This is a genomic window from Amycolatopsis orientalis DSM 43388 (genome assembly GCF_000411975.1).
Classification (GTDB): Bacteria; Actinomycetota; Actinomycetes; order Mycobacteriales; family Pseudonocardiaceae; genus Amycolatopsis; species Amycolatopsis orientalis_D.
This window is the reverse complement of sequence record NZ_ASXG01000139.1, coordinates 1-50494: the sequence shown is the minus strand read 5'-3', so window position 1 is coordinate 50494 and position 50494 is coordinate 1. Positions and strand designations below refer to the sequence as shown.

The window sequence follows — 50494 nt, the reverse complement described above, 5'->3', positions numbered from 1 at the left end:
CCCCCACGCCACCTACCGCAACCACGGCACCCACGCCGAAACCATCGAAGTCACCTACGACCCGCAGCGAACCGACTTCCGCACCCTCCTCGAGTTCTTCTTCCAGGTCCACGACCCCACCACCAAAAACCGCCAAGGCAACGACATCGGCACCAGCTACCGCTCCGCCGTCTTCTACACCACCGACGAACAGAAACGCATCGCCGAAGACACCATCGCCGACGTCGACGCCTCCGGCCTCTGGCCCGGCAAAGTCGTCACCGAAGTCACCCCCGCCGGCGACTTCTGGGAAGCCGAACCCGAACACCAGGACTACCTCCAGCGCTACCCCAACGGCTACACCTGCCACTTCCCCCGCCCCGGCTGGAAACTCCCGAAACGCGGCTGACCGATGTCCGGTCATCCAGCGGCAGCAGTCGAAACCGGGCACGTGGAACCGGTCCCCCGGCGAGTGCGCGGAATGCTCGCCGGGAAGACCATTGTGGACAGCACGCGGGCCAAATACGTCTGGGAATGGCCGTATTACCCGCAGTTCTACTTCCCGCTCGACGACGTCCTCCCCGGCGCGCTGGCGCCGGAGGCCGAGGTGGACGGTCCGGCCCGGCGGCACACGCTGCGTGTCGGCGAGACCGAAAAGCCTGCTGCCGCTTGGGTAAACGACTCTGTCCTGCCCGGACACGTCCGGTTCGATTGGGACGCTCTGGACGCCTGGTTCGAAGAAGACGAGCAGGTTTTCGTCCACCCGCGCAATCCGTACACGCGGGTGGACGCTTTGCGCTCGACGCGGCACGTCCGCGTGCGGCTCAACGGCGTGACTTTGGCGGAATCGCCGTCGCCGGTGCTGTTGTTCGAAACCGGTCTGCCGACCCGGTACTACTTCAACCGCACCGAAGTCGGTTTCACGCACCTCGTCGCCGAACCCGGGATGGGCACCGCCTGCCCGTACAAGGGCGAGACGTCCGGCTATTGGTCCGTCCGGGTCGGCGACGTCCTGCACGAGCATCTCGCGTGGACGTACGCCTGCCCGGCCGCGGCCGTCCAGCCCATCGCCGGACTGATCGCGTTCTACAACGAGATGGTGGACATCGAGGTAGACGGCGAACTTCTCCCCCGCCCGCACACGCATTTCTCGCAGTGACTACACGCGACCGAACGCCTCCACGACCGCGGCCGCCAGCCGGTCCCCGCGCTCGTCTTGCCCGGCAGGCACGGTGATGCAGACGGTGAACCGGTCCGCCCAGGTCATGATGCCCACCGCGACCGGGACCCCGGGAGCCAACGACAACACCGGGTACACCGTGCGGACGAGCGCGCCGTTGAGCACCACCGGCGACCGCGCGCCGGGCAGCACCGAGGCGATGACGCTGAACCAGGTGCCGCGGTAGACGAGCTTCGCCGCCCGGCGATGCAGCGCCGGAGGCAGAATCCCGAGCACGCGCACGACCGCGTTGCCCGCGCGCGGCGCGCCGCGGCCGACCTGCTCGGACAGCATCCGGTCCGTCGCCCGCACCCGCTCCGACAGCGACATCGCGCCAGTCGGCAGGTCCACTGAAGCCGCGCCGGTGTGGTTGCCGAGTTGCCGGAAGGTGCCGGTGTCGCGGACCGACATCGGGATCAGCACGCGCAACCGCTCCGGCGCGGTGCCGCCCAGCTCGCGGTGCAGGGCCTCGGCGACGAGCGCGAGGACGAGGTTGGTCGTCGGCACCCCGGCCCGCCGCGCGGCTTTCCGGACTTCGGGGGCGGAGAGATGCGCCCGCGCGAAGTGGCGTCGGGGAGTGTCGATCCGCTTGTCCCAGTTCACCCGGGGTGCGGCGCCGGCTCGGGCAAGGGTCCAGACGCCGCGCGCCAGTTCCGCGGCTTGGGCGCGCGTTTTGCTGCCTGGGCCGGGTTTGTCGGCTTTGCCCGAATCACCGCACGCTTCCGCTGGCCGATCGAGCCCGTGCCATACCGGGCCCGCCACGCGCGCAAGCACCCCGCGCACCGGTGCTGCCAGCCCGGCCAGCCGCGCCCGAACCGTGCTCCGCTTGGGCCGGGACCCGTTGCGCCCCAATGTGGCATTCGGTGCGTGCGACGCACCCAATGCGGCATTCGGTGCATGCGACGCACCCAATGCGGCATTCGGTACACCAGACGCACCCAATGCGGCATTCGGTGCGTCTGATGCACCCAAAGTGGCATTCGGTGCATGCGACGCACCCAATGTGGCGTTCGGTGCGCGAGACGCACCCAATGCCACATTGGGGCGGCGCAGCCATCCCCTCCGCCGAGGAGCCGCCGCCGGTTCCAGCGGTTCCTTCCCCCTCGCCTGCCCCACCAGCGCGCTGATCACCGCGATCCCGTCGCTGGCCGCGTGGTGCAGCGCGATCAGCAGCGCCCCCTGCTCCCCCTCGATCCCGGTCACCAGCCGTGCCCGCACCGGATGTTCCGGCGACACCGGTTCCGAGAAGAACGCGTCCATCTCGCGGGTCAGAACCGCGTCCAGCGGAGCATCCGGGCCGACCCGCACGGAGGTCAGCACATCCGCCGACGTCCGCCCCGGGTCCTCTTGCCACCGCGCGCGCCACAGGCCGCTGCCGGGGAGCAGCCGGGTCCGCAAACCCGGCGTCGCGGCCAGCAGATGTTCGGCGTCGGCGTGGGTGACCGGCGTGCCGTCCGCCTTGGGGTCGAACAACAGCACCGCCCCGACCTGCTGCGGCACCTCCGGGGTGGCCACGTGCACGAACAGCGCGTCCTCCGGCCGGAGCCGCTGCGTCGGCGGGTTCAACGGCGCGGAAACCAGCGACTCCAGCGCTTCCCCGAGCGGGGTGGCCGTCTCGCAATGCCGGGCGACCGCCTCCGCCATCTCCTTGAGCCGTTCCGGTTCGGCCAGCAGGCTCCGCACCGTCGCCGTCAGCTCACCGTCCTTTGTGGACACCACAGCGAGCCCGGCCGCGGCCATCAACCGGGCGTTTGCCTTGCCGTGCGCGGCGATCGGCTGATGCATCAGCACCGGCCGCCCGCACGCCAGCGCCTCCAGGGAAGTCGCCCCGCCCGCGTTGGTCACCACGACGTCCGCCGCCAGCGTGTACAGCTCCGGCTCGTCCGTCCAGCCGACCACGCGCAGCCGCGGTTCGTCCAGTGCCCGCAGCCGTTCGGCGACCGCGTCGTTGCGGCCGCAGATGGCGATCGGCACCACCGACGGGTCCGCCGCCAGCAATTCCCGCACCGTGAGCTCGATTTCGCCGAAACCCAGCGAGCCGCACGAAACCAGCGGGACGAACGCGTCCGGCGGCAAGTCCAGCTCCTGCCGCGCGGCCGTCTGGTCTCCGGGCCGGAACACTGCGCGCACCGGCGGCGCGGACACCCCCACGTGCGCCGACGGCGACGAGCGCAGCGCGGGCGCGACCGCGACGTCGTGCATCACCATGGTGAGATCGGCCGCGCCGTAAACCCAGAACGGATGCGGCGCGAAGTCCGAAACCCACGCACCGATCGGCACGGACAGTTTTCCCTTGCGGCGCAGCCAGGCCAGTCCCGCGGTGCCCATCGGATACGTCGACAGCACCAGGTCCGGCGCGAATGCGGCGACCGGTTTCGCGAGCCGCCGGCCGCACCACGCCGCGGTGAACCATCGGGACGCGGCGGCGAACCACCGAATCCGCCAGATCGCGCCGTAAAAGAACTCGTACAGCCACGGGACGCTTTCCACATTGGCGACGTAAATCCGCTGGAAAAGCCCCTCGAAACCGGGGCCGAGCCGCTCCAGCGCGTTGACCCACTTCACGGTCGCGTCCGGCCAGCGCTGCCGGATCGCGTCCTCGAGCGCGCGTCCCGTGGCGTTGTGCCCCTGCCCCATGTTCGCGGACACGATCAGCACGCGCTCCAACGCGGTCCCCTTTTCGCTAGCAGGCCGTCCCGGCGAGCCCGTACCCGTCGTCCGGGTCCGAATCGGGCCGTTCGCCGGATTCTTCCGATGCGGTTTCCTCTTCGGCCGGCGGCTTTTCCGACTCCGCCGACAAATGCGACGCACGCGTCGACAGCAGCGCGATCCCGACCACGATCACCAGCCCGGCCAGCGCCTCGCCGAACAGCGCGAGCGGCCTCCCGTCGGCCGATTCGCCCATCCAGGACAGCCCGATCGCCACGCCGACCAGCGGATCCAGCGCGGTGATCACGGCGAGCGCGGGCGTCAGGAACCGGCCCTGCTGGAACGTGTTCTGGCTCAACAGGAATCCCAGCGGCCCCACGACGCACACCAGATACAGCGTCCAGTGCCGGAACGGTTCGTCGATCCCCAGCCGGAACTGGCCCGCGACCACCTTCATCAGCCCGGCGGTGAGGCCGTACAGCACGCCGGTGGCGACCGCCAGCCCGAGCACCCGCCACGAGCCGGAATTCGTTGACGCGGCAACAACCAGCGACACCAGGGTCAGCGCGGCGAGCGCGATGCCGAGCGGCAGCAGGTCGCCGCCGCTGACGAGCGTTTCGCTGTTGCCGCTCGGCCGGGCGATCACGAGGAACGCGGCCAGCCCGGCGACGCAGAGCAGCCCGCCGGCGCTCATCGTGCGGTCCGGGCGGCGGCGCTCCAGCCGCGCGGACGCGAGCCCGGCGAACATGAGCGACGTCACGAGCAGCGGCTGGACCAGCAGCAACGGCCCGAACGCGAGCGCGACGAGCTGCAGGGCGAGCCCCAGGATGGTCGCGGCGATCCCGATGAGCCACAATGGGCGTCCGACGAGCCGCTTGAAGAGCGTCAGGTCGAGCGGTTTGCCGGTTTCCACCTCTTTGGTCGCCCTGGCCTGCGCTGCGCTCGCGAGTCCCATGCACGCCGCGCCGGCGACGGCGGCGGGGACCGCGACCACCAGCGACATCCCCGTAACTGTCACGGACTCCTCACCTCACACCGTCCCCATCCGCCGTGCTTATGCTCAAGCCTTGTCCAGGCCGAGTCGCCCGGTTGGCACCGGAGGCAGCAGAACCCGCATGCGACACCACCACACGATCGACCTCCCCTCGTTCCGCCGTCTCGTCGTGGACGGGGGCCGGCACCTGCTGGAGTCGACGCTGGTCCCGGCCGGCCTGTTCTATCTCCTGCTGACCCTGGTGAGCTTCGACAGCGGGGTCATCGCCGCGCTGTGCTGGTCGGTCGCCGTGGTCGGGACCCGGCTGGCGCTGCGCAAGAAGATCCCCGCCGTGCTGCTGCTGACCACGGCTCTGCTGGTCGCGCGCACTGTGCTGGGCCTGGCCACCGGCAGCGCTTTCCTGTACTTCCTGCAGCCGACTCTACAGAATTTCCTCGTCGCCGGCCTGTTCCTGGTGTCCGCGCCGTTCAACAAACCGCTGCTCGCCCGGCTGGCCGGCGATTTCTGCGCATTCCCCGATTCGCTGTCCGGGCACCCCGGAATGCGCAGGTTCTTCCAGCGCGTGTCGGTGCTGTGGGGACTCGTCTTCGCGGTGAACGGCGGCGTGACGCTGCTGATGCTCGCGCGGGAAACGGTCGGCAACTTCCTGATGGTGAGCACCGCGGGGTCGTATTCGGTGATCGGGCTGGCCATCGCCGGCTCGCTGTGGTGGTTCCGGCGTTCGCTGCGCTCGGCGGGCATCACGCTGCGCATGGGCCACCGTCCGGCCGCGCTGCCCGCCGCCTGATGGCCCGCACCGCCCTCGTCACCGGCGCGTCGTCCGGCATCGGCGCCGCTACCGCGCGCGAGCTCGCCCGGTCCGGCGTCCACGTGCTGCTGCACGGCCGGGACGAGGACCGGCTGGCCGCCCTCGCCCAGGAAACCGGCGGCACCGCGCTCGCCGCCGACCTCGCGGACCCCGAAGCCGCCGCGAGGCTTGCCGAACGCGCGCTGGCTGTCACCGGATCGGTGGATCTGCTCGTCAACAACGCCGGTCTCGGCTGGGCCGGTCCGCTGCCGGAACTGTCCGGCGAACGGCTGCGGCACCTGGTCGCGGTGAACCTGACCGCGCCGCTCGACCTGACCCGCGCGCTGCTGCCCGCGATGCTGGAACGCGACCGCGGGCAGATCGTTTTCGTCTCGTCGATCGCCGGACGCACCGGCGTCGCCGGGGAAGCCGTGTACGCCGCGGCGAAGTCCGGTGTGGACGCTTTCGCCGACAGCCTTCGATTCGAGTTGCACGGCACCGGAGTAACGGTAGGAATCGTGGTTCCCGGTGTGGTGCGCACAGAATTCTTTGCGCGCCGCGGCCGTCCCTACACCCGCAGCACTCCTCGTCCGGTGAGCGCCGAGCGCGTGGCCGCCGCCGTGGTGCGTGCCGCCGCGCGTCCAGGCGATTACTACGTGCCGCGCTGGCTGCGGATCCCTGTCGCGCTGCGCGGCGCGGCACCCGGCCCGTACCGCACGCTCGCGGCGCGTTTCGGCGCCGAAAGCTGACGGCTGCACGCGAACCTCCTCCCCCGGGTTCCCCATGTGCGAACGCCCGGTTCTTCCCCGGGTACCCCCGCTGCGCAGAGCCAAGCACGTCCCCGGTGCTGCCGCATCAGGGGAATTCCCCTATCAGGCGATCTCGTCCGGCTCCCCGGGCGGCCCCCAGGCCAGAGCCAGCACCAGCGTCGCGCGCACGGCCGGGTCGTCCAGCGACGGACCGAACAGGTCGTGCAGGCGGCCGAGCCGGTACGACACCGTCTGCGGGTGGATGTGCAGGTCCTCCGCGACCGCCTTGCGGTCCCCCAGATGCAGCAGCCACGACGTGAGCGTGGTGGACAGCCGTTCGCGCGCGGATTCGTTCAGCTCGGCGAGCGGGGCGAGCGCCTGTCTTCTCAGCACGTCGAGCAGCCGGTCGTCGCGGTGCACGATGATCGCGTCGAGGTGTTCGTCGGCGAACACCGGATCGTCGCTGAGCAGGTGGTCCCGGCGCAGCCGCGCGGTCACCTCGGCGATGCGCAGGCTGGCCGGGAGCCGGTCGAGCGGCACCGTCGCGCCGACCACCGCGCCGCCGCCGCGCAGCGCGCGAGCCAGCCACGCGCGCCTGCCGGGTCCGCCCGGGTCCGGCACGATCGCCACGACCACGCCGGGCCGGCGCAGCCGCAGGCAGCTGTCTTCGAGGCGGAACACCAATTCCCGCCCCAGTTCGTTGTCGTCCTCCACCAGCACGACCGCGGCGTGCTTCGGCAACCGCCAGTCCGCGCGCGCCGCCGCGGCGCGCACCGCGGCCTTGTCCGCGCGGTCGGACAGCAGCAGCGCGGTCAGTTCGTCGCGCAGCCGTTCCCGCGCGCGCACCGCGTCTGACTGCTCCTGCAGGTAACCGCGCAGCGACGATTCGGAAAGCTGGTCCACCAGAGCGAACACCGTGGTGGCGAGCGAGGCGAACAATTCGGCGGGCACGTCGAGAGCGAGCGCGGCTTCCGAAACGTGCCGCCACGCCACGCGCGCGCCGACCCGGTACGCGGACAGCAGGCTCGTCACGCGCCTGCCCTGCTGGTATTGCGCGCGCCCGATTTCCTCGAACACCGTTTGCTCCACGCCGGACCCCAGCTCCGGCAGCCGCTCGTCGGGCTCGGCCGCCATGTCGATCAGCCGCCGGACGAACCCCGCGCTGGCGGCCACGAGGTCGGCGAGTTCTTCGGTCAGGAACTCCGCGTAGTCGGGATGCTCGTCCGCGAGCTGGTCGCGGACCTCGTTGAGGATGGCGGGCAACCGGCGGGTCACCACCGTTTCCAGTTCGTCAAGCCGGGTCACCTGATCTGGTCCCATGTGTCCGGGAGTCCTTCCGTCGCAGGCAGCGGTCTCGGGTCGCCTCGGGACATCCTGTCCCCACTTTGGCCTCTCGTGCCAAGTCGAAGCCACCGAAATTCGCTTTCCGGCGGCAGAAGCCGCCCGACCGGGGTTGCGACACTGGCGGGGATGAGAGCCACATCGGGTGTCCGTCATGCTCCGGATACGTCAGGGCTGCGAGAGAAACGGCGCGCGGAAAACTTCCCGGTGGCCCTGCGGGTGCTGCCGGAACAGCTGCGCGCCGACCTCGTCGCGGTCTATTCCGTCGCGCGCACTGTGGACGATCTGGGCGACGAGGCCGAGGGCGACCGGGTGGCGCAGCTCGAGGCTTTCTCCGCCGAACTGTCCGCGGCGTTCGGCAACGGGGAACCGAAAGATCCCGCTGTCCGTGGACTTCTTCCCGCGATCCGCGCCGGACGGCTGACCGAGGAGCCGTTCCAGCGGCTGGTCCAGGCGAACATCCAAGACCAGCACGTGCGCCGTTACCCGGTCTTCGCCGACTTGCTGGCCTACTGCCGGCTTTCCGCGGACCCGGTCGGGCGGATCGTGCTCGACCTGCTCGGCGTCGGGGATCCGCGCGCGGCGGAACTGTCCGACCGGATCTGCACCGGACTCCAGCTCGTGGAGCACTGGCAGGACGTCGGCGAGGACTACCGCAACGGGCGCGTGTACCTGCCGCAGGAGGATCTCGCCGAGTTCGGCGTGGCCGAGGAGGAACTGGGCGCCGCGCACGCGTCGCCCCGGTTGAAAGCGCTGATGCGGTGGGAAACCGACCGCGCCGCCGCCCTGCTGGGCGGCGGCGCGGATGTGCTCGGGCGCCTGTCCGGCTGGGGGCGGCTCGCGGTGAGCGGCTTCCTCGCCGGCGGGCTCGCGACGGTCGACGCGCTGCGCGCGAGCGGCGGCGACGTGCTGTCCGCGCCGGTCCGGCCGAGCCGGGCCGGACTGCTGAGTTGGCTGGGGTGGCTGCAAGTCGGCACGAGGAGGCGGTCCGGATGACGACAGCGACGACGGTGGACGAGGCCTACGCGCACTGCGCGGAGGTCACCAAGAAACAAGCCCGCAACTTCTACTACGGAATCCGGTTGCTGCCGCCGGGCAAACGTGCGGCGTTGTGCGCGGTGTACGCGCTGGCCCGGATCGTCGACGACATCGGCGACGACCCCGAAGCGTCCGCCGAGACCAAGCTGCAGGGGCTCGCCGCGGTGCGGAAATCGCTCGGCGACCTGTCCGCCGCCACGGATCCGGTGTACGTGGCGGTCGCCGACGCCGCACGCCGGCACCCGATCCCGCTGGGCGCGTTCGAGGAACTGCTCGACGGCGTCGAGATGGACGTGACCGGCCGCGAGTACGTGCGGTTCGAGGAACTGGTCGAGTACTGCCGGTGCGTGGCGGGTTCGGTCGGGCGGCTGTGCCTGGGCGTGTTCGGCAGCCGTCCGGAGCCGAACGCCCCGGTGTACGCCGACGAGCTGGGGATTGCCTTGCAGCAGACCAATATCCTCCGCGACATCCGCGAGGACCTGCTCAACGGCCGGGTGTATCTGCCCAAAGAGGACCTCGACCGGTTCGGCGTCGAACTGTCCGTCGGTCCGGACGGCAAGCTGGCCGATCCCGGCGGCGGGCTCGCCGCGCTGATCCACGACAGCGCCGCGCGCGCCCGCGACTGGTACTCCCGCGGCCTTCGCCTGGTGCCCTCTTTGGACGGTCGCAGCGCCGCGTGCTGCACCGCGATGTCGGGCATCTACCGCACCCTGCTGGACCGGATCGACGAACAGCCCGCGCGCGTGTTCGACCGGCGGCTTTCGTTGTCCGGCAGGGAAAAGGCGGTGGTGGCGTTCCGGGCGCTGACCGGGATCGGCCGATGACCGCCCCGGTCGCGGTGGTCGGCGGCGGGCTCGCCGGCATCGCCGCGGCGCTCGCCTGCGCCGACGCCGGAGCGCCGGTGACGCTGTTCGAGGCGCGGCCGCAGCTGGGCGGGCTCACGCATTCGTTCACCCGCGGCGAGCTGCATGTCGACAATGGACAGCACGTGTTTCTCCGCTGCTGCACCGCTTATCGCGCGCTGCTCGACCGGCTCGGCGTCGCGGACCGGGTGGTGCTGCAGCCGCGGCTGGAAATCCCGATCCGGCTGCCCGGCGCGGCGGAGCCGACCTGGCTGCGGCGCGACGACCTGCCCGCGCCGCTGCACCTGGCCACCTCGCTGCTGCGCTACGACCCGCTGCGCCCGCTCGACCGGGCCCGGTTCGCGCTCGCCGCGCTCGCGTTGCGCCGGGTGGACCCGAAGGCGGACCGCACGGACCGCCAGTCCTTCGGGGAATGGCTGCGGCGGCACGGACAGAGCGCGGCGGCGATCGAAGCGCTGTGGGATCTGGTCGGCGTGGCCACGCTGAACGCGACGGCCGACGACGCGTCGCTCAGTCTCGCCGCGACAGTGTTCCAGGAGGGGCTGCTCACCGATCCGGCCGCGGCCGACATCGGCTGGTCGCTGGTGCCGTTGCGGGAGCTGCACGGCGACCCCGCGCGCGAGCGGCTGCTCGAGGCCGGGGCGGACGTCCGGGTCGGCACGAAGGTGCGCGCGATCAGCGAAGGCTGGCGGGTCGCCACCGACCGCGGCGAGGAGGAGTTCGGCCAGATCGTGCTCGCCACTCCCCCGCCGGTGACCGAACAGCTCGCGCCGGCCGGGGCGATCGGGCTGCCGCCGGGCTGGTCCGGCGGGCTCGGCAGCTCGCCGATCGTGAACGTGCACGTGGTGCTCGACCGGAAAGTCCTCGACGAACCGTTCGTCGCCGGCGTGCGCACGCCGGTGCAATGGGTGTTCGACCGAACGCGACAGTCCGGTTTGGACTCCGGGCAGTACCTCGCGATGTCGCTGTCCGCGGCGGACGCGCAGATCGACCTGCCCACCGCGAAACTGCGCGAGCAGCTGCTGCCCGAACTGCTGGCGCTGCTGCCCGAGGCGCGCGGCGCGCGGGTGCTCGACTTTTTCGTCACCCGCGAGCGGCACGCGACGTTCCGGCCCGGTCCCGGCACCGCCTCGCTCCGCCCGCCCGCGCGCACCGCCTTGCCCGGGCTGTACCTGGCGGGCGCGTGGACCGCGACCGGATGGCCCGCGACGATGGAAGGTGCCGCGCGCAGTGGCGCAGCTGCGGCCGCTGCCCTTCTTCAGCACAACGGTAAGAGGGAGGGAGTCGGAGCATGACCGCCGACGTATTTTCTGCCGCGAAGACGACCGCTGCGCGTTCCGCGGCGCCGCCGGTGCTCGGCCGCGCCCGGGACGTCGTGCAGCCCGCGTTGCGCGCCGCCGTCGAACGGCTGGACGACACCAGCCGCGCGATCAGCGCCTACCACCTCGGCTGGACCGACCCGAACGGCGTGCCAGTGCAGGGAAACGGCGGCAAGGCCGTGCGTTCGGCGCTCGCCGTCGTGTCCGCGCAGGCCGCGGGCGCACCAGCGGAAACCGGCGTGCCCGGCGCGGTCGCGGTGGAACTGGTGCACAACTTCTCGCTCGTCCACGACGATCTGATGGACGGCGACACCGAACGCCGGCACCGGCCCACGGTGTGGGCGCTGTGGGGGTCCGCGAGCGCGATCCTGACCGGGGACGCGATGCTCGCGCTCGCGCAGGAAGTGGTGCTGGACAGCGGTTCCCCGAACGCGGTCGCGGCCGGCCGGCTGCTCACCGAGACCACGCGCCGGCTGATCCACGGACAGTTCCTGGACGTCGCGTTCGAACAGCGCGACAACGTCACGCTCGCCGAATGCGTGACGATGGCCGCCGGGAAAACCGGCGCGCTGCTGTCCGCCAGCGCCGCGATCGGGGCCGTGCTCGCCGGTGCGCCCGCCGAAGTGGTCGACGCGCTGGCCGTGTTCGGCGAGGAGATCGGCCTGGCGTTCCAGCTCGTCGACGACGTGCTCGGGATCTGGGGCGACCCGGCGGTCACCGGGAAGTCCGTGTACTCCGACCTGCGGGCGCGCAAGAAGTCCCTGCCGATCACCTACGCCACCACCCACGGCGGCGCCGCGGGCCGCCGGCTGGCCGAGTGGCTCGCCGGGGACGACGACACCGATCTCGCCCGGATCGCCGCGCTGGTGGACGACGCGGGCGGCCGCGCATGGGCCGCCGCGGAAGCGGCGCGGCACGTCGCGACCGCCGAACAAGCGCTGGCCGCCGTCCCGCCCGGCCCGCGCGCCGACCTCGTCTCGATCGCCCGTTTCATCGCCGGAAGGGAAGCGTGATGACCCAGACCGTCCCCCGGACCTCCGCGCCCGCCGCCCGCACCGCCGCCGACACCGTCGCCGCGGCCGTCGAATTCCTGCGCCGCGAGCAGGACCGCGCCGGATGGTGGAAGGGCGAACTCGCCACCAACGTCACGATGGACGCCGAAGACCTGCTGCTGCGGCATTTCCTCGGCATTCTGACGCCGCAGACCGCCGAGGAGTCCGCGCGCTGGATCCGCTCGCAGCAGCGCGCCGACGGCACCTGGGCGAACTTCCCGGACGGCCCGGCCGACCTGTCCACCACGGTCGAGGCGTGGGTCGCGCTCCGGCTGGCCGGCGATCCGGCGGACGCCCCGTGGCTGGCCTCCGCCGCGGAGTGGATCCGCGAGCACGGCGGAATCGAGGCGACGCGGGTGTTCACCCGGATCTGGCTCGCGATGGTCGGCCAATGGTCGTGGGACGACCTGCCGAGCCTGCCGCCGGAGCTGATCTTCCTGCCGTCGTGGTTCCCGCTCAACGTCTACGACTTCGCCTGCTGGGCGCGGCAGACCATCGTGCCGCTGACCATCGTCGGCACGCTGCGCCCGGTGCGGAAGCTGCCGTTCGACGTCTCCGAGCTGCGCACCGGCAAGCGTCCGCCGAAGACGCGCGCGCCGTGGACGTGGGACGGCGTGTTCGAGAACCTCGACACCGCGCTGCACGCCTACGCGAAACTGCCGCTCAACCCGGTGCGCAAGCTCGCGATGAAGCAGGCGGCGGAGTGGATCCTCGCCCGGCAGGAGGCCGACGGTTCGTGGGGCGGGATCCAGCCGCCCTGGGTGTACTCGATTCTCGCCCTGCACTTGCTCGGCTACCCGCTCGACCATCCCGCGCTCAAGGCCGGGATCGCCGGGCTGGACGGGTTCACCATCCGGGAGAAGACCGAGCAGGGCTGGGTGCGCCGGCTCGAAGCGTGCCAGTCGCCGGTGTGGGACACCGCTTTGGCGATGACCGCGCTGCTCGACGCGGGCGTCTCCCCCGGCGACGAAACCCTGGTCCGCGCCGCGGAATGGGTGCTGGGCGAGGAAATCCGGGTGCCCGGCGACTGGGCGGTGCGGCGGCCTTCGCTGGCGCCGGGCGGATTCGCGTTCGAGTTCGCCAACGACGGTTATCCGGACACCGACGACACCGCCGAGGTGGTGCTCGCGCTGCGGCGGATGGGCAAACCGGACCACCTGCGGATCCGCGAGGCGGTCGACCGGAGCGTCGCGTGGCTGGAGGGAATGCAGTCCGGCGACGGCGGCTGGGGCGCGTTCGACGCGGACAACACCCAGGTGCTGGCCACCCGCCTGCCGTTCTGCGATTTCGGCGCGGTGATCGACCCGCCGTCGGCGGACGTGACCGCGCACGTGGTCGAAATGCTGGCCGCGGAAGGGAAATCCGGCACTCGCGCCTGCCGTCGCGGGGTGCGGTGGCTGCTGGACCACCAGGAGCAGGACGGCTCCTGGTTCGGCCGCTGGGGCGCGAACTACGTGTACGGCACGGGCGCGGTGGTGCCCGCGCTGGTCGCGGCCGGGATCCCCGGGACGGATCCGCGGATCCGGCGCGCGGTGCAGTGGCTGACCGAGCACCAGAACGAAGACGGCGGCTGGGGCGAGGACCTGCGGTCGTACGACGACCGGGCGTGGGCTGGACGCGGTGACTCGACGCCGTCGCAGACCGCGTGGGCGCTGCTGGCGCTGCTGGCCGCCGGGGAGCGGGAGTCCACTGTGGTCTCCCGGGGCGTCGAGTGGCTGTGCGAACGGCAGCGGCCGGACGGCGGCTGGGACGAGGACAAGCACACCGGGACCGGTTTCCCGGGCGACTTCTACCTGTCGTATCACCTGTACCGCGTGGTGTTCCCGCTGTCCGCGCTCGGCCGGTACGTACGGGGCGGGTCATGACCCCGATCGTCTGCACCCCGCTGCGGATCGAACAGGCCGCGCTGCGCGGCCCCGGTCCGCGGACGGTCCACACCGGACTCGGGCCTCGCCGGGCCGCCGCCGCTGCGGCCCGGCTGCCGTCCGGACCGCGGATCGTCGCGGGGCTCGGCGGCGGGCTCACGCCCTCCGTACGGCCGGGCGACGTCGTTGTCGCCACCGAAGTGCGCGGTCCTTCCGGCGTGACGCCGGTCCCGTCCGCGCCGCTGCTGGCGGGAGCGTTGCGGCGGCTCGGGCTCGCTGTCCACCTCGGACCCGTGCTCGGCAGTGCGCACGTGGTGCGAGAGCGGGAACGGGCTTCACTGGCTTCCAGTGGTGCGCTGGCGGTCGACATGGAGTCCGCGTGGCTGGCTGCCGAGGGCGAACCGTTCGCGGTGGTTCGGGCTATTGTGGACACCGTCGGGGAGCCGTTGCTGCGTCCGTCGACGGTCTCGAATGGACTCGCCGGACTGCGAAGCCTGCGCCGGGCCGCCCCCGCACTCACCGCGTGGGCCGAGGCCGTGGGACCGCGAACAGTTGTACTGGCCAGCCCGCGATCGTTCTGCGCCGGAGTGGAGCGGGCGATCGAGATTGTCGAGCGAGCGTTGGAGAAACACGGCGCACCGGTGTACGTGCGACGGCAGATCGTGCACAACACCCACGTCGTGCGCCGGTTGCAAGGCCGCGGCGCGGTGTTCGTGGACGAGGTCGAGGAAGTGCCGGAAGGCGCGACGCTCGTGTTCGCCGCCCACGGTGTCTCCCCCGCGGTCCGGCGCGCCGCCGCGGATCGCGGACTGTCCGTAGTGGACGCTACATGCCCGTTGGTTACCAAGGTGCACAACGAAGTCCGCCGCTACACCGGTCGCGGCGAGACAGTGTTCCTCATTGGACACGCCGAGCACGAGGAAGTCGAAGGAACCGTCGGGGAAGCACCGGACAACGTGGTGGTCGTCGGCGATGTCGCGGCCGCGCGCACGGTCACCGCACCCGACCCGGCACGGACCGCGTACACCATGCAGACCACCCTGGCGCTCGACGAGGCCGAAGAGATCGCGTCCGTGCTGCGCGAACGATTCCCCGGGCTTTCCGCGCCGCGCAAGGACGACATCTGTTACGCCACCACCAACCGGCAGCAAGCGTTGCGCGCGATCGCCCGCGAAGTCGATCTGGTGCTGGTCGTGGGTTCCGCGAATTCGTCCAACTCCCGGCGGCTGGTGGAAGTCTCCGAACGCGAGGGCGCCCCGGCGGTGCTGGTGGACGGCTGCGGCGACCTCGATCTGCGCCGGCTCGCCGGGGCCGGGCGGATCGGGCTCACCGCGGGTGCGTCGGCGCCGCCGCATCTGGTGGCCGAAACAGTCGGGGCCCTGCGCGGATTGGGGCCAGTCAGCGTCGCGGAAAACACGCTGACGGAAGAAGAAATGACGTTCACCCTACCTCGGGAGGTGCTCTGAGCGATGGCCATGCCGTTGCGCCAGTCTCTTCGGCTGGGCGGTTACCTGATGAAGCAGAAGCTGCTGCGCAAGGAGAAATTCCCGCTCCTGGTCGAGCTGGAACCGCTGTTCGCGTGCAATCTCAAATGCGGCGGGTGCGGCAAGATCGCGCAGCCGCACACCCTGCTGAAACAGCGGATGCCGGTGGAGCAGGCGGTCGGGGCGATCGAGGAGAGCGGCGCGCCGATGGTCTCGATCGCGGGCGGCGAACCGCTGATGCACCCGCAGATCGACGAGATCACCCGGCAGCTGCTCGCCCGCAACAAGATCATTTTCCTCTGCACCAACGCGCTGCTGCTGCCCAGGCACATCCACAAGTTCAAGCCGCACCGCAATTTCGCGTGGATGGTGCACATCGACGGTCTCGAAGAACGGCACGACGCGTCGGTGCGCAAGGAAGGCGGTTTCCAGGCGGCGGTCGCCGCGATCAAGCTCGCCAAGGAAAAGGGCTTCCGCGTCATGACGAACACGACGTTCTTCACCGGGGACACTCCGCAAGACGTCATCGACGTGCTCGACTACCTCAACGACCTCGGCGTCGACAACATGCAGATCTCGCCGGGATACGCCTACGAGAAGGCGCCGGACCAGGACCACTGGCTCGGCGTGCAGCAGACCCGCGAACTGTTCGCCAAGGCCTTCGGCGGCGGCAACCGGAAGCGCTGGCGGCTCAACCATTCCCCGGTGTTCCTCGATTTCCTCGAGGGAAAACGCGACCTGGAATGCACGCCGTGGGGCATCCCGTCGTATTCGCTGCTCGGCTGGCAGCGTCCGTGCTACCTGCTCGACGACGGTTACGCGAAGACCTACCAGGAACTCATCGAAACCACCGAATGGGAGAACTTCGGCCGCGGCAAGGACCCGCGCTGCTCGAACTGCATGGCGCACTGCGGCTACGAACCGACCGCGGTGATCGCCACCCTCGGCTCGCTCAAGGAGTCCGTCCGGGCGGCCGTCGGCCACTGACCTTCCGGACGTGAGGGGAACCTGCACGGATTCTGCTTCCTTCTGGGTTCCCCTCGCGTCCCTTCCGCAAAGCCGCCGCGCAAGGGGTTTGCGCCTCGCGCGGCGGACGTGCCATGATTGCCGCATGCGTGCGCAGCGATTTCTCCGCCCCCGGGCAGTTCCCGGGGGCTGCGCGTGCGCGCCGGGTTCCGCCCGCTGACGGCCGCGTCTCCCCTCACTGCCCGGGGGTGAAGTCCAGAACTTCACGACCCGAACTGAGGAACCCCCGTGGACCCCGTTGACCCAGCCTGGCTGCTGCACCGGATCGCCGCGCTGACCGAGGCCGCGCTCGCCGATCTCGCCCGAGCCGGCACCCCGGCCGCCGTCGCCGCCGCGCGCCGTTCGGCGCTCGGCAAGTCCAGCCCGCTCGCCGCCGTCCGCCGCGAACTCGGCCGCTGCGACCCCGCCGCCCGAAAACAGCTCGGCCTCGCGCTTTCCGAAGCACACCAACGTCTTGCCGCCGCGTTCGCCGCGAAAGCGGATGCCGAAACCGCGCTGGACCACCCGCTCGATCCCACCGTTCCCGGCCTCCTGCCGCCGACCGCCGGACTGCATCCGGTCACTCAGCTCAAAGACGACCTCGACGACGCCTTCCGCGCGCTCAATTTCGCGCTCGTCGAGGGCCCGGAAATCAGCTCCGCGGCAGTCGAATTCGACCGGCTGAACTTCCCCGCCGACCACCCGGCGCGCGAAAGCATGGACACCTACTGGCTGACCGACGGCCGGTGTCTGCGGCCGCACCTGACCGGGGCGAGCGTCCGCCACCTGAGCACGCACGAACCGCCGGTCCGGATCGCTTACCCCGGTCGCGTTTACCGCAACGAAAGCACCGACGCCCGGCACGAGCGCGCGTTCTTCCAGTACGAGGTGCTGGTGGTGGACGAGGAAGTTCCGCTCGCGACCGCCCGGTTCCTCGTCGACGTCATTCTCGGCACGGTGTTCGGCGAACCGGTGCGGACCCGGATGCGCGCCGGGTACTTCCCGTTCGTGGAGCCAGGTTTCGAAATCGACATGGCCTGCCGGGTGTGCTCGGCGCGCGGCTGCCGCACCTGCGGACGGACCGGCTGGCTCGAGGTGATGCCCGGCGGCAGCCCGCACCCGCACGTGCTGCGCGCCGCCGGGCTCGACCCGGCGCGCTGGTCCGGCTGCTACCTGAACGTCGGCCTGGACCGGCTGGCGATGATGCGCTACGGCATCGACGACGTCCGGCTGATGCACAGCGCCGACCTGCGCTTCCTCACCCAATTCGCCTGAAAGGCACCGCTGCCGTGAAGATTTCCCGGGACTGGCTCGCCGATTACGTTCCGCTGCCCGGCCATTCGCCAGACCAGCTCGCGCACGATTTGACCTTGAAGACCGTCGAAGTCGAGGGCTACGACCTCGTCGACGGCGACGTCGTCTTCGAGATCGACAACAAATCGCTGACCCATCGCCCCGACCTGTGGGGACACTACGGAATCGCACGCGAACTGTCCGTCCTCTATGGACTTCCGCTCGCCGCGCTCCCTCGCGCCGCCCGGCCGCCGGCCGTCCGCGGCCTCGTCCAGGCCGATCCCGCCTGGCACCGGCGAATCCTGGCCTTGCAGTGCACAGTGGACAGTTCCGTGCCGACCCCGGCGTTGCTTCGCGACCGGCTCCGGCGCGTCGGCCAGCCCAGCCGGAACCTGTGCGCCGACCTGAGCGCGTACGTGATGTTCGCGGTCGGTCAGCCGAGCGAGGTCCGCGTTTCCGGCGACGCACTCGTCCTGGAGATCCCGACCATGGTCCCGAGCCGAGCCCGCCGCCGCGCCCGGACCGAAGCTTCAGTACGCCAGGAGAAAGGCCTGGACACGCAACGTGCCGACCAAGCCGCCGACCTGTTCCTCCACCTCCTCAGCGAAATCGATCCGTCCGCGACCGCACCCGGCGAGGAAGACATCGTCCTCGCCGCCACTCAACGCGCCGAAATCGAAGTAAGCCTCGCGGAGATCGAACGCCGGCTCGGAATCCGGCTCCCCGGGAGCGAGATCCTGCGGATCCTCCGCGCCCTCGGCTGCACCGTCGAAATCACCGGCGAACTGCTGCACGTCGTCGCTCCGTCGTGGCGTTCCACCGGCGATCTCTCGCTGCCGGTGGACATCGTCGAGGAACTCGCTCGGATCCACGGCTTCGACGCACTCCCCGCGCCCCGCCCCGTGGTCGAGCTGGTCCCGCGCCCACGGCTCCCCTTGAGCCGGCAGATCCGGGAGGCGCTGGCCGCGCGCGGCGGGGCAACGGAAGTGCTGACCTACCCGTGGTCCGCTGACCACCTGCTCACCGCGTGCGGGCTCGATGCCCCGGTCAGGCTTGACCATCCGCCAGCACCGGACCGCGCCCGGTTGCGTCCGTCGCTGCTCCCGAATCTGCTCGAAGCCGCGGCCGCCAACCTGCGCTACTACGACGAGTTCAGCATCTTCGAAGTCGGCACCGTCTTCGCCGCCGCCGAACGGACCTCCGCCGGAATCCTGCTGGCCGGGCCCGACGGAGTCGAACTGTTCCGCCGGGCCAAGGGGTTGGTCGAGCTCATCCGCCGGCATTGCCATCTCGCCGCGGTGGACCTGTCCGGCACCCCCGACCTGACCTGGGCAGACCCGTCCGCACGGCTGGCGATCCGCCCGGCGGGCGCGATGGCCCTGGTCCGGCCGTCGGTGCTCCGCGCGGCGGGCATCGACCGGGGCGCGGTCGCGTGCGTCGAACTGGACCTCGACGCACTGCGCACGCACCCTTCCCGGGAGAACCGCTACGTCCCGGTCGGCGACCTGCCGGAGTCGGACTTCGACCTGTCCGTCCTCGCCGCCGACGCGGTGCCGTGGTCCCTGGTCGCCGACACCGCGACGCAGGCCCACGCCTTGGTGCAGCAGGTGGCCTATGTCGGCGAGTATCGGGACGCGAAGCTCCCGGCGGGCCACCGGTCGCTCACCTTGCGAGTCACGCTCCGGCCGCGGACCGCGACGCTGACCGCAAGCGAAATCGCCGCCGCCCGCTCGGAAGTGCTGGCTGCACTCGAGCGGGCGGGGGCGCGGTTGCGGTGAGACTCAGCCGAGGCCGGATTGGGCGATGACGTGCGCGATGCCGATCCGTACCGCGGTGAATCCACCGTGGACGAACGATTCGGCCAAGTCCGCGGCGGGCTGGTCCGGGTAATACCGCTCGGCGATGCCCGCCGCCACCCGCCGGATCTGGTCCGGCTCGGCCGAAAGCCGCGCCGGGCCTTCGACGGTCACGAAGCTGTAGGGTTGCCGCTCGTCGCTGATGCAGACCGCGACCCGTCCGTCCCGCGCGAGGCTTTTGCCTTTGACACTCCCCGGGGACAAGGCGAAGACGAGTTCGTCCCCGTCGAGAACGAAACAGATCGGGGTGACGTGCGGCCGTCCGTCGGCGCGAGTGACAGCCAGGTGGGCAAGCCTCGTGCCCTCGGAGAGGAAGGCGCGCCATTCGCGGTCGGTCATGGTGGTCATCGATTTGTTCCCTTCTCGATTGTCTGTCCACTCCGGACACGGAGGCGTCCGGCGACTGCTTGCTGTGCCAGGAAAAGCAGGAACCCGGCGGCGAACGCAGTGGCACCCAGCCACGTCCGGCCGCCTTGCTGCAGCAACACCGTGCCCGCCATCGGGCCGAGGACCGCGCCGAGACTCCACGCACTCGACGCGACGCCCAGGTAACCGCTGCGCAGGTCGGGCGGCGCGAGGGCGGCGAACGTCGCCCCGAATTGAACCGCCAGCCCGATCTGGCCGAGGCTGAGAACGACGACCGCGATGGCATAGCCGGCAATGCTCGGCGTCAGGGCGGCCAGACCGCCGCCCGAACCCACCAGCGACATCGAGACGGCGAGCACCGTCCCCCGGTCGCGATTCGCCAGCACCGCGACCGCCAGCGGTTGAAGGACAACGATGGCGAACCCATTCAACGCGAGCACGGCGCCGTAGGTGGCGGAACTGAAGTGGTGCGCAGTCATCAACAACGGCAAGGTGGCGAACGCCTGCATGAGCAAGGTAAAGCAGCCGACGTGAATCAGCGTCATGGTGAGCATCAGACGGTCCGCGCGCAACACCGGCAGCAGCGCGCGTCTCCGCTCGCTCGCGGCGGAACGGGTCTCCGGCACCATAGCCACCACGATCAACGCCGCCGCCAGCATCGCGACCGCGTTCAACCAGAACAGCAGGCCGTAGCCGCGACTGGCCAACACCCCGGAAACCGTTGCGGCAACGGCATATCCGAGGTTCGCTGCCCAGTAAAGCAGGCTGTATGCCCGCACCCGCTGCTCCGGCGGAAGGTCCGCCACCGAGGCGGAGCCCGCCGGACGGAAGAGCCCGGCAGCGAGGCCGTACCCCACCGCGGCACCCCAGATGACCGGCGTCGTTTCGGCGGATCCCAAGGCGGCCAAGGCGATCGCCGTCCCGAGAAACCCGAGAAGCATCGTCTTCCGCCGCCCGATCCGGTCCCCGAGCCAGCCGCCGAGCAGCTGCGACGCGAAGTCGCCGATGCCGACCGCCGCCACCACCGCTCCGGCCGCCGCGGGGGTCATTCGCTGCTCCTGCGTCAGGTACAGCACCAGCATCGGCTGCACGAACGCACCGCCCCTCGCGACGAGGTGGCACGCGCCCAGCGCCCAGGCCAGCGAGGGCAGCCTGCGAGCGGAAGTTCTCCCGGCGGTGATCGTTGCGACTGTCATGGCAACGACGCTAGAAGCGGCCAGAGATTAAGAAAAGCGATTGTTTACGATGAAATCCATCGTGATGGGTAATATACTGGCTTGATGGCCGACCTGGACCTGCGGCAACTGACGACGATGCTCGCGATCGCCGAGGAGGGCACGTTCTCCCGCGCGGCGACCCGGCTGGGCTACACGCAGTCGAGCGTGAGCCAGCACATCGCGGCGCTGGAACGCTCCCTCGGCGGCGCGGTCTTCGACCGGCCGGGCGGCCCGCGTCCGGTGCGGATCACTCCCCTGGGCAGCGTGGTGCTCGACCACGGCCGGGAGGTGCTGGCGAAAGCCGAAGCCCTGGCCCAGGCCGTCGACCGGTTCAAGGCCGGGGAAGGCCGCATCGACGTCGGCACCCTGCAAAGCGTGTCGCACGCGATCCTGCCGACCGTGCTGCGCCTGCTCCGGGAGGAGCACCCGCGCTGCGAAATCCGCCTGTCGGAACCCGACGATCCCCGGCTGGGCGAACTGGACCTGCTCTTCCACGACGGCCTGACCAGCGAAGACACCGTCCACGTGCGGTTGCTGGACGACCCTTACCTGGTCGTCGCACTCCCCGCCGCCCTGCCGTCCGGCCCAGTGCCCGCGCAGGAGCTGGACGGCGCCCCGATGGTGGCCTGGCCGTCGACCTGCGACCAGCCCAGACTCGAGCACACCCTCGCCGACGCTGGCGCCCGCCCGCGCATCGTGTTCCGCTCCGCGGGCACCGAGACGATTTTGTCGATGGTGCGCGCCGGCATGGGACTCGCCGTCCTGCCCTGGCTGGCGATCCACCAGGTCGTCTGCCGCGACTGCGGGGCGATCCACGGCCCGGAGGGCTGGCCGGACCTGCAGGTGCACGACCTCGCCCCGACGCCGGTGCGCTCGATCTACCTGCACTGGCCGCCCGGCCGCGACGCCGAGTCCCCGCTCGCGGCGCGAACCATCGAGGTGGCGATCGAGGTGGCTCGGGAATTGGCCGGGCAGGCACCGCCAGTGCGGACCTGATCCGTTGGCTGGCGGGCCGCCGTCGCCCGCCGACCCGCCGCGAGCCAACCGAACCACCCGGACAGTCAGCTCAAGGGCCACCCGCCCTTGCTCGCCACCAACCCGCCACCGCGCACAGGCCAACCGAACCACCCGGCCAATCAACCCGGGCGGCCCCGCCCGCACCCCTCAACCGCCCCAAATGCCGCGCGAACTCGCCGCCAGCCCAAGGCCGCCACGCCGCCATCCGCCGCAAGGCCGCAGACCAACCGAACCACCCGGCCAATCAACCCGAGCGGCACCGTCCGCGAGCTCGCCCGCCGCCGAATCGGGCCATCGCTCCGGCCTCGCCAAGCCGAGGGTGCCATCAGCACCCCCGGCGACCGATTCGCTCAGGCCGCCGTCGCGTCCACCGTGACCTCGACGCTCCCGCCCAGCGCCTTCGAATACGGGCAGGTCTGGTGCGCGGCCGCGGCCAGCGCGTCGGCGGTCTCCTGGTCGACGCCGGCCAGCTCCAGGTGCAACGCGGCGCTGAGCCAGAAGTTCGCCTCTTCGTGATGCAGCGTCACCTCCGCGACGACCGCCAGGTCCGCGAGCTTCACCTTCCGCTGCGCCGCGGCGATCCGCACCGCCCCCATCAAACACGACGACCAGCCGGCCGCGAGCAGCTGCTCCGGGTTCGTCGCGCCGCCGTTGCCGCCCAGTTCCTTCGGGATGGCGAATTTCAGGTCGAGCGCGCCATCGGACGAAACCGCGCGTCCCCCGTTCCGGCCTTCGCCAGTGGTCGTGACAACGGCGGTGTAAGTGGTTTCAGACATGACTTTCCTTTCCCAAGAATTCCCGGAATCCGCTGAGGCCGGTAGGCCGAGAACTTCGCGGAACACCGAGGTGACCAGGCCGCTTGTCGAGCTCGGCGACGAGCAGAACCTTTGCACGCCTACTCATCACCGGTCAAGACGGTTACTTATTTATGTGGCCCGCAACTCATCGACCCGCGCGCTGGTTAACCCCTGCTTGCTGCACGATTCGTCACCTGTCAGACTGGTGCGCATGGAACACGCCTTCCCCTGCGGGAACCCGGCGCTGGACTTCGTCGGCACGCTGCGCGCCCGCCGCAACGACGAACCGGCCGAGATGCTCGGGTCGCCGCGCAGCCTGGACGCCTGGTTCCGCGAGTCGGGCGTCACCGACACCGACCCGGCGAGCACCGCCGCGGACCTGGCCGGGGCGATCGCGGTCCGCGAAGCGATCTACTCGCTGGTCGCCGCCCGGCTGGTCGGCCGCGAGTACGACTCGGAGGCATTGACGCTGGTCAACGAGGCGGCGGCACAACCGGACGCGGTCCCGCAGCTGACCCGCACCGGACGGCAGGTCCGGGCGACCGCGGCGCAGGCGTTGTCGACGGTGGCCCGGGCCGCGGTGACGATCCTCGGCGGACCGGACGCGGACCTGCTGAAGGAATGCGGACGGCCCGAATGCACGCAGGTGTACCTCGACCACTCGCGCGGGTCGCGGCGCGAATGGTGCGCGATGGCCACCTGCGGAAACAAGATGAAGGCGGCCGCTTACCGGGCGCGCCGGCGAGGCAATCCCCCGCTGACCCCCTCCCGGCAGTCCTGAACATCCGGCCGGCCGAGCCGCCGGTTCGGACCCCCCCTCGGCGCAAGCACGTCGAACCGCACCGCGCGCCGAGACTCCGAGACGGCCGCGTTCGCCGAAGCCAGTGCATTCCGGCTCGCCTCCCCGGAACACCAGCCACCGCCAGCTGCGCGAAAAAGCCGCAGCCGCAAATACCGCCCCATCCGAACGTCCAACCAACCAGTTGATCATTCCCGGCGGAATCCGTTCAACCCTCCGTAAGTCGGGGATTTCGAAGACCGGGCAGAATTGCTGCACCAGACCACCTCGCCCGCGCGCTTTCCTTGCGCCCGCGCAGCTTTCGACTATCCACTATGGACAGTCCGGAACGGACGAAATCACACTGGGTGGCCGCAATCCGCGCTTCGCCACCCGTCCGGCGCAATCGGGAAACCGTCTGCGCGAGCACCGCAAGAGACAGCGGTCTTGGCTGACAACGTTGACGGATAACCTCTCCCCCGCCTTTCTTTGCCAGCTGTTGACCTTTCCCGAAGTTCGGGCGTATGGTCTAGACCAAGGAGCCCACCCCTTCGCTCCCCCTGGTGCGAGCCGGCTCCCGGAAAGCCGGTGCGTCGTTTTGTCGTACCCGCACGAGGAAACGAGCATTCCCCGAAGGAGCTGTCCATGAAAGCGAACCGGAAACTCGTCGCCGCCGCCGTCGGCACGGCGATCGCCCCGGTGCTCGTGCTGATCAGCCCGGCAGGCATCGCCAGCGCGCACGGGTACGTCAACGCGCCGGCGAGCCGGCAGGCCCAGTGCGCGCAGGGAGTCGTTTCCTGCGGCCAGATCAAGTGGGAACCGCAGAGCGTCGAAGGACCGAAGGGGCTGCACAGCTGCAGCGGCGGCAACGCCCAGTTCGCGGAACTGGACGACAACAACAAGGGCTGGAAGGCGACGCCGGTCGGCTCCTCGGTGGCCTTCACCTGGAAGTTCACCGCCCGGCACCGCACGTCCAACTACGAATACTGGATCGGCAACGACAAGATCGCCACCGTGGACGGCGGCGGCCAGCAGCCCCCGGAGACGGTCACCCACAACGTGAACCTCAAGGGGCACACCGGAAGGCAGACGGTGCTCGCCGTCTGGAACATCGCGGACACCGCGAATGCCTTCTACGCCTGCATCGACCTGCAGGCGAGCTGACCCGAAGGTCCGCATCAGACACCGAGGCACGGGCCGTGGCGGCGGCCCGTGCCTCGGTGCGCGTCCGAGGGAATTCGCCGGGAATGACAAAACCGGCCAATTTACCCCGTACTCGTTGACCCGCTTTCCCGGCCGTGACTAGCGTGCCGGTCACCGGAAAAGGACACGACTCCAGGAGGCGGTTTTCCTTGATTTCCCGGCGGGCATTCCTCGGCGCATCCGCGGCAGCCGCGACATTTCCACTCTGGAACTCCGCGTTCGCATCCGCGGCCACTCCCGACACCGCGAAGGTGGCCTTCGACGATCAGTCCGGCGCCGGGCAGACCTACGCGTACATCACCGGCACGACACTGGACAACCGGCTTGTCGTGCTGAAAGCCGACGGCACGCCGTACTATCCGCCGTCGCCGGGCAGCGACCACACCCCCCTCGGCGAGGACTGCGCGATTCCGCTCCGCTCGCTTTCCCAGGTCACCGTGCCGAAAATGTACGCGGCCCGGATCTATGTCGCACTCGACAGCAAACTGGACTTTTTCGTCAACCAGGGACCGGCGCTCGTGCACCCGAGTTTCCTCGCCGCCGACGACCCGAATTACCAGCGGAACTGGTCGTTCTGCGAATTCACCTTCAACAACGACGTGCTGTTCGCCAACATCAGCTACGTCGACTTCGTCGCGATTCCGCTCGGCCTGCACCTCACCACGACCGGCTCCGGCGACCAGACCGTGCCCGGCCTGCCCGCCCGCTCGCTCGACCCGATCTGTGACGCGCTCAACGCCCAGGGCGGCAAATGGGGCACGCTCATCGAAACCGGCAGCGACGGAAAACCGTTGCGCGCCCTGTCCGCGCACTACCGCGCCGACCAATTCGGCGGATACCTCGACGGCTACATCGACGAGGTGTGGCAGAAATACGCCAGTGAAACGCTCACCGTCGACACCCAGGTACCCGGCCTCGGCGCGTTCACCGGCAAGGTCGGCGCGGACGGTGTACTCGCCTTCGACAACGGCGAGCGCTTCGACAAACCCGCCACGCCGGACGTCTGGAGTTGCGACAGCGGACCGTTCGCCATCAAGCCGGGCGACAGCGACGCACGCAAAGCGATCATCCCCCGGCTAGCGGCGGCCCTCAACCGCACCACTCTGCGCGACAATCCGAAACAGCCGACCGGGGAAGACCCGGCGAAGTTCTACCAGAACCCGGAAACCAACCACTACGCACGGATCGTGCACAGCAAACTGCCGGACAACCGCGGTTACGCCTTCCCGTACGACGACGTCTCCCCCGGCCCCGATTTCAGCGGCGCGGTCCAAGCAGGCGACCCGGATACGCTCACCATCACGGTGAACGCCTTGCGCTGAGCCAAAGAAGTGCCGCGGTCCTTTTCGGCCCGCGGCACTGTCGTGCGGGCAATCCCGCCTCGGCGATCTTCACTCCCGCGACCCCAACGCCGCCGAAACGACCAGCCGAATCGGTTCCAGCTCAACGTTTTCCACTGCCGCGGTGCCCGGCGTTTCCTCGATCGCCGGCTCGACCTTCAACAACACCCGAAACACCCGCGGCAGTACAGTTCGCCCGACGAGATCCTCGGCGAGCGCCGCCGCCTTCCGACGGTCCATTTCGTACTGTGCGGCCAGATACTCCGCGAGCCGCGTGTACATCACCGCGAACATCGCATCGTAGTAGGCCTTCGCGCTGTCCGGCAACCGCTCGGCAGCCGAAATGCACAGCCGGCACGTCTGCGCCTGCGGCTCCCAGGTCAGCAACTGCTGGAACCGCCCGCAGAACAGCGTGACCGCCTCGACCGGGTCGTCCGCGTAGACGTCCGGGGTCCGCAGCTTGCCGAGGTACAGCTCGCGGACCAGGTCGAGCACCGCGAGGAAGAGCTTGTCCTTGCTCTCGAAGTGCGCGTACAGCGACCGCTTGGAGGTCCCCGCGCTGGCCGCGACGGCGTCCATCGACGCGCGCTCGAACCCGGTTTCGAGGAACACGTTCTTCGCCGCAAGCAGGATGTGCTTGCGCAACTGTCCGCCCCGCAGCTGGGACCCGCCTTCACGCGCCATCTTGCCTCCGCCAAAAGTAAACGGTACGGTGGAGTTTACTTCTTCCTCCACCTCCGAGACAGTCTCCTGGAGCGCCCGCATGATCGTCGTCACCGCCCCCACCGGGAACATCGGCAGCCGCGTCCTCGCCGAGGTCGCCGACGGTTCCCGCCCTGTCCGCGCGATCGTGCGCGATCCCGCGAAACTGCCCGTTGACCTGCGCGAACGCGTCGAAGTCCACGTTGGTTCGCACCGCGATCCCGAAGTCCTCGACCGCGCTTTCGCCGGCGCGGACACCGTGTTCTGGCTCGTCCCGCCCGACCGGCGAGCGGCGAGCGCCGACGAGGCCTACTCCGGCTTCGCCCGTCCCGCCGTCGAAGCGATCCGCACCCACGGCGTGCGCCGAGTGGTGTCGGTCAGCGCGCTCGGCCGCGGCACCGCCTCCGCGGAACGGGCCGGGCACGTCACCGCCACGCTCGCGATGGACGATCTCATCGCCGGCACCGGGGTCGCCTTCCGCGCGCTGGCGAATCCGACCTTCATGGACAATCGGCTGCGCCAAGCCGCGACGATCAAAGAACAGGGCGCGTTCTACGACGTCCTGCCGCCCGACTACGCCGTCCCGCTCGTCTGCACGCGAGACATCGCCGCGGTCGCTTCCCGGCTGCTGCTCGATCCTTTGTGGACCGGCCGGGACGACGTCCCGGTGCTCGGCCCGGAGGACCTTTCGCCGAACCAGGAAGCGGAGATCATGAGCGAGGTGCTCGGGATTTCGGTCAAATACCAGCAAATCCCGGTGTCCGCGCTCGGCGCGCAGGTCCGCGCGGCCGGGCATTCCGAAGCGATGGCACAGTCCATGATGGACATGGCGACCGCGAAGCTGAACCATCTGGACGAGGGCGTGGCCCGCACTCCGCAGCATGCCGCGGAGACGCCGACGACGTTCCGGCAGTGGTGCGAGGAAGTCCTCAAGCCCGCGCTGAACCAGGCTTGACCCGGCCCCGGGAGCGCCGAAGTCTCTCGGTGCTCCCCTGCTCGCGGACAGCCGGGCGTCCGTTCGCGGCACTCGGTCGCCGACACCCGCGCGCGGCATCCAATCCCAGGATCCGGTCCCCGCTCCGCGCTCGGGCCGGAGATTCAATGGCACTCAGTGCACTTCACTTGCCAACCGGCTAGCAGCGTCACCGGGCTTCGGCCTCGCGCAGCGCGGCGCCGATCCGGGTCACCACCTCGTGCAACGGCGTCGCCGTGCTGAGCACCGCCACCACCGTGCCCGGCTCCGGCTCGGCCGAAGGCTTCCCGCCGGACGTCCGGAACGCGTCCGCGACCAGGGTGAACGCCTCCGTCGCGGCGGCCTCGATGTCGTCCCGGCCGCCGCTGCGCAGCCAGCGCCGCAGGACGTGGTTGTTGGCCGCCGCGATCGCGGCCGCGGCCACCGCGGCGCGGAGAGTCGCCGACTCGTCGCCGGCCGCGGCGAACCGGTCTTGGAGATAGCGGGCGAGGACGCGCTGGTAGCGGTCGACCGTCGCGACTTCCTTGTCCCGCAACGAGGGCACCGTGCGCGTGAGGGTGAACCGCTTGAGCGAGACGTCCAGCTCCGCGGCGTAGGACTCCAGCACGAGCGACACCGCCGCGGTCGCCACCTCGATCGGGTCGCGTGCCGGGTCGGCGGTCTCGAAGACCTGCTCCATCTCGGCGACGATCTCGTCGTGGTTGGCGAAGAGGACGTCGTCCTTGCTGTCGAAGTACCGGAAAAACGTCCGCCGCCCGACGCCCGCCGCCGCGGCGATGTCGTCGATGGTCGTCGCCTCGTACCCGTTGGCGGCGAAGAGGTCCACGGCAGCGGTGGCGAGCGCACGACGCAACTGCCGCCGCCCGGCCGGCGTGGCCCCGACCCGGGTGCGCGGCGTCTCGGTCATCCCCGAACGGTAGCAGCCCGGCTTGCTAGTGGCACTGAGTGCCGTTAGCATGGAGGGACCCCATGCGAGCGGAAGGCGTCGACGATGACTCTCGACCAGCAACTGCGGCCCGACCAGCACACCGGCCCCGACCCGGCGGACGCGTATTACGGCGGGGTGTTCGGCTGGTCCGTCCGGCGGCAGGGGCCGCGCCTGTTCCTGGCCTTGGAAAACGGGCTGTGCGCGGTGACCCTGCCGAAACTCACGTCGGGCCCGGTGCGCCACCACCTGGCCGCCCTGGGCTGCGAAGGCCCGTCCCTGATCCTCCCGACCCAGCACGGCCCGCGCCTGGCAATCCTCGCCGAAACCGACGGCGAACTCCTCCTGCGCGGCACCCTGCCGCCCGACGTAACAGTCCTGGACAGCGGCGCCCTCCTCCCGCTGCCGACCGGCCAGCAAGCCCCCGGCCTGGGCCCGGAATGGCTGACCGCGCCAGACCCGAGGCACCGCTGGCTGCCGAGCGTGAGCGCAGTCCTGGCCGGGGTGCGGCTGCGTCCCTGACCCGCCTCCGCACGCCTGGGCTTCGGTTCTGCCTCGCCAGACACTGACACCACTGGCTGCCCAGCGTGGAGGCAGTACTCGCGGGTGCGGCTGCGCCCCTAACCCAACCGCCGGGGGCATCGCTTCCGCCATACCCGACCTAGGACGCCGCTGGCCGCCCAGCGGGAGCGCAGTACTTGCCGGAGCGCGGTCGCGCCCCTAACCCCAACCCCGCGCGCCTGAGCCTTGGTTTTGCCCGAGCCAGGCCGTTTCACGATCGCCGTGTCTCGGCTCTCATTTTTGCGCGCCACCGATTCCGGGCTTCCGCTTCATGGCAGGCAGAGTCCGTGAGGGTTCCCCCCACGACCAGACCCAGCGCGACGCGGCCAACGCCACATCCGGCGCACCCAAAGCGACCTGAGGCGCAGGCATGCAAAGTCCGTTCCGAGTGCGGTGCGCCGGGACCGAACAGGATCGGTTCCTCATCGCCGAGCGCGGTTCGAAGCCGCAGGACCTCAGCGACTACCGCCCAGCCACCCGCCACTAGTGCACGCCACGCGCCCAACACCACACCAGATCGCGCACCCGGCACCGGGAAACCCGACGCGCCAGACCCCCAAGCCCCACGCCCGCCCAACCAACCGCAGCCGCTGCACCCAACGATCGAGGCACCCAGCCCCTCCCCCGCACCAAACCACCCGAGCCGCGCACCCACCCCATAACCGCAGCCACTGCACCCACCCCTCGAGGCACCCAGCCCCACCCCCGCACCCCGATACGAAGCCTCCCTGCGGTCTTGGGGTGCTTGTCAAGGCACGCTTTCCCGCCTTGACAAGCACCCCAAGACCGTCAGCACAATCAAACTTCGGGGTGCCCCACGCCACCCCTCAAAAGCAATGTCGCCCGCCAGGGCGACGAGCCGAACACAGACCCCTCAAACAGCCACACACAGCGCCGCCGAAGCCGCCCCCACCATCCCGTCAACCTCCCCCATCAACCGCTCGATCTCGCCCCACCACCGCGCATCCCGTCCCGCGTCCGGAATCAACGACGTCCCCACCAGCAACAGCAACGTGTCGACCTCGTAAGCCCGATCCGCCAACCGCAACAACGGCACCGGATCCCCGCCCGGCTCCCCCGCCGCGAACCGGCAAGCCGCGTGCCCCAGCTCGCGGCACACCTTCCGCAGCCGTTCCCGCACCTCGTCCGCCCGGGGATCCGCCCGCGGGCCGCCGGTCCGGATATTCCACGCCACCGAAAGCAGGCAGCGTCCGGCATCGTCCATCGCCGTGTTCGTCACCGGGCGAGTCTGGAAGCACCCTCCCCGCCGCGGGTGACCCGACACGCTCAGCTCACCGCATCGAGTGAAGCAACCGCACAGTCGCGTCGAGCGGCAGCCGGTCGTCCGCGGCGCGCGCGAGGAAATCCTTGATCCGCTGCCCGTCCGGAGTCAGCGAGTCCACGTCGTTGACCTCCGCGCTCGCCGCCTCCAACGTGCCCAGGCCAGCGTTGTGGTGCGCGTCGCGAACCGCGTTCCGCAGCACCGCCAATTCCGCCGCCGACGGACCCCGCTTCTCCGCTCGCAACCGCTCGACGATCCGGAGCACCTGCGGCGAGTGCGCGGCCAGCGCCTGCCGTCCGGCGAACGACGCGACCATCCGCGGCGTCGCCCGCGTCTCGGCCGGGCGCGGTTGCGCCTGGACCTCCTCGCCGACCACCCGCAGACTCTCCAGCGCCGCGGCACGCCGACGTTCGCTCTCGCGCACGCGCGCGAGAGGATCCTTCCGCCGGGACGCCGCGATCGACCGGGCCTCGGCTCGGGCGCGCTCGCCCACGTCGGTCAACCGCGAGCGCCGTTGATACGTGCCCTCGTCCACGACCTGCTTGCGCCGGTTCGCCAGCCAAGCCTCGAACGTCTGCCCGCGCCGCGGCGGTTCGCGCACCTCGTTCAGGTCCGCGGCGGACTCGTCGGCGAACCAGGCCTTCATCCGCGAGCGCAGGAAGTCCCCCGGCTTCTCGCCGGACCGGCGCGGCCGCTGCCGGGTCCCGTCCGGCAGCGCGCTCATCGCGATCAGCAGCGCGTCCGGGCAGTATCCGCGGGAATACCAGAACTCCAGCTGCCGCTCGACGTCGTCGCGTTCCTCCCGGGTCAGCCGCTCGGACACCCAGCCCATGCGGCGCACCAGCACGCCCGTCGCCTGGGCGCGTTCGCGCGCGTCGGCGGGCACGACTGTCGACGGCCACTCCTGATCCGCGATCCGCACCGTGCCCCACCTCCTTGCCAACGACGCCTACGTTATCCCGCCCCACCGACAATTACGCGGGCCGCCGCAGCACCGCGACCGTGTTCGCCGCCACGATCACCCCGATCGCCGCCCACGCGACCGCGTCCAGCCGCTGGTCCAGCACCACGAGCCCGACCAGCGCGGCCATCACCGGGTTGACGCTCATGAACGCCCCGAAGAACTGCGCCGGCACCCGCCGCAACGCGACCAGGTCCACGAGAAACGGCAGCGCCGACGACAGCAGCCCGGCAGTGAGCGCCGCCCCGAGCGCGCCGGCAGTCGGCGGGTGCTGCAGCATCGCGAACAACCCGATCGGCACGTACAGCAGGCCGGACACCCCGGCCGCGGCGGCCGAACCGGCAGCCCCGGGCAGGCGACGGCCGACCGTCCGGTTCAGCAGGATGTAGCAAGCCCAGCAGGACGCGGCGAGCAGTGCGAGACCGATCCCGAGGTAGTCGGTGCTCGGCTGCGGCCGCGTCAGCGCACCGACCGCGACCGCGGCGGCCACGGCGCACGCCAAGTCCGTCCGGCGGCGCGAGCCGGCCAGCGCGATCGTCAGCGGGCCGAGGAATTCCAGCGTCACGGCCAGTCCCAGGCCGATCCGGTCGATCGCGGTGTAGAGCGAGAGGTTCATCGTCGCGAACACGGCGGCCAGGCCGAGCACCGGCCGCCACTGCCGCGCGGTGAACGTCCGCAAGCGCGGCCGTCCGACCGCCAGCAGCACCGCCGCCGCCACCCACTGGCGGACCGCCACCACGCCCGGCGGGCCGAGCACCGGGAAGGCGAGCGCCGCGGTCGCCGCGCCGACCTGGTTGGAAAGCGCGCTTCCGAGCAGCATCGCGGCACCGGTCGCCCGGGCGTCGTCCCGCGTACGCGGAGCCAGTTCCGTAGTCGCCATGCGGTCGAGCATGCGTCGGGGCGATTCATGCGCAAAATGCATTGACCGCATCAGCGATACGCTGGACGCATGGATCTGGAGCTGCGTCAGCTGCGTTGCCTCGTGACGATCGTGGACGCCGGCACGTTCACCGACGCCGCGCTCGAACTCGGCGTCTCGCAGGCGGCCGTGTCCCGGAATCTGGCGTCGCTGGAACGGGTTCTCGGCGTGCAGCTGCTGCATCGCACCAGCCGGAGCCTCGAGCCCACGACAGCAGGCGTGCAGGTGCTCGCCCGCGCCCGGCACCTGCTCGCCGAGGCCGACGACCTCGTCCGCGAAGCGACCACTGGCCACACCCGGCTGCGGATCGGCCACGCGTGGTCGGCGATGGGCAAGCACACCGCGGAATTCCAGCGTCGCTGGGCCGCGCGGTACCCGGACGTCGAATTGCTCCTCGTGCGCGCCAACACCGCGACCGCCGGGCTGGCGGAAGGACTGGCCGACCTCGCGGTGGTCCGGCATCAGGTGCCGTCGGCCAAGTTCGCGCACGCGACGGTCGGCCACGAGGACCGCTACTGCGCCATGGCCGTCGACGACCCGCTCGCCAGCCGCCGCACCGTCACGCTCGCCGATCTCGCGTCGAGGCTGCTAGTGGTCGATCCGCGCACTGGCACCACTTCTGCCGAGCTGTGGCCGCCGGAAGCGCGGCCGCGGATCGAAGTCACGCACGACGTCGACGACTGGCTCGCTGCCATCACCACGGGCCGCTGCGTCGGCGTCACCCCGCATTCGACGGTGACGCAGTACCGCCGCGACGGCATCGTGTACCGCCGGGTCCGCGACGCCCCGCCGGTGCCGGTCCAGTTCGCCTGGCGCGCCCACGATCCGCACCCGGCCACGCACGCCGCCGTGGCCTTGCTGGGCGAGCTGTACCGCACGCTGCCGAAAACCTCCGCCGCGCGCCGGCGTTAGTCCACTGTGGATCTTGAAACCGGGCGCGATCATTTTCCGTTGACGCGGCGGCGCGGGGCGGCGATGATGAAGCCGTCCAGCCACGAAAGGATCCACGGAATGCCGCGTCGCAACGAATGCATGCACCTGTCGGGCGTTCCCGGCTCCGCGCCATGACGTGGCCTGCCACGCCGTGAGCGAGGAGCCGCCCGCCGGAACGCCGGCCGGGCGGCTTTTGCGTTCACGGCCCATCACGACTGCCGAAAGGAGGTGCCCGTCGCCATGGGAGTCCTGGTTCTCAACGCCGGCTACGAGCCCCTGCACACCGTCTCGCTCCCCCATGCCATCCGGATGCTGGTCCGCCAGGTCGCGGTCGTCCACGAAAGCGACGGGCCGGACCTCGGCGTCTTCCCGCGGCCGAAGGTGGTGCGGCTGCTGCGCTACGTCGTGATGAAGTGGCGCTATTCCGGGCCGCCGCGCTGGTCGCGTGCCGGCGTGCTGCGGCGCGACCGGCACACGTGCGCCTACTGCGGGCGCCGGGCCACCACGGTCGACCACATCACCCCGGTTTCGCGCGGCGGCGCGCGCACGAGCTGGCTCAACACCGTCGCCGCCTGCGGTGGATCGGCGCGCAGCTGCAACGCGCGCAAGGCCGACCGCACGCCCGCGGAAGCCGGGCTCACGCTGCGCTTCCCGCCGCGCGTGCCGCGCTGGGAGGAGCTGCATCCGCTGACCGGACTGTCCACTTGAGACTCGCGCTAGGCTGGACTCCGTGAAGGGCTTGCTGCTCCGGTTGTCGGCGGTCGATTCCGGCGCGGAAACGGCGGTGCGGGTCATCGCGTATTTCGACGAGCTGATCGCCCGTCGCGCGACGCTGCCGGATCTGCTGCGCGCCACGGCGTTCCTTGCGGAATGCGTAGCCGGGATTCGCTGTGTCGACGGAACCGTGCTCCGGTACCGGCCGACCGGCGAACCCGGCGGCGACGGCCCGGCACCGCCCGACGCGGTCGTCGTCGACCTCGACGGAGCCGGGCGGGTTTGGCTGGAGCGCGGGGGCGAGCCGGGCCCGCTCGACGACCTGGTACTCGAACGGCTCGCGATCGCGGCGAAGATGCTCAATCCGGTCGAACCGCAGCCCGCCGCGCCGCATCTGGCCGATCCGGCGCTGGTCGAGTTGGTGCTCGGCGAGCAGGCGGCGGACGAGGACCGGACGCGGGCGCTGACGCTGCTCGGCCTGGACACCGCGCGCCCGCTGCGAGTGGTAGCGGTGGCTTCGGGCCCCGGCCGGGACGCCGGAGCGGACGCGGTCGCGCTCGTCGCCCGCGGCAGGCCGCTCGGCGCGCGAGTGGCCGTGGTCGGCGGGGTGGCCGCAGTCGTGCTGCAGCCGCGCGAGGGCCCGGATTCGGTGGTTCCGGCACTCAGCGAGACGTTGGCGTTGCGGGCAAAGGACCGCACGCTTCCCGATGCCGTGCGGGTAGGCGTCGGCGACGCGGTCGACGGCCTCGAAGCCCGGCGCTCGTGGCTGCAGGCCCGGCTGGCCCAGCGATTCGCGGCGACGTCGCGGCCGTTGATCGTGCACGAGGACCTCGGCGCGGTGACGTTGCTGGCGGAGATCCCGGTGGAGCGATTGCGCGCGCAGCCGGACGTGCTGGCGTTGAACGCGCTCGCCGAAAGCGGCGATCTGGAGACGCTGGAAGCCTTCTGCCGCACGGGTTCCCTGCGGCAGGCAGCCGTCGCGCTGCACCGGCACCACAGTTCGGTGGCGGCCCGGCTGGCGCACGTGGAGGACGCGCTGGGATGGTCGCTGGACGACCCGGCGGGACGTTTCCGGGCGCGGCTGGCATTGGTGGCGCGGAGATTGGCGGAATCTGCTTGAGGGGAACACGGGTCGCGAAAACCAGGCCGGGCACGCCGGAATCACCCCCGCGCAGGCGATTCCGGCCGCACCCCAGCCAAGCACGGCCTCAGCCGGCCTCGACCCCCAGCACCCGGGCCAGCACTGCCCGTCGTTCCGCGGCTTCCCGGCGGCTCACCGTCGCGTGCCGGATCACCCCGGAGCCGTGGAAAGTCCCCGGGAACAAGTGCAGTTCCGTAGGCACTCCCGCCGCCAAAAGGCCCTGCGCGTAAGCGATTCCCTCGTCGCGCAGCGGATCGAACTCCATCACCGACACGTACGCCGGCGGCAGTCCCGAGAGATCGTTCGCCCGAGCCGGCGCGGCGTAGACCGGGACGTCCGCGCCGCCGCGTTTGCCGGGGCCGCCCAGGTAGTAGTCCCAGCTCGCCTCGGCGGCGCGCAGGTGCCACAGCGGCGTGTCCGCGAACCGGCGCATGCTGCCGGTCTCCAGGCGGTCGTCCAGTTCCGGCACGGCGAGGAACTGGAACGCGATGGCCGGGCCGCCCCGGTCGCGGGCCAGCAGGGCCAGCGCCGCGGCCAGCCCGCCGCCCGCGCTCACGCCGTAGACGACCACCTTTTCCGGGTCGATGCCCAGTTCGTCCGCGTGCTTGACCGACCATTCGAGCGCCGCGTAGCAGTCCTCCAGCCCGGCCGGGTACGGGTGCTCCGGCGCGAGCCGGTACTCGACCGACACGATCACGACGCCGAGTTCCTTCGCCATTTCGACGTTGCCCGCGTGGTCGACTTCCAAGTCGCCGAGCGCGAAACCGCCGCCGTGGATGTCGAACACCAGCGCCTTCGTCGCGACGCGGTCGGGAGTGTAAATGCGGATCGGGACGTCCGGCGCGCCTTCGGGACCGGGCACCGCCTCGTCGCGCGTGGTGACGCCGGTTTCGTCGACCTCCCCTTGCATCGAGGCGATCAGCTCGGCCATGCCCGCCCGCGCGGCGGCCACGTCGACGAAGTCGACCTCGGGCAGCATCGGGAGCGCGGCGGCGATTTCGGGATCGAACGGATAACTCATCGACGGCCTCCGTCTTCCAGGTGAGGACTCCATCGTGCCGAAATCCCGCACCCGGCGGGCACCGCCACGTGTCGCGTGCCGCGCGGGGCTCGCCCGCCGGATGGCGCGCGCCGGAACCTCAGCGCCCCACCTTCTTCCAGATGACCACGATCCCGGCGACCGCCACCAGCACCGCCCCCAGCACGATCAGTCCTTTCACGAACAGATCGTGCACGAGGTGCCGCAGCATTTCGTCCCCGTCCGCGAGCAGCACGGCGTTCACCGGCCGGACCGCTTCCGGTCCGGGTCCTCGTCCAGCCACCGGGCGGCCTGGCGCACGACCTCGCCGCGCACTCCCCGCGCCCCGCGCCGCTCCATCGCCCGGGCCGCGGATTTCGCCAGCACCGCCGCGCCTTCCCGGACTCGCTCGCCCTTGCCGCGCCGCCGCAGCGAAACGATCAGCGCGAACCCGGCCAGCCCGACGACCACGACGATCGCGGCGATCACGCCGAACCGGATCAGCAGGATGTTCAGCACCGTCTCCACGGCACACCCCTTTCTGTCACACCTGTGATACAAACCGTTTCTATCACGTCTGTGATATAAAAGTCCAGTGCCTAAAGTGGTGGACGGAGAAGAGCGGCGCGCGCACATCGCCGACGCGGTGCTGCGGCTGGCCGCGAAGGACGGGCTGCACGCGGTCTCGCTGCGCGCGGTGGCCGCGGAAGCAGGCCTGAACATCGGGTCGGTGCGGCATTACTTCGACAGCCAGCACGAGCTGATGCGGTTCGCGATGCGCACCACCATCGACCGGACGACCGCCCGACTGGTCGAGCGCCGGGAGAAGATCGGTTCGCTGTCGGACCTTTCGCCGGACGAGGCCGTCGACCAGCTCGCCGAGTTCCTGTCGGAGCTGCTGCCGCTGGACGAGCGGCGGCGCACCGAGGTGACCGTGCTGGTCGAATTCCTGATGGCCGCGCGCGCCGATCCGGGCCTGGACGACCTGGCCCGGGAAGCGGTCCAGGGCACGGTGACGCTGGCCCGGCGCATCCTCGACGCCCAGGCCCGCAGCGGCCGGTTCGAGCCGAAGGACCCCGACGTCGAAGCGCCCCGGCTGGCCGCCCTCCTGGACGGGATCGCGTTCCGCGCGGTGCTGCAGCCGGAACTCACCTCGCCGGGGGAATGCGTCGCCGTCCTTCGCGCGCATCTCGCCGAACTGGTCCGGCCCCTGGGTGACACCCAGGTGTGAGCGGCGCGGCGACCGGGTAACCGCCGGAACTGGAGCGGTTCCAGATCCCCGGGGAGGACTCCGATGCCGGACTCGGCGGCGACGCTGCGGGCGGCTGGCCTGCGCGTCACCAAGCCGCGGCAAGCCGTGCTCGGCTGGCTCGGCGAGCACCCGCACGCGACGGTCGAGGCGATCGTGGCGGGCGTGCGCGAAAGCCTGGGCAGCGTTTCGATCCAAGCGGTCTACGACGTGCTCGCCGCGTGCGGCGAGGCGGGCCTGGTCCGCCGGATCGAGCTGTCCGGGCATCCGGCGAGGTTCGAACGGCGGACCGGCGACAACCACCACCACGTGGTGTGCCGCCGCTGCGGCCGGGCCGAGGACGTCGACTGCGTCCGCGGCGAGGCCCCCTGCCTCACGCCGCACGACCGGCACGGGTACGCCGTCGACGAGGCCGAGATCGTCTTCTGGGGCCTGTGCCCGGACTGCTCCGGCGTTTCCGACCACCACGAGGAGCTCGCGAGATGACCGAAGAACCGAAACCCCCGGCGACCACCACGGACTCCGGGATCCCGGCCGAAAGCGACGAGCATTCGCTCACGCTCGGCCCGGGCGGGCCGATCCTGCTGCAGGACCACTACCTGATCGAGCAGATGGCGCAGTTCAACCGGGAACGGGTGCCGGAGCGGCAGCCGCACGCGAAGGGCAGCGGCGCGTTCGGGCACTTCGAGGTGACCGCCGACGTCAGCCGCTTCACCAAGGCGGCGGTGTTCCAGCCGGGCGCGAAAACCCCGATGGCCGCCCGGTTCTCCACCGTGGCCGGCGAGCGCGGCAGCCCGGACACCTGGCGCGACCCGCGCGGGTTCGCGCTGAAGTTCTACACCCCCGAGGGCAACTACGACCTCGTCGGCAACAACACCCCGGTGTTCTTCATCAAGGACCCGCTGAAATTCCAGCACTTCATCCGGTCGCAGAAACGCCGCGCGGACAGCAACCTGCGCGACCACGACATGCAGTGGGACTTCTGGACGCTGTCCCCCGAATCGGCGCACCAGGTCACCTGGCTGATGGGCGACCGCGGCATCCCGCGCACGTGGCGGCACATGAACGGCTACAGCTCGCACACGTACATGTGGGTCAACGCCGCCGGCGAGAAGTTCTGGGTCAAGTACCACTTCAAGACCGACCAGGGCATCGAGTTCTTCACCCAGCACGAGGCCGACCAGATGGCCTCTGCCGACACCGATTACCACACCCGGGACCTGTTCGAGGCCATCGCGCGCGGCGACTACCCGAGCTGGACGCTGCACGTCCAGGTGATGCCGTTCGAGGACGCGAAGACCTACCGGTTCAATCCGTTCGACCTGACGAAGGTGTGGCCGCACGGCGACTACCCGCTGATCGAGGTCGGCCGGATGACGCTCGACCGCAACCCGACCGACCACCACACCGAGATCGAGCAGGCCGCGTTCGAGCCGAACAACCTGGTGCCCGGCATCGGCCCGAGCCCGGACCGGATGCTGCTGGGCAGGCTGTTCGCCTACGCCGACGCGCACCGGTACCGGATCGGCGCGAACTACAAGCAGCTGCCGGTGAACACGCCGGTCGCGCCGGTGCACAGCTACAGCAAGGACGGCTCGATGCGCTACGCGAAGGTCTCCGACCCGGTGTACGCGCCGAACTCCAAGGGCGGCCCGCGCGCCGACACGGAACGCTACGGCACTCCCGCGGGCTGGCACGCCGACGGCGAGATGGTCCGCTCGGCCTACGTCGACCACGCCGAGGACGACGACTGGGGCCAGGCCGGCACGCTCGTGCGCGAGGTGCTGGACGACGCCGCGCGCGAGCGGCTGGTGGACAACATCGTCGGCCACCTGCTGAACGGCGTGACCGAACCGGTGCTGAAGCGGGCTTTCGAGTACTGGCACAACGTGGACAAGGACCTCGGCGACCGCGTTGAGTCCGGCGTGCGCGCGAAGCAGGACGAGAAGGACCCGAAGGCGGCGGAGCAGGCGAACCCGGCCCGGGAGAGCATGCAGCGCAAGGCCTGAGCTCGACCCTGACGAGCGGCGGCGCCGGCGCGAACCGGCGCCGCCGCTTTGTGTCCTCTGTGGACAGCGGAAAAACCGTGCGGCGATTCGCGGCAGCCTGGGTAGAGTGCGCGGGCATGGGGCATTTGGAGGCCGCGCACCTGCGCTATGTGCTGCCCGACGGGCGTCCGCTGCTCGGCGACGTCTCGTTCCGGGTCGGCGAGGGCGCGGTCGTCGCGTTGGTCGGTCCTAACGGCGCGGGCAAAACCACCTTGCTGCGGCTGCTTTCCGGAGAGCTGAAACCGGACGAGGGCGCGGTCACCGTGTCCGGCGGGCTGGGCGTGATGGCACAGTTCGTCGGGTCGGTCCGCGACGAACGCACCGTGCGCGATCTGCTGGTTTCCGTTGCCCCGCAACGGGTTCGCGACGCCGCCCGAGCGGTCGACGCGGCCGAGGAACGGTTGCTGGAGGTCGACGACGAGGCCGCCCAAATGCGGTACGCGCAGGCGCTCAGCGACTGGGCCGAAGCCCGCGGGTACGAGTTCGAGACGGTCTGGGACATGTGCACGACGGAAGCGCTCGGCGTGCCGTTCGACCGCGCGCGCTGGCGGCTCGTGCGCACGCTCAGCGGCGGCGAGCAGAAACGGCTCGTGCTGGAAGCGTTGCTGCGCGGGCCGGACGAGGTGCTGCTGCTGGACGAGCCGGACAACTACCTCGACGTGCCCGGCAAACGCTGGCTCGAGGCCCGGCTCAAGGAAACCCGCAAGACCGTCCTGTTCGTGTCGCACGACCGCGAACTGCTCGCGCGAGCGGCGGACAAGATCGTGAGCGTCGAACCCGGCGGCGACGGCGCGGACGCTTGGGTGCACGGCGGCGGTTTCGGCACGTATCACGAGGCGCGGCAGGAGCGGTTCGCCCGCTACGACGAACTGCGCCGGCGCTGGGACGAGAAGCATGCCCAGCTCAAACGCCTGGTCCGGGACATGCAGCAGTACGCCGCGCGCAGCGACGAGATGGCGTCGCGGTACAAGGCGGCGCAGACCCGGCTGCGGAAGTTCGAGGAGGCCGGTCCCCCGCCGGAACCGCCGCGGCCGCAGGACATCCGGATGCGGCTGCGCGGCGGCCGCACCGGCGTGCGGGCGGTGACCTGCACGAACCTGGAACTCACCGGGCTGATGAAACCGTTCTCGCTGGAGATCTTCTTCGGCGAGCGCGTCGCGGTGCTCGGCTCGAACGGCTCCGGGAAGTCGCATTTCCTGCGCCTGCTCGCGGGCGGCGACGTCGCGCACACCGGCGAATGGAAAACCGGCGCGCGCGTCGTGCCCGGCCATTTCGCGCAGACGCACGCCCGTCCGGAACTGTCCGGCCGCACTCTCGTCGACGTGCTGTGGACGGAACACTCGGCTGATCGCGGCGCGGCGATGGCCGCCCTGCGCCGGTACGAACTGCACCGCCAGGGCGAGCAGGCCTTCGACCGGTTGTCCGGCGGACAGCAGGCCCGGTTCCAGATCCTGTTGCTGGAACTGGCCGGAACCACCGCGCTGCTGCTGGACGAGCCGACCGACAACCTCGACCTCGAATCGGCCGAGGCACTGCAGGACGGGCTGGAATCGTACGAGGGCACGGTGCTCGCGGTCACCCACGACCGCTGGTTCGCGCGCTCCTTCGACCGGTTCCTGGTCTTCGGCGCGGACGGCGCGGTCCGCGAAACCCCGGAACCGGTCTGGGACGAGCGGCGGGTGGAGCGGGTCCGCTAACCCTTGCGCAGCAAGGCATCCAGCTCGCGCACCAGCTCCCCCGCCCGGCCGCGGCCGCCCGGTGCCGGCGGATATCGCGACAGCACCTGGGCCACCACCGGACCAGCCGCCGGGAGCCGGGGGTTCCTCCCGGCCAACTCGCACGCATGAGCCGCATGCCCGGCCGGACCGAGGATGTGCCACACCTGTGTCGCTTTCGCGAGCGGATGCAGATACGCCGCGCCGGCCGCGGCGACCGCCGCCCGAGCAGCCTCGCTCGCCGCGGCCTGACCGGCGTCACGGGCTTCCTGATACGCCCGTTGCGCCGCCCACGCCGCGTCGCGAATCGCCTTGCCGCGCTTGGCTCCCTCGGCGAACGCCCGAGCCGCCTCGATCGCCTCGCGCGGACGGCGATCATCCGGACGGGCTTGTTCGAAGATCGACAGCACCGGCTCCGCACAAGCCACCGCGTAGGCCGTCACGGCGCGAAGCTCGGACAGGTCGAGTTCGATCTCCGCGGTCATGTGCTTGAACTGTATCGTTGAACCGCCGGTTGGCACTCCTGCCGGCTTCCGGCAGGAGCATGGAGCGAAACCCTCAACCGGGGAAGGACGGCGGTGGACGAGCGGAAGGCGTGGTCGGAAGCCGACAAGGCGGCCTACCGCCGGTTCGTGCGCACCCACCATCCGGACGTCGGCGGCGACCCGGACGAGTTCGCCGCCGGGCTCCGCGCGTTCCAGCACGGCTCGCCCCACGAGATCGCCGCGGGGACCGGATCGGCCCCACGCGGCGAATCTTTGGTGTTCGTCCGCCGCGCTCGAGGGGTGTCCCGGCTGCTGGCGGCCCTTGCCGAGCGCAGGCGGCGGAAGCGCAATCCGCGCGTGCGCTAGCGCGTCACATGCCGCCGGTCAGCGCCTGCAGCCCGAGGCTCGACGCGGCGACCGCGATCCACAGGATGGCCCCCATCAGCAGCGGCCGGTGGCCCGCCTTGCGCAGGTCGGACGGCTTGAGCGCCAGGCCGATCCCGGCGAGCGCCATGGTGATCAGGAAGGTGCCGAGCGTCGAGAGCGGCGCGTGCCACGACTCCGGGATCCAGCCCGCGCTCTCCACCGTGGCGGCGGCCAGGAAGCCGATCAGGAACGGCGGGACCAGGCGGTGCCACGGCATGGCGCGCAAGGAAACCCGGCCGCCGGCCTGCTTGCGCGCGGCGAGCACGGCGAGGAACAGCACGATCGGAATCAGCGTGAGCGTCCGGGTGAGCTTCACGACGATGCCGTACGCACCGGCGTCGCCGCCATAGGCGTAGGAAGCCGCGACGACGGAAGACGTGTCGTTCACCGCGGTTCCGGCCCACAGGCCGAAGGCGTGCGGCGACATCCCCAGCGCGTGTCCGAGGGGCGGGAACAGCAGGACCGCGGCGATGTTGAAGGTGAAGATCGTGCCGAGCGCGTAAGCGATATTGGCTTCCTTCGGCTTCAGCACCGCACTGGTCGCCGCGATCGCGGACGCACCGCAAATGCCGGTGCCGACGCCGATCAGGGTCTGCGTCTCCCCGCGGACGCCGAGCAGCCGGCCGAGCACCCACGCGCCGCCGAGCGCGACCGCGAGCGTGCCGAGCATCACCGGCAGCGACTGCCCGCCGACGTGCACCACCTGCTGGATCGACAGCCCCGTGCCCAGCACGACGATCGACAGCTGGAGCACCGGCCGCGACGCGACGGCGTAGCCCGGGCTGAACCGCCAGCCGCGCAGCCCCGGCACGACCGCCCCGGCGACCGCGCCGAGCAGGATGGCGAGCACCGGCCCGCCGACCACCGGAACGAGCTTCCCTCCGGCCGTCGCGGCCGCCGCGACCAGCAGCGCGACCGCGAGACCCGGCACCGGGCGGGCGAGCTTGGCCCGCCACTGCACCGTCGCGCGGGTCGCTCCCAGCGCCGCGCCGGTCACCGGTTCACTCCTGTGCGCACTCTGGCCTCCTCGCTAATGTACGTACATTTAATCTAAGAGCTGTCCGTACATTTGGCAAGCGGTACTGTTCCCGGCATGGGCGAGGCAGAGCTGGTCCGCACCGGCGGACAGCCCCTGTGGCGGCAGCTGCAGCAGCGGCTCCTGGTGCGCATCCGCGCCGGGGAGTTCGACAGCGCGTTCCCCGGGGAGCTGGCGCTCGCCGAGGAGTACCGCGTCAGCAGGCAGACCGTCCGGCAGGCGCTGCGGGAGCTGCGTGCGGACGGCACGCTCATCGCCGAACGCGGCCGCCAGCCCCGCGTCGCCGCGGCCGCGGAGATCCAGCAGCCGCTCGGCGCGCTCTACAGCCTCTTCGCCGCGGTCGAGGAGTCCGGGCTCGACCAGCACAGCGTCGTGCGCCGGCTCGATGTCCGCGCGGACGCGGTGGTCGCCGAACGGCTGTCGCTGGAGGGCTCCACTCCCCTGCTGTACCTGGAACGGCTGCGGCTGGCCGGAAACGACCCGCTGGCCGTCGACCGGGTGTGGCTGCCCGCCGACCTCGCCCGGCCGCTGCTGGACGCGGATTTCCAGCACACCAGCCTGTACGGCGAACTCCACCGCCGCACCGGCGTCCGGCTCGACCACGGCGAGGAGCAGATCCGCGCCGTCGTGCCGACGCGGGCCGAACGCACCCTGCTGGGCTGCGGCGAAACCGTCGGCGCGTTCTCCATCGGACGCCTCGGCACCAGCGCGGGCAAACGCATCGAATGGCGGCACACCCTGGTCCGCGGCGACCGGTTCGCGCTGACCGCGGAGTTCTCCGGCCGCACCGGGTACCGGCTGGTCACCACGGGGGCACTTGCCGGAACCCGCTGACCCGGCGGTCGCCGGGCCGCTACGCTCCGCACATGTCGATCTTCGCGCGGATTCTGCAGGTCTTCTTCATGGTCGCCGGGCTGGCGAGCATCGGCGTCGGGCTGATCATGGTGCTGATCGCCAAGCCGCACTGGACCTGCGAGGTGTCTCGCAACGAGCCTAATTACACGTCGTGCCTTTCCAGCGATCTCGAATCGTTCACGAGCTATCACCTGTTCTGGTTCGTGCTCGGCCTCGCGCTCGAGATCATGGCCGTCGCGGGCGCGCGCCGAAGGACGGTCGAAAACCTGCTGAGGTCGCTGAATTCGCCGACCCCCGCGCCGACGTATCCCAGTTCGCCGCCGCCCGGCGCGTACCCCGGCTACCCGCAGTACCCAGGGCAGTGAGTCAGCCGATCCGGATTCCCGCCAGCTGCGTGCCCTGCGCGACGAGCGTCCCGGCGCTGTCCCATACGTGGCAGGACTCGTCGACGCGCCCGTCTCCGATCAGGTGAGCGCGGTGCAGCACGCGCACCGGACCGGGAGCCGGGTGCGCCCGCACATAAGCGGTCAGTTCAAGGGTCGGCACCCAGCCGGACGGAGCGATGTCCAGGGTGGCCGGCGGCAGCGCGTCGACCGCGAACAGCAGGCTGACCGGGTCGAACGGCTCGTCGCCGGGAAGCGAAAGCAGGCCGCGCAGTTCGCCGCGGCCGCTGGGCCCGGCAGCGAGCGGACGGTCGAAGCGCACGTCGATTTCGTCCCGGATCGCGATCGGGATGCCGGACGGCAGTTCGGCCTGGCCCCACGGCTCGTCCGAAAACGCGCCGAACTCCGCCTGCGGCACACCGTCCTGCCAGAACGGCTCGGCCTCGCCGAGGACGCCCAGCGTCAGCAGAGCCTCGACCTGCGGCACGCCGTCCTTGAGCAGCCGTCCGCGCAACTGGGTCGCGGTCCGGCCGGTGCGCAGCACCTCGACCTCGATCTCCGCCGGGCCCGGTTCGGGCGAGCGCAGGTAGTGCGCACTGGCGGCGAGCACGTCCGGATGCCCGGAAACGACAGTCGCGGCGCGGGCGATGGTCGCCAGCAGGTAACCGCCGTTCGGACGGCCGCCGATCGTCCACGCCGGGCTGAGATCGACGCTGAACTCGCTGTCCGAGCGCTGTTTGACCGCCGACACCGCGGCGAAGGTGGTCGTGCTCACGGGTCCCTCCAGGTGAGTTGCTTCCCGCAACCTACCTGCTAGGCCGTCCGGGCGTCCCCGGCACTGAGACGCACGCCACCCGTTCCGCGAAATTCCCGGCAAGATGTCCGCGGGGCGTGTCGAGGACCGCGCGCGGGTTCCGTTCCCTTGGTGAGCCCGCCCGGAAGCGGCGAGCCGGACACTGGAGGAACGCGATGCCGAAGTACATGCTGCTGCAGACCTACGCCCACGGCGAAGACTGCGACCTGCCGCTGCCGGAGTGGGCGCCGGAGGACATCCGCGCGCACATCCAGTTCCAGCACGTGCTCAACGCCGAGCTGACCGAGGCCGGGGAACTCGTCGAGGCGGAGGGGCTGGCCGGGCCGGAAGCGGCGAAGACCGTGGTCGCGGACGGCAAGGGCGGCGCGGTGGTCACCGACGGGCCGTTCCCGGAGGGCAAGGAGCTGCTCGCCGGGTACCGCGTGGTCGACGTCGAATCGGAGGCGCGGGCGCTGGAGATCGCGACGCGGGTCTCGGCCGCGCCGGGGCCCGGCGGCGCACCGCTGCGGGTGCCGATCGAGGTGCGCCAGGTCATGAGCGCGCCGGCCGTCTGATGTCGGAGCGGGAGGTCGAGGGCCTGGTGCGCACGCTCGCGCCTCAGGTCCTCGCCGTGCTCGCGCGCCGGTCCGGCGACTTCGGCGCGGCCGAGGACGCGACGCAGGAAGCTCTTCTCGCCGCCGTGCAGCACTGGCCGGGGGAAGGGATCCCGGAGAATCCGCGCGGCTGGCTGCTCCAGACCGCCAGCCGCCGGCTCATCGACAGCTTCCGCAGCGACCAGGCCCGGCGGCGGCGCGAAGACACCGTCGCCGCCGAGCCTTCGAGCGGCGAGGTGCCGGACGAAGACGACACGCTGACGCTGTTGTTCCTGTGCGCGCACCCGTCGCTGACCACGGCGTCGGCGATCGCGCTGACGTTGCGGGCCGTCGGCGGGCTGACGACCGCGGAGATCGCCAGCGCGTTTCTCGTGCCGGAAACCACGATGGCGCAACGGATCAGCCGGGCGAAGGCCAAGATCAAGAAGTCCGGCCTTCCGTTCCGGATGCCCGCTTCGGACGAGCGGCAGGCGCGGCTTCGGTCCGTGCTGCATGTGCTGTATCTCGTGTTCAACGAGGGATACACGAGCAGCGGAGGCCGCCGCCTGCACCGGACCGAACTGTCCGCCGAGGCGATCCGGCTCGCCCGGCTGCTGCACGCCGCGCTTCCGGAAGACGGCGAAGCGGCCGGCTTGCTCGCGCTGATGCTGCTCACCGACGCCCGCCGGCCGGCCCGCACCGGACCGGACGGCGACCTCGTCCCGCTCGCCGACCAGGACCGGTCGTTGTGGGACCGTGCGCTGATCCGGGAAGGCGTCGCGCTGATCACCGCCGCCCTGACCCGCGACGGCCTCGGCGAATACCGCCTGCAAGCCGCGATCGCCGCGACGCACGACATCGCGTTGCGCGCCGAAGACACCGATTGGCCGCGCGTGCTCACGCTGTACACGCGGCTTGAGGCCCTGACGGGCAATCCGGTCGTCACGCTCAACCGCGCGATCGCGACGGCGATGGTGCGCGGACCGGACGCCGGGCTCGCCATGCTGGCCGGGCTCGACGACCGGCTCCCCGGCCACCACCGCCTCGCCGCCGCCCGCGCGCACCTGCTCGAACTGGCCGGCGACCGCGAGGCTGCCATCAGGCACTACACTGCGGCCGCCGCCCGCACCGGAAACACCGCCGAACAGCGCTATCTGACCCTGCGCGCGGCCCGGCTCCGCGCCAGCCATTCCACACATCGCTCGCCGATCGGCACCGAGTAGTATCAGCACACTTCACGAGCGGAGCGCACTATGGCGAGCAGCGAAGACGCCCGTCGCCGGACCGGGTACGACGTCACCGAGACGACCGTCGACGACGTGCTCTCCGCCTTGCGCAACGCCGAACCGCCCAGGCCGGACGGCGGGGTCGTCTGGTGGCTGTACGCGGGCCGGAAGCCGCGGACGCCGTACCTGGTCGCCGGGTTGCGCGGCACCCGAGGCAGCCTGGCGTGGCACGAAAACGGCCAGACCTTCCTGCCCGCGGACGGCGCGGGCGAGGAGCCGGTCGACTACTTCAGCCTGCAGGGAGCGCACTTCCCGCAGCCCGCCGGGAGCGAGGTTTCCGCCGACGAAGTGCTGCGCGCGGTGCGCGAACTGTGCGAGTCGCTGACCCGGCCTGCCTGCGTTTCCTGGAAGCCCGCGTAACTTCTGTCCACATCGGACTCGTTCATCGCGACGCGAAGTCGCCCTGGTGCGCCCTCGCCCACTCCCGGAATGACGTCGCTCGCCCGACGAACCGTTCCACCGTGTTGTTCACCGGCGCCACCCGGCCCGCCGCTGCCTCCTGCACATCCATCAGGTGCTCCAGGACCGCCGCGGGCATCCACTCCGGGCGCCGGGCACGCGCTTCACTCCGCGTTTCGGCCACCACTTCGATCGAACGACCCAACTCCTCCGCAAGGGTCTCCACCACCGCACGCTGCGTCATCGATTCCGGCCCGGTCACCGCCAGCTGCCGCCCCGGGTAGCAACGCTCCGTGAGCAGCTTCGCGGCAACCGCGGCCACGTCTTCCTCCGCGGTCGGCGTGAACTGCGCCTCCGGGGAGAAGAGCCGCACCGGCTCGCCGGCCCGGATCGCCGCGCCCCAGTCGCGCCGGGTGTTGCCCGCCAGCCAACCCGGGTACAGCACCGTGTACGGCAGTCCGGACTCCGCCACCGCCGTTTCCGCGGGCAGGTGCCCGAGCCGGATCGGATTGTCCGCGGGCCCTTCGTAGACGTCCGGCGACGACAGCAGGACCACGTACGAAACTCGAGCTTTACGCGCAGCGGCAAGGAAATGCGTCGCACCGCTCGGCCGCGTCGGATACAGGAAGAGCGCGTCCACGCCGCGAAGTACGTCCTCGAACCCGCTCTCGGCCGTGAGATCCAGCGACACTGCGTCCGGCAAATCCAGCGCGGCCGCGTCGCGCGCCGACCCGCGCACCTCGTGCCCGCCCTCGCGGAGCATCCGGACGACCTCGCTCCCGACATTCCCGCGCGCCCCCGTGACCAGGATGGTCATCCGCACACTTCCTTTGCTGGTAAATTAACTTTGTTAGCAAAGCTATATCCGTGACTCCTCGCTGTCAACTGGCCGCCTCCGGTACACGACCGGGCGAGATCGTTGTATGGATCGTGTACGGACCCCTCCGAGACTCCGGCAGTTCGATCCGGACGAGTGAAGGGAGATCCGTCGTGGTCGGGAATGTGACGGTCCGGCGCACGGTTGCCGCACTGCTCGCCGCGGGGGCGGTCACCGCAGTCGCGACGCCCGTGAGCGCTGCCGAGACCTCCGCTGCCTGGCGAGCCGATCTGTCCTCAGTAGACAGTGACGACGTCAATGTCGCCGCGGCCGGCGGCACGCTCACGCTGCGAGACGCCACGTGGAGACCCGCCGACCGAGCGGCGGGCACCGAGGGCTACCTGCTCTCCGCCGAACGGCGCCTGGCCGCGCCGGTGAACCGAGTAGCCGCCGACATCTCCGCCGACGCCCCGCAGGGAACGGCGGTGGAAGTCGACGTCCGCGGCCGCTCCGGCACCGACGACTGGACGGAATGGACCCCCGCCGGCACCGCGCTCCCCCGCGCGGTGAGCGTCGTGCAGACGAGGATCACGCTGTCCAGCACCACCGCCGCCCGCCCCACCGTGCGCGACATCGAACTGACCGGTTCCCTTTCCCCGCAGGCGAATGCCATCGCCGCGGCCACCCCGCTCACCTACACCATTTACGCCACCCGCGAAGGCCTCGCCGGCCATACCACCGCCAACGGCCACGTCATCGCGAGCAACGACCACTTCGTCGCGCTGCCGTCCGGGAAAGCCTTGTCGCCCAAGGGAACCGGCAACTACACCGCGCGAGTGTGCAAGACGGACAACAGCCGTTGCGAATACGCGCCGGTCTGGGATGTGGGCCCGTGGAACACCAAGGACGACTACTGGAACCCGCCCTCGGTGCGCGCGGAGTACAAAGACCTGCCCCAGGGCCAGCCCGAGGCGTACGCCGCCTACCACAACAATTACAACGGCGGCCGCGACGACCTCGGGTACAAGGTGGGCAACCCGGCGGGCATCGACCTGGCCGACGGCACCTTCAGCTCGGGCGTCGGCTTGGGGGACAACGGAAACGTGAAGGTCACCTACCTGTGGACGGGCTCCGCCGCGGCCACCGGTCTGGTGCAGACAGCGGGCGACCCGGTGAACGTCCGGTCGGGCGCGCACACGTCCGCGTCGGTGAAGGGCCTGGCGGCCAACTACGCCAAGGTGAACATCGAGTGCTACGTCAACGGGGACACGGTCACCGGGAAGTTCGGGACGAGCAAGATCTGGGACCGCATCGGGCCCGGGCACTACATCTCGGACACCTACGTGAAAACCGGTTCGGACGGGCCGGTGGCGCCGCTCTGCTGAAGTCCTGGGGGTCGCCGGTGCGGGGCCTGGGGCGGGCTCCGCACCGGTTTTCTTCTTGGCCGGTTCTCCTTCGATTAAGCTGGTTCCCGGGCTCTCGCTGGGGATCTTCCAACGGTTTCTGTGCACCCGCTTCGCTCCGGTCGGGCTGGCTGGCTCCGCGGAGCAGCTTCTCGCCGGGGAATTCTCCACCGACTTTTCTTCACCCCCTTCGCCTCCGACGAGCGGGCAGTCTCCTTGGTGCAAGATTTCGCTGGAGACTCCTCACCGGCTGCTCTTCGCCCGTTCCACGCCCGACGAAGGGATATACACCAGGGTGACGTCCTTCGCCGACGACATCGCCGCCCACGCCGGACTCAGGTGAGCCGCGAGACCAACCGCTACCACGTCCTCCGCCGACACCCGCGAACCCGATTCACCTCGGACCCGCGCGAGGCGCGCTCCCCCGCACCGCCCCTCTGACAAGCGACGGCTCCCATCTCCCGCCGCCAGACACCAGACCGCGAACCACGCCGAACTCGTCCAAGCTGCGCCCCGGTACGAACCCTCTGACAAGCGACGGCAACCACCTCCCGCCGCCACAGACCGGACCGCGGACCGCACCCAACTCGTCCAAGCTGAGCTCCCGGGTCTGCCCAGGCTTCGGTTGACACCGGAGCTGACTGTTTCTCAGGCCGCTGCTGCGGT

51 protein-coding genes are annotated in these 50494 nt (G+C 70.7%); 33 read left to right on the top strand and 18 right to left on the bottom strand.

Going from position 1 to position 50494, the window contains the following annotated elements; genetic code table 11:
* Nucleotides 1-388, top strand: a 388-nt coding sequence (msrA, locus tag L942_RS28830) for a peptide-methionine (S)-S-oxide reductase MsrA (RefSeq protein ID WP_037366530.1), incomplete at its 5' end; no start/stop codon positions are given.
* A 42-nt stretch (nucleotides 389-430) separates the two neighbouring features.
* Nucleotides 431-1138, top strand: coding sequence for a DUF427 domain-containing protein (locus L942_RS28825; RefSeq protein ID WP_235079456.1), 708 nt, complete (start codon nucleotides 431-433; stop codon nucleotides 1136-1138).
* Here L942_RS28825 and L942_RS28820 read toward each other — a convergent pair whose 3' ends face one another.
* Entirely contained in the window at nucleotides 1139-3856 is a 2718-nt protein-coding gene (locus L942_RS28820; protein ID WP_051166323.1) for an MGDG synthase family glycosyltransferase, read from the bottom strand.
* Between the two features lie 25 nt (nucleotides 3857-3881).
* Nucleotides 3882-4865 carry a DMT family transporter gene (locus tag L942_RS28815; RefSeq protein WP_235079453.1) on the bottom strand — a complete coding sequence of 328 codons (984 nt, stop codon included), beginning with the start codon at nucleotides 4863-4865 and terminating at the stop codon, nucleotides 3882-3884.
* Between the two features lie 97 nt (nucleotides 4866-4962).
* On the opposite strand from L942_RS28815, the gene L942_RS28810 reads away from it, so the two are divergent.
* Together L942_RS28810 and L942_RS28805 are read left to right on the top strand one after the other, a co-directional pair.
* Nucleotides 4963-5628, top strand: coding sequence for a VC0807 family protein (locus L942_RS28810; protein WP_037366524.1), 666 nt, complete (start codon nucleotides 4963-4965; stop codon nucleotides 5626-5628).
* Nucleotides 5628-6377, top strand: a complete 750-nt coding sequence (locus L942_RS28805; RefSeq protein ID WP_037366522.1) for an SDR family NAD(P)-dependent oxidoreductase — start codon at nucleotides 5628-5630, stop codon at nucleotides 6375-6377. Before L942_RS28810 ends, L942_RS28805 begins: the two co-directional genes overlap by 1 nt.
* Before the next feature lie 123 nt (nucleotides 6378-6500).
* On the opposite strand, the gene L942_RS28800 is transcribed toward L942_RS28805, so the two are convergent.
* A complete protein-coding gene (locus tag L942_RS28800; protein WP_051166318.1) occupies nucleotides 6501-7697 on the bottom strand; it encodes a PucR family transcriptional regulator in 1197 nt (398 codons plus the stop codon).
* A 150-nt stretch (nucleotides 7698-7847) separates the two neighbouring features.
* On the opposite strand from L942_RS28800, the gene hpnC reads away from it, so the two are divergent.
* The 9 genes from hpnC to L942_RS28755 all read left to right on the top strand — a co-directional run bounded on the left by hpnC (nucleotide 7848) and on the right by L942_RS28755 (nucleotide 19415).
* On the top strand, nucleotides 7848-8714 hold the full coding sequence (gene hpnC, locus L942_RS28795; protein WP_200862955.1) for a squalene synthase HpnC: 867 nt from the start codon (nucleotides 7848-7850) through the stop codon (nucleotides 8712-8714).
* Nucleotides 8711-9580, top strand: a complete 870-nt coding sequence (hpnD, locus tag L942_RS28790; protein ID WP_037366517.1) for a presqualene diphosphate synthase HpnD — start codon at nucleotides 8711-8713, stop codon at nucleotides 9578-9580. The genes hpnC and hpnD overlap by 4 nt, the downstream gene beginning before the upstream one ends.
* Complete coding sequence (gene hpnE, locus L942_RS28785; RefSeq protein ID WP_037366515.1) at nucleotides 9577-10914, top strand: hydroxysqualene dehydroxylase HpnE; 1338 nt, start codon at nucleotides 9577-9579, stop codon at nucleotides 10912-10914. Before hpnD ends, hpnE begins: the two co-directional genes overlap by 4 nt.
* Nucleotides 10911-11951, top strand: a complete 1041-nt coding sequence (locus L942_RS28780; RefSeq protein ID WP_106965071.1) for a polyprenyl synthetase family protein — start codon at nucleotides 10911-10913, stop codon at nucleotides 11949-11951. The genes hpnE and L942_RS28780 overlap by 4 nt, the downstream gene beginning before the upstream one ends.
* Nucleotides 11951-13855, top strand: a complete 1905-nt coding sequence (gene shc / locus L942_RS28775; RefSeq protein WP_037366514.1) for a squalene--hopene cyclase — start codon at nucleotides 11951-11953, stop codon at nucleotides 13853-13855. Before L942_RS28780 ends, shc begins: the two co-directional genes overlap by 1 nt.
* Nucleotides 13852-15321, top strand: a complete 1470-nt coding sequence (gene ispH / locus L942_RS28770; RefSeq protein ID WP_037366511.1) for a 4-hydroxy-3-methylbut-2-enyl diphosphate reductase — start codon at nucleotides 13852-13854, stop codon at nucleotides 15319-15321. The genes shc and ispH overlap by 4 nt, the downstream gene beginning before the upstream one ends.
* A gap of 3 nt (nucleotides 15322-15324) precedes the next feature.
* Nucleotides 15325-16326, top strand: coding sequence for an adenosyl-hopene transferase HpnH (hpnH, locus tag L942_RS28765; RefSeq protein ID WP_037366509.1), 1002 nt, complete (start codon nucleotides 15325-15327; stop codon nucleotides 16324-16326).
* A gap of 267 nt (nucleotides 16327-16593) precedes the next feature.
* Nucleotides 16594-17619, top strand: coding sequence for a tRNA ligase subunit PheS family protein (locus L942_RS28760; protein WP_200862954.1), 1026 nt, complete (start codon nucleotides 16594-16596; stop codon nucleotides 17617-17619).
* 14 nt (nucleotides 17620-17633) lie between these two features.
* Nucleotides 17634-19415 carry a hypothetical protein gene (locus L942_RS28755; protein ID WP_037366506.1) on the top strand — a complete coding sequence of 594 codons (1782 nt, stop codon included), beginning with the start codon at nucleotides 17634-17636 and terminating at the stop codon, nucleotides 19413-19415.
* A 3-nt stretch (nucleotides 19416-19418) separates the two neighbouring features.
* Here the strand turns inward: L942_RS28755 and L942_RS28750 are convergent, their stop codons facing one another.
* Both L942_RS28750 and L942_RS28745 read right to left on the bottom strand, forming a co-directional pair.
* The gene (locus L942_RS28750) at nucleotides 19419-19841 is read right to left on the bottom strand and encodes a PPOX class F420-dependent oxidoreductase (protein ID WP_081655277.1); all 423 of its coding nucleotides are present in this window, start codon (nucleotides 19839-19841) and stop codon (nucleotides 19419-19421) included.
* Nucleotides 19838-21055: an MFS transporter gene (locus L942_RS28745; protein ID WP_037366503.1), complete on the bottom strand. Its 1218-nt coding sequence runs from the start codon at nucleotides 21053-21055 to the stop codon at nucleotides 19838-19840. Before L942_RS28745 ends, L942_RS28750 begins: the two co-directional genes overlap by 4 nt.
* Before the next feature lie 84 nt (nucleotides 21056-21139).
* On the opposite strand from L942_RS28745, the gene L942_RS28740 reads away from it, so the two are divergent.
* Nucleotides 21140-22072: a LysR family transcriptional regulator gene (locus L942_RS28740; RefSeq protein ID WP_037366502.1), complete on the top strand. Its 933-nt coding sequence runs from the start codon at nucleotides 21140-21142 to the stop codon at nucleotides 22070-22072.
* Nucleotides 22073-22443: 371 nt separating this feature from the next.
* Here the strand turns inward: L942_RS28740 and L942_RS28735 are convergent, their stop codons facing one another.
* Nucleotides 22444-22869, bottom strand: coding sequence for an Ohr family peroxiredoxin (locus L942_RS28735; RefSeq protein WP_037366499.1), 426 nt, complete (start codon nucleotides 22867-22869; stop codon nucleotides 22444-22446).
* Nucleotides 22870-23101: 232 nt separating this feature from the next.
* On the opposite strand from L942_RS28735, the gene L942_RS28730 reads away from it, so the two are divergent.
* From L942_RS28730 to L942_RS28715, 3 genes are all read left to right on the top strand, one after another.
* Complete coding sequence (locus L942_RS28730; RefSeq protein ID WP_081655276.1) at nucleotides 23102-23671, top strand: CGNR zinc finger domain-containing protein; 570 nt, start codon at nucleotides 23102-23104, stop codon at nucleotides 23669-23671.
* 642 nt (nucleotides 23672-24313) lie between these two features.
* Complete coding sequence (locus L942_RS28720) at nucleotides 24314-24832, top strand: lytic polysaccharide monooxygenase auxiliary activity family 9 protein (RefSeq protein WP_037366483.1); 519 nt, start codon at nucleotides 24314-24316, stop codon at nucleotides 24830-24832.
* A gap of 290 nt (nucleotides 24833-25122) precedes the next feature.
* On the top strand, nucleotides 25123-26193 hold the full coding sequence (locus tag L942_RS28715) for a glycoside hydrolase family 64 protein (protein WP_326929364.1): 1071 nt from the start codon (nucleotides 25123-25125) through the stop codon (nucleotides 26191-26193).
* Nucleotides 26194-26262: 69 nt separating this feature from the next.
* Here L942_RS28715 and L942_RS28710 read toward each other — a convergent pair whose 3' ends face one another.
* Nucleotides 26263-26895: a TetR/AcrR family transcriptional regulator gene (locus tag L942_RS28710; RefSeq protein WP_037366479.1), complete on the bottom strand. Its 633-nt coding sequence runs from the start codon at nucleotides 26893-26895 to the stop codon at nucleotides 26263-26265.
* A 79-nt stretch (nucleotides 26896-26974) separates the two neighbouring features.
* On the opposite strand from L942_RS28710, the gene L942_RS28705 reads away from it, so the two are divergent.
* The gene (locus tag L942_RS28705; protein WP_037366477.1) at nucleotides 26975-27868 is read left to right on the top strand and encodes an NAD(P)H-binding protein; all 894 of its coding nucleotides are present in this window, start codon (nucleotides 26975-26977) and stop codon (nucleotides 27866-27868) included.
* 187 nt (nucleotides 27869-28055) lie between these two features.
* Here L942_RS28705 and L942_RS28700 read toward each other — a convergent pair whose 3' ends face one another.
* The gene (locus L942_RS28700) at nucleotides 28056-28793 is read right to left on the bottom strand and encodes a TetR family transcriptional regulator (RefSeq protein ID WP_037366475.1); all 738 of its coding nucleotides are present in this window, start codon (nucleotides 28791-28793) and stop codon (nucleotides 28056-28058) included.
* Between the two features lie 84 nt (nucleotides 28794-28877).
* On the opposite strand from L942_RS28700, the gene L942_RS28695 reads away from it, so the two are divergent.
* Nucleotides 28878-29333, top strand: coding sequence for a hypothetical protein (locus tag L942_RS28695; protein ID WP_037366473.1), 456 nt, complete (start codon nucleotides 28878-28880; stop codon nucleotides 29331-29333).
* A 913-nt stretch (nucleotides 29334-30246) separates the two neighbouring features.
* On the opposite strand, the gene L942_RS28690 is transcribed toward L942_RS28695, so the two are convergent.
* From L942_RS28690 to L942_RS28680, 3 genes are read right to left on the bottom strand one after another with little or no spacing between them, the layout of a single operon-like run.
* Nucleotides 30247-30612, bottom strand: a complete 366-nt coding sequence (locus tag L942_RS28690) for a hypothetical protein (protein ID WP_235079450.1) — start codon at nucleotides 30610-30612, stop codon at nucleotides 30247-30249.
* A 52-nt stretch (nucleotides 30613-30664) separates the two neighbouring features.
* Nucleotides 30665-31576 (bottom strand): hypothetical protein, encoded by a 912-nt coding sequence (locus tag L942_RS28685; RefSeq protein WP_200862953.1) that lies wholly within the window; start codon nucleotides 31574-31576, stop codon nucleotides 30665-30667.
* Between the two features lie 52 nt (nucleotides 31577-31628).
* Nucleotides 31629-32495 carry an EamA family transporter gene (locus tag L942_RS28680; protein ID WP_051166322.1) on the bottom strand — a complete coding sequence of 289 codons (867 nt, stop codon included), beginning with the start codon at nucleotides 32493-32495 and terminating at the stop codon, nucleotides 31629-31631.
* Between the two features lie 69 nt (nucleotides 32496-32564).
* Here L942_RS28680 and L942_RS28675 point away from each other — a divergent pair, with 69 nt between their 5' ends.
* The 3 genes from L942_RS28675 (at nucleotide 32565) to L942_RS28665 (ending at nucleotide 35301) form a co-directional block, all read left to right on the top strand.
* Nucleotides 32565-33446 (top strand): LysR family transcriptional regulator, encoded by an 882-nt coding sequence (locus L942_RS28675; RefSeq protein WP_037366466.1) that lies wholly within the window; start codon nucleotides 32565-32567, stop codon nucleotides 33444-33446.
* 261 nt (nucleotides 33447-33707) lie between these two features.
* On the top strand, nucleotides 33708-34175 hold the full coding sequence (locus L942_RS28670; protein WP_037366465.1) for an HNH endonuclease: 468 nt from the start codon (nucleotides 33708-33710) through the stop codon (nucleotides 34173-34175).
* A gap of 22 nt (nucleotides 34176-34197) precedes the next feature.
* Nucleotides 34198-35301, top strand: a complete 1104-nt coding sequence (locus tag L942_RS28665; RefSeq protein WP_037366463.1) for a PucR family transcriptional regulator — start codon at nucleotides 34198-34200, stop codon at nucleotides 35299-35301.
* 88 nt (nucleotides 35302-35389) lie between these two features.
* On the opposite strand, the gene L942_RS28660 is transcribed toward L942_RS28665, so the two are convergent.
* From L942_RS28660 to L942_RS28650, 3 genes are all read right to left on the bottom strand, one after another.
* The gene (locus L942_RS28660; protein WP_037366460.1) at nucleotides 35390-36343 is read right to left on the bottom strand and encodes an alpha/beta hydrolase; all 954 of its coding nucleotides are present in this window, start codon (nucleotides 36341-36343) and stop codon (nucleotides 35390-35392) included.
* Between the two features lie 118 nt (nucleotides 36344-36461).
* Nucleotides 36462-36605 carry a hypothetical protein gene (locus L942_RS28655; RefSeq protein WP_200862952.1) on the bottom strand — a complete coding sequence of 48 codons (144 nt, stop codon included), beginning with the start codon at nucleotides 36603-36605 and terminating at the stop codon, nucleotides 36462-36464.
* Entirely contained in the window at nucleotides 36602-36868 is a 267-nt protein-coding gene (locus L942_RS28650; RefSeq protein WP_037366455.1) for a hypothetical protein, read from the bottom strand. The genes L942_RS28655 and L942_RS28650 overlap by 4 nt, the downstream gene beginning before the upstream one ends.
* Before the next feature lie 67 nt (nucleotides 36869-36935).
* Here L942_RS28650 and L942_RS28645 point away from each other — a divergent pair, with 67 nt between their 5' ends.
* From L942_RS28645 to L942_RS28630, 4 genes are all read left to right on the top strand, one after another.
* Complete coding sequence (locus L942_RS28645) at nucleotides 36936-37571, top strand: TetR/AcrR family transcriptional regulator (protein ID WP_037366449.1); 636 nt, start codon at nucleotides 36936-36938, stop codon at nucleotides 37569-37571.
* A gap of 63 nt (nucleotides 37572-37634) precedes the next feature.
* Nucleotides 37635-38075, top strand: coding sequence for a Fur family transcriptional regulator (locus L942_RS28640; protein ID WP_037366446.1), 441 nt, complete (start codon nucleotides 37635-37637; stop codon nucleotides 38073-38075).
* Complete coding sequence (locus L942_RS28635; protein ID WP_037366444.1) at nucleotides 38072-39598, top strand: catalase; 1527 nt, start codon at nucleotides 38072-38074, stop codon at nucleotides 39596-39598. Before L942_RS28640 ends, L942_RS28635 begins: the two co-directional genes overlap by 4 nt.
* A 116-nt stretch (nucleotides 39599-39714) precedes the next feature.
* Nucleotides 39715-41334 carry an ABC-F family ATP-binding cassette domain-containing protein gene (locus L942_RS28630; RefSeq protein WP_037366441.1) on the top strand — a complete coding sequence of 540 codons (1620 nt, stop codon included), beginning with the start codon at nucleotides 39715-39717 and terminating at the stop codon, nucleotides 41332-41334.
* Here L942_RS28630 and L942_RS28625 read toward each other — a convergent pair.
* On the bottom strand, nucleotides 41331-41837 hold the full coding sequence (locus tag L942_RS28625; protein WP_037366438.1) for a putative immunity protein: 507 nt from the start codon (nucleotides 41835-41837) through the stop codon (nucleotides 41331-41333). The genes L942_RS28630 and L942_RS28625 overlap by 4 nt on opposite strands.
* Nucleotides 41838-41930: 93 nt before the next feature.
* Between L942_RS28625 and L942_RS28620 the strand changes: the two genes are divergently transcribed.
* Nucleotides 41931-42203, top strand: coding sequence for a hypothetical protein (locus tag L942_RS28620; protein WP_037366435.1), 273 nt, complete (start codon nucleotides 41931-41933; stop codon nucleotides 42201-42203).
* A gap of 4 nt (nucleotides 42204-42207) precedes the next feature.
* Here L942_RS28620 and L942_RS28615 read toward each other — a convergent pair whose 3' ends face one another.
* Nucleotides 42208-43260: a YeiH family protein gene (locus L942_RS28615; protein ID WP_081655274.1), complete on the bottom strand. Its 1053-nt coding sequence runs from the start codon at nucleotides 43258-43260 to the stop codon at nucleotides 42208-42210.
* A gap of 96 nt (nucleotides 43261-43356) precedes the next feature.
* Here L942_RS28615 and L942_RS28610 point away from each other — a divergent pair, with 96 nt between their 5' ends.
* Nucleotides 43357-44133: a GntR family transcriptional regulator gene (locus L942_RS28610; RefSeq protein ID WP_051166316.1), complete on the top strand. Its 777-nt coding sequence runs from the start codon at nucleotides 43357-43359 to the stop codon at nucleotides 44131-44133.
* Between the two features lie 32 nt (nucleotides 44134-44165).
* Nucleotides 44166-44519, top strand: a complete 354-nt coding sequence (locus tag L942_RS28605) for a hypothetical protein (protein ID WP_037366432.1) — start codon at nucleotides 44166-44168, stop codon at nucleotides 44517-44519.
* Nucleotide 44520: 1 nt separating this feature from the next.
* On the opposite strand, the gene L942_RS28600 is transcribed toward L942_RS28605, so the two are convergent.
* Entirely contained in the window at nucleotides 44521-45312 is a 792-nt protein-coding gene (locus L942_RS28600) for a thioesterase family protein (protein WP_037366429.1), read from the bottom strand.
* 194 nt (nucleotides 45313-45506) lie between these two features.
* Here L942_RS28600 and L942_RS28595 point away from each other — a divergent pair, with 194 nt between their 5' ends.
* Genes L942_RS28595 through L942_RS28585 form a run of 3 tightly spaced genes read left to right on the top strand, consistent with a single transcriptional unit; the run spans nucleotide 45507 to nucleotide 47569 of the window.
* Complete coding sequence (locus L942_RS28595) at nucleotides 45507-45905, top strand: YciI family protein (protein ID WP_037366428.1); 399 nt, start codon at nucleotides 45507-45509, stop codon at nucleotides 45903-45905.
* The gene (locus L942_RS28590) at nucleotides 45905-47146 is read left to right on the top strand and encodes an RNA polymerase sigma factor (protein WP_037366427.1); all 1242 of its coding nucleotides are present in this window, start codon (nucleotides 45905-45907) and stop codon (nucleotides 47144-47146) included. Before L942_RS28595 ends, L942_RS28590 begins: the two co-directional genes overlap by 1 nt.
* 30 nt (nucleotides 47147-47176) lie before the next feature.
* Nucleotides 47177-47569 carry an Imm1 family immunity protein gene (locus L942_RS28585; RefSeq protein WP_037366426.1) on the top strand — a complete coding sequence of 131 codons (393 nt, stop codon included), beginning with the start codon at nucleotides 47177-47179 and terminating at the stop codon, nucleotides 47567-47569.
* Nucleotides 47570-47591: 22 nt separating this feature from the next.
* On the opposite strand, the gene L942_RS28580 is transcribed toward L942_RS28585, so the two are convergent.
* On the bottom strand, nucleotides 47592-48425 hold the full coding sequence (locus L942_RS28580; protein WP_037366424.1) for an SDR family oxidoreductase: 834 nt from the start codon (nucleotides 48423-48425) through the stop codon (nucleotides 47592-47594).
* Nucleotides 48426-48598: 173 nt separating this feature from the next.
* Here L942_RS28580 and L942_RS28575 point away from each other — a divergent pair, with 173 nt between their 5' ends.
* Nucleotides 48599-49810, top strand: coding sequence for a hypothetical protein (locus L942_RS28575; protein WP_037366421.1), 1212 nt, complete (start codon nucleotides 48599-48601; stop codon nucleotides 49808-49810).
* Nucleotides 49811-50494 lie beyond the last annotated feature (684 nt).

Coding starts and splice junctions, on each gene's coding strand:
- L942_RS28810 (WP_037366524.1), top strand. CDS start 4,963: ATGCGACACCACCACACGATCGACCTCCCCTCGTTCCGCCGTCTCGTC.
- L942_RS28805 (WP_037366522.1), top strand. CDS start 5,628: ATGGCCCGCACCGCCCTCGTCACCGGCGCGTCGTCCGGCATCGGCGCC.
- L942_RS28800 (WP_051166318.1), bottom strand. CDS start 7,697: ATGGGACCAGATCAGGTGACCCGGCTTGACGAACTGGAAACGGTGGTG.
- hpnC (WP_200862955.1), top strand. CDS start 7,848: ATGAGAGCCACATCGGGTGTCCGTCATGCTCCGGATACGTCAGGGCTG.
- hpnD (WP_037366517.1), top strand. CDS start 8,711: ATGACGACAGCGACGACGGTGGACGAGGCCTACGCGCACTGCGCGGAG.
- hpnE (WP_037366515.1), top strand. CDS start 9,577: ATGACCGCCCCGGTCGCGGTGGTCGGCGGCGGGCTCGCCGGCATCGCC.
- L942_RS28780 (WP_106965071.1), top strand. CDS start 10,911: ATGACCGCCGACGTATTTTCTGCCGCGAAGACGACCGCTGCGCGTTCC.
- shc (WP_037366514.1), top strand. CDS start 11,951: ATGACCCAGACCGTCCCCCGGACCTCCGCGCCCGCCGCCCGCACCGCC.
- ispH (WP_037366511.1), top strand. CDS start 13,852: ATGACCCCGATCGTCTGCACCCCGCTGCGGATCGAACAGGCCGCGCTG.
- hpnH (WP_037366509.1), top strand. CDS start 15,325: ATGGCCATGCCGTTGCGCCAGTCTCTTCGGCTGGGCGGTTACCTGATG.
- L942_RS28750 (WP_081655277.1), bottom strand. CDS start 19,841: ATGACCACCATGACCGACCGCGAATGGCGCGCCTTCCTCTCCGAGGGC.
- L942_RS28745 (WP_037366503.1), bottom strand. CDS start 21,055: ATGACAGTCGCAACGATCACCGCCGGGAGAACTTCCGCTCGCAGGCTG.
- L942_RS28740 (WP_037366502.1), top strand. CDS start 21,140: ATGGCCGACCTGGACCTGCGGCAACTGACGACGATGCTCGCGATCGCC.
- L942_RS28735 (WP_037366499.1), bottom strand. CDS start 22,869: ATGTCTGAAACCACTTACACCGCCGTTGTCACGACCACTGGCGAAGGC.
- L942_RS28730 (WP_081655276.1), top strand. CDS start 23,102: ATGGAACACGCCTTCCCCTGCGGGAACCCGGCGCTGGACTTCGTCGGC.
- L942_RS28720 (WP_037366483.1), top strand. CDS start 24,314: ATGAAAGCGAACCGGAAACTCGTCGCCGCCGCCGTCGGCACGGCGATC.
- L942_RS28710 (WP_037366479.1), bottom strand. CDS start 26,895: ATGGCGCGTGAAGGCGGGTCCCAGCTGCGGGGCGGACAGTTGCGCAAG.
- L942_RS28705 (WP_037366477.1), top strand. CDS start 26,975: ATGATCGTCGTCACCGCCCCCACCGGGAACATCGGCAGCCGCGTCCTC.
- L942_RS28700 (WP_037366475.1), bottom strand. CDS start 28,793: ATGACCGAGACGCCGCGCACCCGGGTCGGGGCCACGCCGGCCGGGCGG.
- L942_RS28695 (WP_037366473.1), top strand. CDS start 28,878: ATGACTCTCGACCAGCAACTGCGGCCCGACCAGCACACCGGCCCCGAC.
- L942_RS28680 (WP_051166322.1), bottom strand. CDS start 32,495: ATGGCGACTACGGAACTGGCTCCGCGTACGCGGGACGACGCCCGGGCG.
- L942_RS28675 (WP_037366466.1), top strand. CDS start 32,565: ATGGATCTGGAGCTGCGTCAGCTGCGTTGCCTCGTGACGATCGTGGAC.
- L942_RS28670 (WP_037366465.1), top strand. CDS start 33,708: ATGGGAGTCCTGGTTCTCAACGCCGGCTACGAGCCCCTGCACACCGTC.
- L942_RS28660 (WP_037366460.1), bottom strand. CDS start 36,343: ATGAGTTATCCGTTCGATCCCGAAATCGCCGCCGCGCTCCCGATGCTG.
- L942_RS28640 (WP_037366446.1), top strand. CDS start 37,635: ATGCCGGACTCGGCGGCGACGCTGCGGGCGGCTGGCCTGCGCGTCACC.
- L942_RS28635 (WP_037366444.1), top strand. CDS start 38,072: ATGACCGAAGAACCGAAACCCCCGGCGACCACCACGGACTCCGGGATC.
- L942_RS28630 (WP_037366441.1), top strand. CDS start 39,715: ATGGGGCATTTGGAGGCCGCGCACCTGCGCTATGTGCTGCCCGACGGG.
- L942_RS28625 (WP_037366438.1), bottom strand. CDS start 41,837: ATGACCGCGGAGATCGAACTCGACCTGTCCGAGCTTCGCGCCGTGACG.
- L942_RS28610 (WP_051166316.1), top strand. CDS start 43,357: ATGGGCGAGGCAGAGCTGGTCCGCACCGGCGGACAGCCCCTGTGGCGG.
- L942_RS28605 (WP_037366432.1), top strand. CDS start 44,166: ATGTCGATCTTCGCGCGGATTCTGCAGGTCTTCTTCATGGTCGCCGGG.
- L942_RS28595 (WP_037366428.1), top strand. CDS start 45,507: ATGCCGAAGTACATGCTGCTGCAGACCTACGCCCACGGCGAAGACTGC.
- L942_RS28590 (WP_037366427.1), top strand. CDS start 45,905: ATGTCGGAGCGGGAGGTCGAGGGCCTGGTGCGCACGCTCGCGCCTCAG.
- L942_RS28585 (WP_037366426.1), top strand. CDS start 47,177: ATGGCGAGCAGCGAAGACGCCCGTCGCCGGACCGGGTACGACGTCACC.
- L942_RS28580 (WP_037366424.1), bottom strand. CDS start 48,425: ATGACCATCCTGGTCACGGGGGCGCGCGGGAATGTCGGGAGCGAGGTC.